This is a genomic window from Streptomyces sp. NPDC050625, from assembly GCF_040654755.1.
Classification (GTDB): Bacteria; Actinomycetota; Actinomycetes; order Streptomycetales; family Streptomycetaceae; genus Streptomyces.
The window spans coordinates 482,614-537,213 of record NZ_JBFAIQ010000001.1 but is presented as its reverse complement, the minus strand read 5'-3'; the positions used below and the strand labels follow the sequence as shown (position 1 = coordinate 537,213).

The 54,600-nt window shown below is 69.8% G+C and carries 51 protein-coding genes (1 of these 51 only partly in view); 21 read left to right on the top strand and 30 right to left on the bottom strand.

Annotated features, from left to right (window positions below; translation table 11 throughout):
* Positions 1-257 precede the first annotated feature (257 nt).
* The 6 genes from AB0I54_RS02535 to AB0I54_RS02510 form a co-directional block, all read right to left on the bottom strand.
* Complete coding sequence (locus tag AB0I54_RS02535; RefSeq protein ID WP_363294000.1) at positions 258-2,846, bottom strand: SpoIIE family protein phosphatase; 2,589 nt, start codon at positions 2,844-2,846, stop codon at positions 258-260.
* A gap of 271 nt (positions 2,847-3,117) precedes the next feature.
* The gene (locus AB0I54_RS02530; RefSeq protein WP_363293999.1) at positions 3,118-3,516 is read right to left on the bottom strand and encodes an ATP-binding protein; all 399 of its coding nucleotides are present in this window, start codon (positions 3,514-3,516) and stop codon (positions 3,118-3,120) included.
* Positions 3,517-3,645: 129 nt separating this feature from the next.
* Positions 3,646-4,056, bottom strand: coding sequence for a (deoxy)nucleoside triphosphate pyrophosphohydrolase (locus tag AB0I54_RS02525; protein ID WP_363293998.1), 411 nt, complete (start codon positions 4,054-4,056; stop codon positions 3,646-3,648).
* 30 nt (positions 4,057-4,086) lie between these two features.
* Entirely contained in the window at positions 4,087-4,281 is a 195-nt protein-coding gene (locus AB0I54_RS02520) for an SPOR domain-containing protein (RefSeq protein WP_363293997.1), read from the bottom strand.
* Between the two features lie 296 nt (positions 4,282-4,577).
* The gene (locus tag AB0I54_RS02515; RefSeq protein WP_363293996.1) at positions 4,578-5,330 is read right to left on the bottom strand and encodes a GntR family transcriptional regulator; all 753 of its coding nucleotides are present in this window, start codon (positions 5,328-5,330) and stop codon (positions 4,578-4,580) included.
* Positions 5,331-5,477: 147 nt separating this feature from the next.
* Positions 5,478-6,734, bottom strand: coding sequence for a DUF4190 domain-containing protein (locus tag AB0I54_RS02510; RefSeq protein WP_363293995.1), 1,257 nt, complete (start codon positions 6,732-6,734; stop codon positions 5,478-5,480).
* Positions 6,735-6,821: 87 nt separating this feature from the next.
* Between AB0I54_RS02510 and AB0I54_RS02505 the strand changes: the two genes are divergently transcribed.
* Entirely contained in the window at positions 6,822-8,039 is a 1,218-nt protein-coding gene (locus tag AB0I54_RS02505) for a serpin family protein (RefSeq protein ID WP_363293994.1), read from the top strand.
* Here AB0I54_RS02505 and AB0I54_RS02500 read toward each other — a convergent pair.
* Entirely contained in the window at positions 8,011-8,451 is a 441-nt protein-coding gene (locus tag AB0I54_RS02500) for a MarR family transcriptional regulator (RefSeq protein WP_363293993.1), read from the bottom strand. The genes AB0I54_RS02505 and AB0I54_RS02500 overlap by 29 nt on opposite strands.
* 164 nt (positions 8,452-8,615) lie before the next feature.
* Here AB0I54_RS02500 and AB0I54_RS02495 point away from each other — a divergent pair, with 164 nt between their 5' ends.
* On the top strand, positions 8,616-9,599 hold the full coding sequence (locus tag AB0I54_RS02495; protein ID WP_363293992.1) for a superoxide dismutase: 984 nt from the start codon (positions 8,616-8,618) through the stop codon (positions 9,597-9,599).
* A gap of 55 nt (positions 9,600-9,654) precedes the next feature.
* On the opposite strand, the gene AB0I54_RS02490 is transcribed toward AB0I54_RS02495, so the two are convergent.
* The 4 genes from AB0I54_RS02490 to AB0I54_RS02475 form a co-directional block, all read right to left on the bottom strand.
* Entirely contained in the window at positions 9,655-11,223 is a 1,569-nt protein-coding gene (locus AB0I54_RS02490) for an arylsulfotransferase family protein (RefSeq protein ID WP_363293991.1), read from the bottom strand.
* 255 nt (positions 11,224-11,478) lie between these two features.
* Positions 11,479-12,165 (bottom strand): ABC transporter ATP-binding protein, encoded by a 687-nt coding sequence (locus AB0I54_RS02485; protein WP_363293990.1) that lies wholly within the window; start codon positions 12,163-12,165, stop codon positions 11,479-11,481.
* 43 nt (positions 12,166-12,208) lie between these two features.
* Positions 12,209-14,272 carry a hypothetical protein gene (locus AB0I54_RS02480; protein WP_363293989.1) on the bottom strand — a complete coding sequence of 688 codons (2,064 nt, stop codon included), beginning with the start codon at positions 14,270-14,272 and terminating at the stop codon, positions 12,209-12,211.
* Positions 14,273-14,476: 204 nt separating this feature from the next.
* Entirely contained in the window at positions 14,477-14,770 is a 294-nt protein-coding gene (locus tag AB0I54_RS02475) for a lactococcin 972 family bacteriocin (RefSeq protein WP_363293988.1), read from the bottom strand.
* 550 nt (positions 14,771-15,320) lie between these two features.
* Here AB0I54_RS02475 and AB0I54_RS02470 point away from each other — a divergent pair.
* Positions 15,321-16,808: a hypothetical protein gene (locus AB0I54_RS02470; RefSeq protein ID WP_363293987.1), complete on the top strand. Its 1,488-nt coding sequence runs from the start codon at positions 15,321-15,323 to the stop codon at positions 16,806-16,808.
* On the opposite strand, the gene AB0I54_RS02465 is transcribed toward AB0I54_RS02470, so the two are convergent.
* A complete protein-coding gene (locus tag AB0I54_RS02465; protein ID WP_363293986.1) occupies positions 16,769-18,187 on the bottom strand; it encodes an ATP-binding protein in 1,419 nt (472 codons plus the stop codon). The genes AB0I54_RS02470 and AB0I54_RS02465 overlap by 40 nt on opposite strands.
* 175 nt (positions 18,188-18,362) lie before the next feature.
* Positions 18,363-19,451 (bottom strand): redox-regulated ATPase YchF, encoded by a 1,089-nt coding sequence (gene ychF, locus AB0I54_RS02460; protein ID WP_363293985.1) that lies wholly within the window; start codon positions 19,449-19,451, stop codon positions 18,363-18,365.
* A gap of 171 nt (positions 19,452-19,622) precedes the next feature.
* Here ychF and AB0I54_RS02455 point away from each other — a divergent pair, with 171 nt between their 5' ends.
* Positions 19,623-20,147, top strand: a complete 525-nt coding sequence (locus tag AB0I54_RS02455; RefSeq protein WP_363293984.1) for a DUF6542 domain-containing protein — start codon at positions 19,623-19,625, stop codon at positions 20,145-20,147.
* A 25-nt stretch (positions 20,148-20,172) separates the two neighbouring features.
* Here the strand turns inward: AB0I54_RS02455 and ppgK are convergent, their stop codons facing one another.
* Positions 20,173-20,919 carry a polyphosphate--glucose phosphotransferase gene (gene ppgK, locus AB0I54_RS02450; protein ID WP_363293983.1) on the bottom strand — a complete coding sequence of 249 codons (747 nt, stop codon included), beginning with the start codon at positions 20,917-20,919 and terminating at the stop codon, positions 20,173-20,175.
* Positions 20,920-20,972: 53 nt separating this feature from the next.
* Positions 20,973-21,989 (bottom strand): 4-hydroxy-3-methylbut-2-enyl diphosphate reductase, encoded by a 1,017-nt coding sequence (locus tag AB0I54_RS02445; RefSeq protein ID WP_363293982.1) that lies wholly within the window; start codon positions 21,987-21,989, stop codon positions 20,973-20,975.
* A gap of 67 nt (positions 21,990-22,056) precedes the next feature.
* On the opposite strand from AB0I54_RS02445, the gene xseA reads away from it, so the two are divergent.
* The 3 genes from xseA (at position 22,057) to AB0I54_RS02430 (ending at position 24,255) form a co-directional block, all read left to right on the top strand.
* The gene (gene xseA, locus AB0I54_RS02440) at positions 22,057-23,265 is read left to right on the top strand and encodes an exodeoxyribonuclease VII large subunit (protein WP_363293981.1); all 1,209 of its coding nucleotides are present in this window, start codon (positions 22,057-22,059) and stop codon (positions 23,263-23,265) included.
* Between the two features lie 9 nt (positions 23,266-23,274).
* The gene (locus tag AB0I54_RS02435) at positions 23,275-23,502 is read left to right on the top strand and encodes an exodeoxyribonuclease VII small subunit (protein WP_363293980.1); all 228 of its coding nucleotides are present in this window, start codon (positions 23,275-23,277) and stop codon (positions 23,500-23,502) included.
* A 162-nt stretch (positions 23,503-23,664) separates the two neighbouring features.
* Positions 23,665-24,255 carry a malonic semialdehyde reductase gene (locus AB0I54_RS02430; RefSeq protein ID WP_363293979.1) on the top strand — a complete coding sequence of 197 codons (591 nt, stop codon included), beginning with the start codon at positions 23,665-23,667 and terminating at the stop codon, positions 24,253-24,255.
* A gap of 119 nt (positions 24,256-24,374) precedes the next feature.
* On the opposite strand, the gene AB0I54_RS02425 is transcribed toward AB0I54_RS02430, so the two are convergent.
* On the bottom strand, positions 24,375-24,899 hold the full coding sequence (locus tag AB0I54_RS02425) for a DUF4245 domain-containing protein (protein WP_363293978.1): 525 nt from the start codon (positions 24,897-24,899) through the stop codon (positions 24,375-24,377).
* A gap of 126 nt (positions 24,900-25,025) precedes the next feature.
* On the opposite strand from AB0I54_RS02425, the gene glpX reads away from it, so the two are divergent.
* Positions 25,026-26,060, top strand: a complete 1,035-nt coding sequence (gene glpX / locus AB0I54_RS02420) for a class II fructose-bisphosphatase (RefSeq protein ID WP_363293977.1) — start codon at positions 25,026-25,028, stop codon at positions 26,058-26,060.
* A gap of 59 nt (positions 26,061-26,119) precedes the next feature.
* Here the strand turns inward: glpX and AB0I54_RS02415 are convergent, their stop codons facing one another.
* On the bottom strand, positions 26,120-26,497 hold the full coding sequence (locus tag AB0I54_RS02415) for a WhiB family transcriptional regulator (RefSeq protein ID WP_363293976.1): 378 nt from the start codon (positions 26,495-26,497) through the stop codon (positions 26,120-26,122).
* A gap of 174 nt (positions 26,498-26,671) precedes the next feature.
* Positions 26,672-27,373: a DUF1707 domain-containing protein gene (locus tag AB0I54_RS02410; protein WP_363293975.1), complete on the bottom strand. Its 702-nt coding sequence runs from the start codon at positions 27,371-27,373 to the stop codon at positions 26,672-26,674.
* Between the two features lie 167 nt (positions 27,374-27,540).
* Between AB0I54_RS02410 and AB0I54_RS02405 the strand changes: the two genes are divergently transcribed.
* The 4 genes from AB0I54_RS02405 to AB0I54_RS02390 all read left to right on the top strand — a co-directional run bounded on the left by AB0I54_RS02405 (position 27,541) and on the right by AB0I54_RS02390 (position 34,202).
* The gene (locus tag AB0I54_RS02405; protein ID WP_363293974.1) at positions 27,541-29,208 is read left to right on the top strand and encodes a fumarate hydratase; all 1,668 of its coding nucleotides are present in this window, start codon (positions 27,541-27,543) and stop codon (positions 29,206-29,208) included.
* A 439-nt stretch (positions 29,209-29,647) separates the two neighbouring features.
* A complete protein-coding gene (locus AB0I54_RS02400) occupies positions 29,648-31,033 on the top strand; it encodes a class II fumarate hydratase (RefSeq protein ID WP_363293973.1) in 1,386 nt (461 codons plus the stop codon).
* Between the two features lie 84 nt (positions 31,034-31,117).
* Complete coding sequence (locus AB0I54_RS02395) at positions 31,118-31,819, top strand: DUF402 domain-containing protein (protein ID WP_363293972.1); 702 nt, start codon at positions 31,118-31,120, stop codon at positions 31,817-31,819.
* A gap of 280 nt (positions 31,820-32,099) precedes the next feature.
* Complete coding sequence (locus tag AB0I54_RS02390) at positions 32,100-34,202, top strand: SpoIIE family protein phosphatase (protein WP_363293971.1); 2,103 nt, start codon at positions 32,100-32,102, stop codon at positions 34,200-34,202.
* 80 nt (positions 34,203-34,282) lie between these two features.
* Here AB0I54_RS02390 and AB0I54_RS02385 read toward each other — a convergent pair whose 3' ends face one another.
* Positions 34,283-36,601, bottom strand: coding sequence for a transglycosylase domain-containing protein (locus AB0I54_RS02385; protein WP_363293970.1), 2,319 nt, complete (start codon positions 36,599-36,601; stop codon positions 34,283-34,285).
* A 248-nt stretch (positions 36,602-36,849) separates the two neighbouring features.
* On the opposite strand from AB0I54_RS02385, the gene AB0I54_RS02380 reads away from it, so the two are divergent.
* The 5 genes from AB0I54_RS02380 (at position 36,850) to AB0I54_RS02360 (ending at position 41,871) form a co-directional block, all read left to right on the top strand.
* Positions 36,850-37,794: an SPFH domain-containing protein gene (locus AB0I54_RS02380; RefSeq protein WP_363293969.1), complete on the top strand. Its 945-nt coding sequence runs from the start codon at positions 36,850-36,852 to the stop codon at positions 37,792-37,794.
* Positions 37,791-38,027, top strand: a complete 237-nt coding sequence (locus AB0I54_RS02375; RefSeq protein WP_363293968.1) for a hypothetical protein — start codon at positions 37,791-37,793, stop codon at positions 38,025-38,027. Before AB0I54_RS02380 ends, AB0I54_RS02375 begins: the two co-directional genes overlap by 4 nt.
* Before the next feature lie 264 nt (positions 38,028-38,291).
* Positions 38,292-38,816: a PadR family transcriptional regulator gene (locus AB0I54_RS02370; RefSeq protein WP_363293967.1), complete on the top strand. Its 525-nt coding sequence runs from the start codon at positions 38,292-38,294 to the stop codon at positions 38,814-38,816.
* Complete coding sequence (locus AB0I54_RS02365; RefSeq protein WP_363293966.1) at positions 38,813-39,502, top strand: ABC transporter ATP-binding protein; 690 nt, start codon at positions 38,813-38,815, stop codon at positions 39,500-39,502. The genes AB0I54_RS02370 and AB0I54_RS02365 overlap by 4 nt, the downstream gene beginning before the upstream one ends.
* 68 nt (positions 39,503-39,570) lie before the next feature.
* Positions 39,571-41,871, top strand: a complete 2,301-nt coding sequence (locus AB0I54_RS02360; protein ID WP_363293965.1) for an FtsX-like permease family protein — start codon at positions 39,571-39,573, stop codon at positions 41,869-41,871.
* A 55-nt stretch (positions 41,872-41,926) separates the two neighbouring features.
* Here the strand turns inward: AB0I54_RS02360 and AB0I54_RS02355 are convergent, their stop codons facing one another.
* The 4 genes from AB0I54_RS02355 to AB0I54_RS02340 form a co-directional block, all read right to left on the bottom strand.
* Entirely contained in the window at positions 41,927-42,355 is a 429-nt protein-coding gene (locus tag AB0I54_RS02355) for a hypothetical protein (RefSeq protein WP_363293964.1), read from the bottom strand.
* 4 nt (positions 42,356-42,359) lie between these two features.
* The gene (locus AB0I54_RS02350) at positions 42,360-42,746 is read right to left on the bottom strand and encodes a roadblock/LC7 domain-containing protein (RefSeq protein ID WP_363293963.1); all 387 of its coding nucleotides are present in this window, start codon (positions 42,744-42,746) and stop codon (positions 42,360-42,362) included.
* A 58-nt stretch (positions 42,747-42,804) separates the two neighbouring features.
* Entirely contained in the window at positions 42,805-43,713 is a 909-nt protein-coding gene (locus AB0I54_RS02345) for a MarR family transcriptional regulator (RefSeq protein ID WP_363293962.1), read from the bottom strand.
* A 186-nt stretch (positions 43,714-43,899) separates the two neighbouring features.
* Complete coding sequence (locus AB0I54_RS02340) at positions 43,900-44,859, bottom strand: LysR substrate-binding domain-containing protein (protein ID WP_363293961.1); 960 nt, start codon at positions 44,857-44,859, stop codon at positions 43,900-43,902.
* A gap of 133 nt (positions 44,860-44,992) precedes the next feature.
* On the opposite strand from AB0I54_RS02340, the gene AB0I54_RS02335 reads away from it, so the two are divergent.
* Both AB0I54_RS02335 and AB0I54_RS02330 read left to right on the top strand, forming a co-directional pair.
* Positions 44,993-45,547: a peroxiredoxin gene (locus tag AB0I54_RS02335; protein WP_030859927.1), complete on the top strand. Its 555-nt coding sequence runs from the start codon at positions 44,993-44,995 to the stop codon at positions 45,545-45,547.
* A gap of 1 nt (position 45,548) precedes the next feature.
* Positions 45,549-46,082, top strand: coding sequence for an alkyl hydroperoxide reductase (locus AB0I54_RS02330; RefSeq protein WP_363294358.1), 534 nt, complete (start codon positions 45,549-45,551; stop codon positions 46,080-46,082).
* A 27-nt stretch (positions 46,083-46,109) separates the two neighbouring features.
* On the opposite strand, the gene AB0I54_RS02325 is transcribed toward AB0I54_RS02330, so the two are convergent.
* The 4 genes from AB0I54_RS02325 to AB0I54_RS02310 form a co-directional block, all read right to left on the bottom strand.
* On the bottom strand, positions 46,110-47,480 hold the full coding sequence (locus AB0I54_RS02325; RefSeq protein ID WP_363293960.1) for an AI-2E family transporter: 1,371 nt from the start codon (positions 47,478-47,480) through the stop codon (positions 46,110-46,112).
* Positions 47,481-47,619: 139 nt separating this feature from the next.
* On the bottom strand, positions 47,620-48,315 hold the full coding sequence (locus AB0I54_RS02320; protein WP_363293959.1) for a transglycosylase SLT domain-containing protein: 696 nt from the start codon (positions 48,313-48,315) through the stop codon (positions 47,620-47,622).
* A 418-nt stretch (positions 48,316-48,733) separates the two neighbouring features.
* On the bottom strand, positions 48,734-50,059 hold the full coding sequence (locus tag AB0I54_RS02315; protein ID WP_363293958.1) for a PhoH family protein: 1,326 nt from the start codon (positions 50,057-50,059) through the stop codon (positions 48,734-48,736).
* A 345-nt stretch (positions 50,060-50,404) separates the two neighbouring features.
* On the bottom strand, positions 50,405-51,178 hold the full coding sequence (locus tag AB0I54_RS02310; protein WP_363294357.1) for an isoprenyl transferase: 774 nt from the start codon (positions 51,176-51,178) through the stop codon (positions 50,405-50,407).
* Between the two features lie 769 nt (positions 51,179-51,947).
* On the opposite strand from AB0I54_RS02310, the gene AB0I54_RS02305 reads away from it, so the two are divergent.
* Positions 51,948-52,478 (top strand): DinB family protein, encoded by a 531-nt coding sequence (locus AB0I54_RS02305; protein ID WP_363293957.1) that lies wholly within the window; start codon positions 51,948-51,950, stop codon positions 52,476-52,478.
* 18 nt (positions 52,479-52,496) lie between these two features.
* Here AB0I54_RS02305 and AB0I54_RS02300 read toward each other — a convergent pair whose 3' ends face one another.
* Both AB0I54_RS02300 and AB0I54_RS02295 read right to left on the bottom strand, forming a co-directional pair.
* A complete protein-coding gene (locus AB0I54_RS02300; RefSeq protein WP_363293956.1) occupies positions 52,497-53,054 on the bottom strand; it encodes a GNAT family N-acetyltransferase in 558 nt (185 codons plus the stop codon).
* A 61-nt stretch (positions 53,055-53,115) separates the two neighbouring features.
* A complete protein-coding gene (locus AB0I54_RS02295) occupies positions 53,116-53,988 on the bottom strand; it encodes an LLM class flavin-dependent oxidoreductase (protein WP_363293955.1) in 873 nt (290 codons plus the stop codon).
* Positions 53,989-54,065: 77 nt separating this feature from the next.
* On the opposite strand from AB0I54_RS02295, the gene AB0I54_RS02290 reads away from it, so the two are divergent.
* Complete coding sequence (locus tag AB0I54_RS02290; RefSeq protein WP_363293954.1) at positions 54,066-54,431, top strand: DUF192 domain-containing protein; 366 nt, start codon at positions 54,066-54,068, stop codon at positions 54,429-54,431.
* Between the two features lies 1 nt (position 54,432).
* Here the strand turns inward: AB0I54_RS02290 and AB0I54_RS02285 are convergent, their stop codons facing one another.
* Positions 54,433-54,600, bottom strand: the final stretch of a protein-coding gene (locus tag AB0I54_RS02285; RefSeq protein ID WP_363293953.1) for an OmpA family protein. The gene runs 465 nt beyond the window's last position; 168 of the gene's 633 nt are visible here — the last part of the coding sequence; the start codon falls outside the window, past its right edge; the stop codon is at positions 54,433-54,435.

Sequence of the window (54,600 nt, the reverse complement as noted above, 5' to 3'; positions counted from 1 at the left end):
GACCGCGCAAGCGGCCTCGCCGGGGCCGTACTCGGCTGCCCCGACGCCCGCAACCGCCGCAGACTCCCCCGGGAGTAGGGCCTGCCGGGACTTACAGGCGCTTGGCGGAGGCGGAGTGGCTGCTCGCCGCGAAGGCCGGCCGGCGCGCCCCCGCCGACGGCCTCGCCGGTCCCGGCACGCGCGACTGACGCAGGCTTCCGCGCGAGCAGGACCGGCCTGCTGGAACTTGCGCGGCCGGCCCCGGCCGTCGGCCGTTGTCAGAACAGGCTCAGCAATGCCTCCGCGGGGTCCGTCAGGGTGTTTTCGCCGTCGGGGAGCGGGAGTTCGAACCAGACCGTCTTGCCGCGCGGTGTGCGCCGGGACCCCCAGGCCGCGCTCAGCAGGCCGACGAGTTGGAGACCGCGGCCGCCCTCGTCGGTGTCGCGGGCGCGTCGGCGGCGGGGCTGGACCAGGCCGGAGTCCCAGACCTCGCAGACCAGGGTGCGGTCCAGCAGGAGCCTGAGTCTGATCTCGCCCTCGCCGTACCGCAGCGCGTTGGTCACCAGCTCGCTGACCAGCAGCTCCGTGGTGTCGACCAGGGGCTCCAGATCCCAGCTGACCAGCTGGCCGCGGGCGTACTCACGGGCGCGGCCCACGCTGCGCGGCTCGCGCGGCAGCGCCCAGTCGCCGACCGAGTCGGTCGGCAGCCCCTGGACGCGGGCCATCAGCAGGGCGATGTCGTCCTCGCCGTGATGGGTGTCGAGGGTGTTGAGGACGTGGTCGCAGACGTCCTCCAACGGGCTGGTCGGGTCCGTGAGCGCGCCCACGAAGGCCTGGAGGCCCTCGTCGAGGGGGTGGTGGCGGGATTCGACGAGTCCGTCCGTGTAGAGGGCGAGCAGGGCGCCCTCGGGGAGTTCGACCTCCACTTCCTCGAACGGCTCGCCGCCCACGCCGAGCGGCATGCCCGGCGGCACGTCCAGCATCAGCGCCGCCTCGCCCGGCTCCACCAGCACCGGCGGCAGATGGCCCGCGTTGGCGAACGTGCAGCGTCTGGTCACCGAGTCGTACACCGCGTACACACAGGTCGCCAGGTACACCTCGGAGAGGTCCGCGTCGCGGGGCTGGCGGGCGGCGCGGGTCGCCTGCTGGACGCCGCCGGGGGTGCCGAGGCCGCGGGCGATCTCGTCCAACGCCGAGAGGACCTCGGCCGGTTCCAGGTCGAGCAGCGCCAGCGTGCGGACGGCCGTGCGGAGTTCGCCCATCGCCACCGCCGCGCGCAGACCCCGGCCCATGACGTCGCCCACCACCAACGCGGTGCGGTGACCGGGTAGTTCGATCACGTCGAACCAGTCGCCGCCGACCTCGGTCGCCGCGTTGCCGGGCAGATAGCGGCACGCGATGTCCAGGCCGGACGCCTCGGGGTCGCCCGGTGGCAGCAGGGACCGTTGCAGTATCAGCGCGCGTTCGTGCTCGCGGCGGTAGAGGCGGGCGTTGTCGATGCAGACGGCGGCCCGCGCGGCCAGTTCCACGGCGAGGTCCCGGTCGCGCTCGCCGAACGGCTCGCTGCCCTTCGTCCGGGAGAACTGGGCGAGCCCCACGACCGTGTCGTGGGCGACCATCGGGACGGCCAGCGTGGACTGGACGAGGCCGCCCTCCTCGGCGGGGACGTTCTGCGGGCGGGCGGTGCGCAGGGCGTCCGCGCAGGGCGAGTTGAAGGGGTAGTGGTGGACCGCGCCGACCGCGACCGGTGAGCCGCCTCCGACGAACGGCGCGTCGGAGACCGCGCTGGCGTAGGCGACCCGGCGCAGTTCCGCGCTGCCGTCGGCCAGTCCTGGCGGGGTCTCGTCGCCGGCCAGGAGTCCCTGATAGAGGTCGACGGTGGCGAGGTCGCAGAAGCCGGGCACGACAACGTCGAGGAGTTCGCGGGCCGTCGTCTCCAGGTCCAGGGAGTTGCCTATGCGGGCGCCCGCCTCGTTGAGAAGGGCGAGATTTCGCCGTGCGGCCGCCGCCTCGCGGGCCGCCGCGCGGCGGGCCGTGATGTCGGTGCCCAGCCAGGCGATGCCGATGGGCCGGCCGCTGCCGCTCTGCACGCGATAGAGGTTGATGGACCAGTGCCGGCGCTCTTCGGACCCGGGCACGAAGCCCGTGACGTGCATGTCCGTGATGGAGTTGCCGGTCTCCAGGACCCGGCGCAGGGTGGCGGCGACCCGCTCGGCCTCGCTCCGCGGCAGGTAGTCGTGAACTCCCTTGCCCCGGTGGTCGTCCGGTGTACCGCCGAAGATCGAGGCGAACCGCATGTTGGCGCGGCGGACCCGCAGGTCGGGGTCGATCAGCAGGAAGCCGAAAGGAGATTGACCGAAAATGGCCTGCGAGGCGGCGAGGTCGGTTTCGATGCTGCGCAGGGTGCGGACGTCGACCACGATGCAGACGGCGGCCCGGTCGCCCTCGGCGGTCCGGGTCGGCATGACGTAGACCTCGGCGAGGGCTTCCTCCCCCCGCTCCGCGTCCGTCGTGTCCGGCATCCGGAAGGGGACCACCCCGGTCCACTCCCGCCCGTCGAGGATCTCGGCCATCTTGCGCTGGCCGCGCTCGCGCAGATCGGGGTCGATGAAGGCCTCGATGGGATCCATGCCGACGGCACGCTCGGCGGGGATGCCGAAGAGCTGCTCGGCGCGCAGGCTCCACTGGTCGACGAGCCCGCCGGGGCCGATGGAGAAGGACGCGACCTTGATGTAGTCGTACATGGAGCCGGGCGGGCTGATCTGCCACATGGCGTCTCCGGGAGCCGCGGCAGAATCCACGCCCCCCGCCCTCGCGCCGTCCGACGGGTCCTCGGACTCCGTGGCCTTCGCTGGTATCTCGCTCACGCGAACCGTCCCCTCCAGCTCACCGCGTCCGGCACCGGTCACCGGAGGCGGCTGCCCGCAGTATCCAGCACTACGGCGCCGCACGACACGGTGTTCACGATCACAGGTCGGCCCAAGCGGTTTTCGGACCGGACCGCGACAACACTCCCAGTCTTCTAACCAGGGAACACGCCCTCGAACCACAGACTCCGGCAATGGTCACCGGCCAGTGCCGTTCCAGGGACGGCGAGAGGGGGGCTGTACACCCCTGATGCCAGCTGCGGCTCGCCGTTCAGCCGGGAACCGCGAGCTCGAACCAGACCGTCTTGCCGTTGTCGCCGGGCCGTGTTCCCCAGCGGCGCGAGGAACTGGCGACCAGTTGGATGCCACGGCCGCTCTCGTCCTCAAGATGGGCGACCCGTTCGTGCGGCGGATCCGGCAGCGGGTCCGACACCTCGACCAGGAGGGTGTCACCGAGGCCACTGGGGCGTACGAGGCGTACGCCGATGGGGCCGGTGGCATGCCGGAGCGAGTTTGTCACCAACTCGCTGACCAGCAGCGCCGTCATGTCCGCGAGGGCATCCAGCCCCCAGCCGAGCAACTGGGCCCGGACCGCCGTGCGGGCGGTGCGCACAGCACCGGGCTCCGCGGGGAAGGTCCATTCGGCACAGTCGCCTTCGGTGTCGATCACGCCCGATCACTTCCCAGGCAAGCGAGCCCACCCATGTCCGGTTTCGTGGGGTTAATGGGCACATACCCGATATCCGGGGCGCAGTACCGCTCGGAGGGGCGCAGTGTGGCACGAACGGCGTAGGGATTCTCAGCCCGCTCCACCCTCCGGGCGGATCCCGAGCTGCCGTACGGCGGCCACGTCCTGGTCGAGCCAGTCCACGGACCAGATCTCGGCGGGGGCGAGCCAGCGCAGCTCGTCGTGGTCCTGGAGGGGCTTGGGGTCGGCGGAGCCGGGGCGCAGGCGGGCGGTCCACACATGGAGTACGTACGGGGGTCTCAGCGGCCACTCCCCCGGGACGCGCTCGACGGCCTCGGTCTCGACGCCGAGTTCCTCGCGCAGTTCGCGCACCAGGGCGGCGTCAGGACTCTCGCCGGGTTCGACCTTGCCGCCGGGCAGCTCCCAGCGGCCGGCCAGCTCGGGGGGTGCGCTGCGGCGCGCGGCGAGCAGGCGATCGCCGTCGAACAGGGCGGCTCCCACCACCACGATCCGTTCCGTCATGGGCGGGAGCCTACGGGAGCGCGGACGGGGTCAGTTGCGTGTGCCGCCGTCTCCGTTCTGGGTGATGCGCTCGACCCAGTAGAGCTGCTTGTGTCCGCGGTCGTCGAGACTGTCGGCGATCTTCTGCGCCTCGGCCCGCGTCGCGTACCTGCCCACGCGGTAGCGATTGCCGTTGTCGTCCTGCCGTATCACGAGCCAGGGAAGAGAGAGTGTCCCTTCACTCATGGCGTCCCACCCCTCCGCTCCCCATGGACCCGCGCTCTGAGGAAACCGCAATCCGCATATGCCCGAGCGTACGCCTAACCTTTACGCAGCGAACACGGCTTTTCACAAAGAGGTACGCAACCAGCCAGAACCCCGGGGGCGCACGATGACGAATGCGCCGTCCGGGGGCCCGGTGCGGCCCGTCGGCGGCCCACCTGGGACAGCTGTGGTCACCTGCGAGAACGGCCGGATTCCAACGGCCCGGGACAGCCCGCGGATCGGCGGGGCGACGGGGTCAACTGCCCTTGCGGTGTGCGCTACTTCACCGGGAGGTGGTACGCGGCACGATAGCGGTCGGCGGGAATGACCACGTCCGCCGTCTCCACCGGGCGGCCGGAGGCGTAGTACGTGCGCTGGATGACGAGGACGACATGACCGGGCACACCGCCCAGGATGTGCAGTTCCTCGGCGAGGCCGGGGCGGGCGCCGACCTCCTCGGTGACGTTGTCGACGATGACGTCGATGGCACGCATCCGCTCCACGACGCCCATGCCGCCGAGCGGTCCCTCCTCGGGCAGCATCACGGGCGTGCGCCCGGTGACGGCGAGGGGCTCCCAGGAGGTGGAGAGCATCATCGGCTCTCCACCGTCCCGGAAGAGGTACTTGGTGCACATCACGCGCTCGCCGGGCCGGATGCCGAGCCGGTCGGCGATGGCGCCGCTCGCCTCGGTCTGCTCGCTGCTGGACTCCCAGGTGCCACGGGCGGCGGCGTCGGACTGCTCCTGGCGGAACGGAGTGGCGCCACCGGACGGGCGGAACCCGGAGCGGGCCACCCGCCGGGGCACGGGCCGCTCGCGCACATAGGTCCCCGAGCCGGAACGGCCCTCGACCAGGCCCTCGGCCATCAGCACCTTGCGCGCCTCCAGGGCGACCGTGTCCGAGACCCCGTACTCCTCGCGGATCCTCGCCTGGGAGGGGAGCCGGGTGTGGGGCGGCAGCGAACCGTCGACGATCTTCTTGCGGAGATCACCCGCGACACGCAGATACGCCGGCTGCTCACCGAAAGTCACTGGCCGCTCCCATCAGATTGTACAGACAGCAACAGAGTGGCAACCGTGGGTTGTGGCGTGCAAGCAAAGGCCAGAGAATCACTCGATGTGATGACTTGTGGCTCGCGGGGGCTTTACGCAGGCACTTTCTCCCCGCTATGGCCGCGGTCACACCTCCATACCGCCGGCGCCTCCTCCGCTGTCCGCCCCGCCGTCGGAGCCGCCGCTGTCGTCTTCGTAGGACGGCGGGGTCGTGGCCAGGCCCAGAGCCTTGCGGGCGGTGACCGTCTTGTTCCGGTCGAGCAGCTTGAAGCCCTTGTCGTAGTGCGTGTAGAAGGTGTCGGCGTCGTCGGCCGCGGCGGCCTTCGCCCACTCGGCGCGGGACTTGTCGATCTCCACGACCAACGTGTCGACCGGCTTCTTCGCGTCCGCCGGCCACGAGTGGCCGCGCAACATCCCGGCCTGCGCGCCGAGCGCCACCTCGACCCGGCCCGCCCACGCCTTGTGCCCGGGCAGGTCGTCCTCGACGTACTCCGCGTCGGGTGCGCTGTCCATGGCGGCGTTGAGAACATGAGCCGCCTTCAGATAGGCGACCTGGTCCGCGTCGAGGACGGTCTCGTCGTTGCGCAGCGAGCCGATCAGGTTCTTGCCCTCGACGGTGTTGCCGAACACGCAGGTGACCTCGCGGTCGCCCAGGCTCCAGCTGTCCCGGGTGGGCGTGAGGTAGTAGACGTCGACGTCGGAGGGGACGGCCCAGGCGTCCATCGCGTAGCTGTCCTGGAGCCCGTAGCAGCGCTCGTCGGCGGCGTCGGTGACCGGGCCGTCGCCCGGGTAGGAGCGGCCCTTCAGCCTGAAGGAGGCGAACACCTCGCCGTCGTGCGCACGGTCGCAGGACACCTTGTCGACGTCGTCCGCCTCGCCGGACAGCGAGCCGCCGGGCGCGTTGAAGCACTCGCCCTTGTCCAGCGACAGGCTCGAGCCGCCACGCGCGCCCTCCTTGAAGCCCTCCCAGAAGTCGGAGGCCCCGCCGGTGGCGAGCGCCAGCACCCACAGCGCGAGCCCGATCCCGGACAGCACGGAGCCACCGATCGCCAGCCCCCTGCCTTGCTCGCCCCGCTTCCTGATCTGGACCAGCGCGACGATCCCGAGGACCAGTCCCACGCCCGGCAGGAAGCAGAGGATGCCGAGCACGAGGGCGGCGATGGCGAGCCCGTTGACGGGCGCCGGCCGGTTGAAGGGGCTGTAGCCCTGGGCCCAGGGCTGGTACGGCAGTCCGCCGTAGGGGCCCTGGGCGTACGGGCCCTGGTTGTAAGGCCCCTGCTCGTACGGGCCCTGAGCGTAAGGCCCCTGCTCGTAAGGGCCCTGCGGATACGACGGGTGCTGCCCTTCGGGCTGGTGGGGGCCGGGAGGCGGGGGTATGGACACGGGTACCGTGCTCCTGGGTCGGGCGGCGGTGACGCTGAACTGACGTACGACTGGGCGCATGGTAAGCGCGCTGGCGACGGGGGTGGAATGCGGGTCACACATGACACCGTGCGGGCGGTGAACGGACTGACCGCGCGCTGGGCGGGGGTCTCGGAGGAGGGCACGGTGTTCTCGGCCGCCGGGGTGTGGCCGCTGCTGGCCTTCCTGGCCGACGGGGCCGAGGGCCCGGCGCGGGCCGAGCTGGCGGAGGCTCTCGGGCTGCCCGCCGGGCAGGCGGCGTACGCGGCACGGGAGTTGCTGGCCGCGGTGGACGCCATGCCCGGTCTGGACTCGGCGCTCGGCCTGTGGACGGACCGCGCGCTGGAGCTGCGGGAGGAGTGGCGTGCGGGGCTGCCCGCCGAGGCGCACGGCGTGCTCACCCACGACCTCGCCGCCTCCCAGGAGGCGCTGGACGCGTGGGCGGTGAAGCGGACGGGCGGGCTGATCGAGCGGATGCCGGTCGAGCTGTCGGAGGACGCCAGGATGGTGCTCGCCTGCGCGCTCGCCCTGCGCACGGACTGGCCGCACCCGTTCAGGGAACTGCCGCTGCGGCCGACCGCCGGGCCCTGGCAGGGCCGCACCCTGCTCGGGCTGTACCGCAGGAGCGTGCGGCCGGACCGGGTCGGTGTGACGAACACGCCCGACGGCTTCGTCACCTCGCTGAAGGTGCCCGGCGACAACGGCATCGACGTCCACCTGCTGCTCGGCGAGGAGCGGATGACCCCCGGGCAGGTGCTGAGAGCGGGCGTCGGCATCCTGGAGCGCGCCCTTCCGGTCGTCGAGGGCGGCCGTCTCCCGTACGGGGACGCGGGGCCGGGCCTGCGCGTCGAGCGGCGGCCCTCCCTCACCCCGGAGCCGACGACGCTGGACATCAGGACGGTGGCGTACGAGGTGAGGGCGGACCACGATCTGCTGGCCCTGCACCGCCTGTTCGGGCTCACGGCGGCGCGGGACACCCGGCAGGGGCACTTTCCAGGGATCAGCGGTTCTCCGCTGGCCGTCGGGGCGGCCCGGCAGTCGGCGGTCGCCCAGTTCGGCGCCCTCGGGTTCCGTGCCGCCGCGGTGACGGCCGTGATGCCCGTGGCGGGCAGCGGCCCTCCGCGGTACCGCTACGAGACCACCGTCGTCCAGGTGGCGTTCGACCGGCCCTTCGGGTTCCTCGCCGTGCACCGGGAGACGCGTCTGGTGCTCGCGGCGGGCTGGGTCACGGACCCGACGCCGTTCGGCACCCCGGGCGTCATGGGCGCTCCCGCTCCAGGACGGTGACACACCGGGCGAGGAGCGCGGTCAGCGCCGTCCGCTCCTCGTCCGTGAACTCCGCGGCGAGCGCCCGCTCCACCCGTACGGCCCGCGCGTCCGCGTCCTTCATGACGGCGCGGCCCTCGTCCGTGAGCCTCGTCTCCAGCACGTTCTTGTGCCACTCGTGCGGCGTGCGTTCGATCAGGGCACGGTCCTGGAGGTTGTTCAGGACCGTGTTCATGGTCGGCGGAGTGACCCCGCACAGCCGGGCGAGGGCCGCCGCGCTGATGCCGGGGTTGCCGGAGAGGTGGAGCAGCGCCGAGTACTGCGCGACGGTCAGGCCGGCCGGTTTGAGGACCGCGGACTTGGTCGCGGCGAGGGCCTGTTCGGCCCGCTTGAGGTGGGAACCGAGGCGCTCGGCGGCGGGCATGGACGTCATCTGCGCATGCTAATCGCCGCTGCGTCGGTGCACCTTCAGCGGGACGGCGGGACGCTGACCCGAGACGGCGGGACGGCAGGATGTTAATGCATTGACGATGATTAGAACTCTAATCTAGGTTCGTGTTCGTCATCCAGTGAGAAGCCAAACCGAGAGGCACCGCTGTGTCCCGCTCGATGCACCGCCGCACGTTCCTCACCACCACTGCCGCCGCCGCCCTGGCCATGACCGCGGCCGGACCCATGGCGCACGCGGCCACCACGCCCCGCGTGTCAACCGCCTTCGCGCTCCCCGGCGACCGCGTCTATCCCGAGGGGATCGCCCTCGACCCGCGCACCGGGGACATCTACGTCGGCTCGTACACGACCGGCGCCGTCTACCGCGCCGCCCGCGGGGCACGCACCGCGGAGGTGTTCCTGCCCGCGGGCGCCGACGGCCGCGCCACCGCCAACGGACTCAAGGCCGACCGGGCCGGACGGCTGTGGGTCATCGACTCGACCGCCGGGGTCGACGTCTACGACCTGCGCGACCGGTCCCTTATCGCCCGCTTCGAGGTGCCGGGCGACGCGCCCCGCTTCGTCAACGACCTGGCCGTCACCCCGGACGGCACGGCCTACCTCACCGACAGCACCCGCGCGGTGATCTACCGCGTCACCCCCGCCGACCTGGCCCGCGGCCCGCGCGGGACGCTGACCCCGGCCTACGACCTGAGCTACGTCAAGGACCCGGAGTCCCCCGACGCCTTCACCCTCAACGGCATCGTCGCCGACCCCGCCGGGCACTGGCTGTTCACCGTCGACATGACCGGCGGCGGCCTCTACCGGGTGAACGTCACCACCGGAGCCGTAGGCCAAGTCACCCTGCACGGCGGCGACTTGAAGCACGGCGACGGCCTGGAGCTGGCGCACGGCACCCTGTGGGCCGCGCACAACGCCGTCGACACGCTCACCAGGTGGCGGCTGTCACCGGACGGCCGCTCGGCCCGTCTGGAGCGGCGGTTCACCGACCCCGCGCTGCAGATCCCGACCACGCTGGTCCGCGACCGGGGACGACTGCTGGTCGTACGCTCGCAGTTCGACAAGGGCGGCCCGATGGGCCCCGGAGTCCCCGAGTCGCCGTTCACCGTGGCGTCCGTGCGGGGGATCTGACGGTCAGGCCTCGAGGCCGGCGGCCCGGGTGCATCTCACCCGACTCCTGCTCATCTCACCCGCCCGAGAGAGTCACGACGCGGGAGGCGCGAAGGACCTTGCCCCGCGCATCGAGCGCCTTCACCTGGAAGTACGGCCCGGCACTGTTCGTGCTGACGGCGGTCTCGAACCCGTCCCGAGGAACATGACGGGCGACGACGGACAACCGGTCCGGAGCGGGCCCGGCCAGCACCTGCCATGCGCGGGTCTCGGTCGAGCCGTTCCAGGAGGCGTAGACGACGCTGTGTCCGCCGTCGGTGCGTGCCGCCGCGCTCGGTGGGTAGTACGGCGTGCCGGTCCACTCGTTCCGGAACGCCCGGTAGGAGATGTCGGAGCCGGGCAGCTTCGCGTCGTAGAGCAGGTTCCGTGCGGGGTCGGCCTCGGTGTTCCCCGCACCCGCGTACTCCGAGTAGTACGGGCTCTGGCCCCACCCGATGAACTCGTTGCCGTTGGCGAGGGCCTGGGTGTTGCCCTGGGTCGGTGACTCCAGCGGCGGCTGGTGGTAGTAGGCCCGGTCCACGGTCGCCTTCCGGCCACGGAAGTCGAGGTTGAGGATCAGACCGTGGGACCGCTGCTCGGGGGAGCCGTCGGGCAGGTCGCAGCAGCCGTCGTCGAACATGCTGATCCGGTTTCCCGGCCGGAACCGGGCATCGTGCTGCCAGTAGAAGTCGGCGTTGGGCCCGAAGGTGAAGTCGCTCTTCTTCCCGCCGATCTGATAGCGGATCCGCCCGGACTTCTTGGTGACGTCGTAGATCGCCCACATGTTCCGGGCGGAGATCAGCAGCCGGCCGTCGGGACCCTCGTCGACCGAGTTGATGTGGAAGGCGTCCCACACGCCGCCGGACGACGACGCGGTGGAGGCCGCCTCCTCGGAATCGGCGGGGTCGAGGTGGTCCAGCGCGTTCCACGAGTAGAGGAGTCGGCCGGTGGCGAGGTCGACCTCCTGGATCTCGCTGTTCTCGATGGCTCCGTTCTCCGGACCCCCGTAGGGCGTGAGATCCATGGGGACCGGCCTGGAGGCGATGAACAGTGCGGTGCCCCTGCGGGTCAGGGTGAATTCATGCTCGTCCGGGTAGTAGCCGTGATGGGCGAAGACGGTCCTGAGCAGGCGGTAGTGGGTGTCGTAGATGTAGTAGCACCCGCCCGGTTCCGGCGCGCCGGCCGGCAGGTTCGTGTACGCCGGAGGAAGCGCGAGGGTGCCCTGCCACCAGGTCAGCACCGGCCGTCCCCGGCCCCCGCGGCCCTCGTAGTAGGTCTGCACCCTGAAGTCGGCGTTCTGCAGGTTCGTGGAGGGCAGCGGACGGAACCAGACCGGATCACCGGAGTCGTCGTTGATGAGCGCCCCGGTCTGGCCGGTCATCTGGTCCGCGCTGAACGGCCCGACGAAGATGCCACCGGGAGCCGTCCCCGGCCGGTGCGCGGTGACGCCGACCCGCATCGGGTGAAGGCCGGGCTCGGAGACGAAACTCCACACGTCGCTGCCCGACAGGATCGGCGGCGGAGTGGGTTCCGACGGCGGATAGGGAGTCGTGGCACACGGCCGGCCCGCGTCCCCCTCCGGACCCGCCACGCCCGCGGCGGGCACGCAGCTCCCCAGGACGCACCCCAGAGCAAGCGCACAGACCCCGACGGCGCGGCGGCCCCTCCGCCCCGACCGGCGACCCCACGACTCTCGCGACACCATGGCCGCCTCCTTGGCACCGGGCAACAAGATCGGGAGTTGCTCCCCGGGCGACGGTAAGCGGCAACGACGGCTTACGCCTGCGCGAAGCCACGCGGGTGGGCCATTCGGCGGGTGGAGGCTCACCCGGTCATGCGACGGGGACTCATCGTGAAACGATCAGTGACTGGACGGTGCCGGACAGGGATGGATCGACTCGCGCGGTGGAGCGCCGATGAGCGAGGACTCATGCACGGCGAACACGGCGTCACATCGGTCCCGGACGGCGGCGTCGTGGGTGGCGAGGACCACGGCGCATCCGCCCTCACTCATCTCACGGAGGATGTCGATGACGGCGGTGGTGTTGGCGTCGTCGAGGGCGCCGGTGGGCTCGTCCGCCAGCACCAGGGCCGGCCGCTGAACCATGAGCCGGGCCAGGGCCACGCGCTGCTGTTCTCCGCCGCTCAGGTGGTGGATCTTCTCCTTCCCCCGCCCCGCCAGGCCCACCCGGTCAAGGGCCTGGCTGCCTTTGCCCTGTGCTGAGCGCCGTGGCTTGGCAGCCACTTCCAGGTTCTCGTCTATCGTCGCGTTCTCGATCAGGGCATAGTGCTGAAACAGGTAGCCGAGGGTGTCGCGACGGAACCGACGGGTCTCGCTCTTTCCGAATCGAGTGATGTCCTTCCCCTGATATCGGATCGTCCCGGTGGTCGGCCTGTCCAGCAACCCCAGACAGTTGAGGAGGGTCGACTTGCCCGATCCACTCGGGCCGACAAGGGCGAGCATTTCACCTTGATTGACGGTGAGGTTGACGTCATGCCACAAGACCCGGTCGTCGAAGGTCTTGGACAAGTTCTCGATGTCGATCACAACATACTCCGGCTGGCTGAAGGGGTTTCGACGCTTGAGGGGCTCACGCAGCGTTCGCCCCTTCCTTCACGATCCGCCGATGGAAGAACGCAAGAGCGAGCAGCACGGCCCCGAATTCGCAAGCGACAAGGCAGGTGATGACGCCGAGATCCAAGGCGGTCAGGTGAGTGGGCTGGAAGGGGGCGGGTGCACCTTCGGCAGCGTACTTCTTCAGTTCCTGCTTCTGCTGCCAGGCTTCGAAAGGAACCCTCGTGGCAAAAATGACCGCGATGGCCGCCTCCACGGCGAGGACGAAGCGATGGGTGGCGACGTATCTCCAACCGCTGATGTGTCGCGCGAAGATGCTCTGCGCGTTCTTGCGGGAATAGATGATGCAGACGCCGACACCGGCAATGAGAAGGACGATCACGGCGACGACCAGGTTGAATATCTGCAGCCGAAGTTCGTTGACCGCGCTCCGGAGATCCAGAGCGGTTTTCTGCCCGACGGGACTCAAACCATTGATGTAGTCCTGCAGTCCGTTCGCCTTGATGCCGTTCAGCGCGTCGTTCGGGTCGGGGAATACCACCCCCGCCTGGGTGGTGAATGTGGTGTAGGCGTCGTTGCTGAGGACTTGCGAACCGTTGGGGACGGCAACAAGAACCGGATCGCGCACCATCGACCTGTCCTCGTCCGGACCATGTGCCGAGTTGTAGACATAGGCGCCGGTGTTGTATCCGAAGACGCTCTGCCCCGTCCTGCTTCTCAACGTCTCCAGCGGGATGTTCCGGTTCTGGTGCGGATCGATGATCTCGGATGCTGCCTTGGTGATCGCCTGCGCGTGCGAGTTGAGCGAATCGGGGATGATGACCCGTACCGGCCGCGAGTCCGGCGCCTTGCCGCCATGGCCTTCAGCCGTGAAACGCCTTCCCGCCGGGTCGAGAATCGGCTGCTTCTCGAGATATGTGTCGTTGACGACGAGAATTTCGCCGGACGGCAGATGTTCCCCCGGGGCGGAGACCTGGAGATCCCTGCGTCCGGCGAGGACGACCTGGCCACGGCCGTCGGCCTGACGCAGCCACGGGCCCACGCGCTCGTCCAACTGGTCCGTGTGCATGGCGAAAGCGCCGCTGAGGCGGATCGAGACCGCATCGCCCACGGTGTCGTAGACGTCCCTGTTCTCCGTGCGCATCAGCACGTCCCGGCCCGCGAGAGTGACGTTCGTGGCGATGCTGAGAGCGAGCAGCAGTGCGGGGATGCGTACGAGGTAGACGCTGATGGACGCGGCCCGTGAAGGCAGCTCACCCTTGAGGGCCTGCAGTACGTCCACCTTGTAGGTCAGGGCGAGCACGGCCGCGTGGACCGAGAGCACCAGGACAGCCAGAAGGGCCGCGACCGCCGCGGCCACCGAGGCGAACAGACCCAGCCAGGCGAAGCCGTTGTAGAAGCCGAGGAAGGCAAGCGCGGCGGCCGCCACGGTGCCGGCCGCCGCGAGCCAGAAGACCACCAGCTGTCGCAGATCACGCAGGAGGATGCCCGCGAAGGACATGCCCTGCATCCGGAGGACTCCATACGCTTTGGCATTGAGCAGCACACTCGCGCCGGTCATGGTCAACGCCGCGAGGGCAACCACACAGAATGCCCGGAACAGGGGATCGTCCGAGTATCGGTCGGTCAGCTCGGCGTACGACAAGGGATGAGTCGTGCTTGCGGTGAGCCCGAGCTCGTTGAACTTGCCCACCAGGGCATCGACGTCCGCCGACGATCCGAACACGTAGTAGGAGCCTCGTGGATCCTGGTGTCGGATCTCGGAGATCGGATGCACACGCGTTTCATAGTTCCTGCTGAATTCCGGATATCCGTGGTCCAGCCATGCCGCTGTCATGGAACCGGCGCCGCCCGGAGCCACGTAAAGATGCCGAAGCCCGTCGGGGTTCTTCAGATCGGGCGCCTCACGAGCCACCCCGACTCCGTGCTCCGCCGAGAACGACTCGACAGCTCCGACGACTTGAGCCCCGCTGCTCGAACCATCGGAGTCGACCACATCAACCAACGCCGAGTTCCCCAGCACTCCGGTCTCGTCCAGCCCCCGCAGGAACAGAAAAGCCAGCGCTGCGGAGAAGGCCAAGACGGCGGCGTGAACGAATCGTATGCCTCGATGCAGCATCTGATACCTAGAGTGAGGGCGCTCGGGGAGCACGTTCGGAAAAGACCTGAGCCGCGGGAAAAGCGGCTGCGGGGGCAATAGCACTCACCCCCGCAGCCTCACCGAGCTACGTGTCCGAGAGCTGCGGCACCCGCGGATCCAAAACTCGGGGTTCGAACCGGAGACTCAGCAGCTCGGGTCGTAGTAGTAAGAGATGCCGCCGCCGTTCTTCGTTCCCGAAGCCAGGGACCACTGACCGGCATCCGTGCAGCCGCTCTTGAACGTCTGGCTACCGATCTTCACCGAGGACGCGTGGTCGTTGCGCGGGTGCTTGTAATTCGACCACGCCGAGTTCGCGCCCTGGTCGTAGCTCCACTTACCACCGGCGACGTCGACGGTCGTGGCGAGAGCCGGAGTGGCTGCGGCGAAGATGAGCGCAGCGGACGCGACAGCCGCCTTCATCACGTTTTTCTTGTTCATCTGTGAACCACCTCGTCATGAGATTGATCAGTACTGATCAAGACTTTGCGGTGGATGTCGATGGCGACGCAACTACATGATCGTTTAAGGCCGGGAGTTGACCGAAAACAACAACCCCCGTGGCAATGCTGACGCAAAGAAGACGGTCAAGATCAAGACGGTGGCGGGATTCCGATACCGGTGGCGCCGCGGCGGTCTCGCCTGGTCCGAGTGGGTGGCAATGCCGGTTGTCGCCGCGCCGCCGGGTCGGCCGACGGTGTTCCAGGAGCAGCGGCCGACCGCGCACGGCGGGAAGCGGACCGTCATGTTCCGGCCCGGGTGGGGTCGTCGGCAGGACGGCCGTTCCAGGTTTCCTACCAGCCACCATCACGCTCGTGAGACCGGTTCAACATCCATGAAGCCGCGCAGGGACGTTAGGGTGCATGGTTCGTGATCAGTGAGTGAATCGTGACACTCGCCTCTTCAACAGCCGCTCTGGAAGCCCTGGTTCATGTCGATTGACCGCAAGTTACGTTCGTCACCGCACCACTTGGGGGCCGGAGTCACCTTCATGGCATCTGGAACCGTCCCCCTGCGCCGCGGTGTTCTCGTCTGGCTGCTTCCGATGCTGTGGACTCTTGCCCTCGGCCTGTGGGGGCTGTCGCGGCAGGACAGTGTGTGGCGGGACGAGGCCGCGACCTGGCAGGTGGCCCAACGCTCCACGGCTGAGATCTGGCACATGCTGGGGAATGTCGACGTCGTGCACGGGTGCTACTACCTGCTGATGCACGTGCTGTTCGAGTGCTTCGGGCCCTGCACCACGACACTGCGGCTGCCCTCGGTGCTGGCCACGGGCGTGGCGGCGGGTTGCGTGGCCGTCATCGGCCACCGACTGGCCGGCGTGTGGGTGGGTCTGGCAGGAGGGATGGCGTTCGGGCTGCTGCCGGCCGTGCAGTTCTATCTCCAAGAAGGCCGGCCGTATGCGCTCGTCGCAGCCGGGGCCGGGATCTCCACGCTGCTGCTCGTGACCGTGCTCCAGAGGCCTGTCCGGACGGTGTACTGGGCTGCGTACGGCAGCACCATCTTGCTGATGGGGCTGCTGAACTGGCTCTCGCTCATGATTCTTCCGGCACACCTGGCAACGCTGCTCTGGAGCCGGGCCGGGCGCGGAATCCGAATACGCTGGACGGCAGCCGCAGCGGCCGCCACGGCCTGCGTGCTGCCGTTGATCCTGTTCAGCCGAGGTCAGTCCGCACAGGTGTCATGGATACCCCCGCTGACCTGGCACATGATGATCGGCCCGGCGGTCCTGCTGGCGATCGGCGGCGCCGGCACCCTGCTGGACCGTCCGCAGGCAGGCCGACTGTCGACAGCGGCCGTAGGCCTACCGCTGCTGGCGGTGCCGCAGCTCGGCCTCATCGCTCTTTCCCTGATCCAGCCGCTGTTCCTGGACCGGTACATCCTCTACAGCCTGCTGGGACTGGCGCTGCTGATCGGTACTGTCATTGGCAGGGCCATACAGGCAGTCAGGCCCCGGCTCCCGAGAACGTCGAAGTGGATCCTCCCCGCAGTGGTCGCCTTGGCGATGGTGGCACTGCTGCCGCAGTCACTGGCGAAGCGATCGCCGGCGAGCAGGGTGGACGACGTCCTGGCGATAGCGTCCGACGTGCGGCGGATGAAGGAGCCCGGGAATGCGGTGCTCTTCGTCCCGTCAGCGCGTCGGGACACCAAGTCGGTCTCGCCGAGTGCCTTCACCGGTCTGCGGGACATCGCCCTGATAGAGAGTCCGGAGAAGTCCGGGACGCTCAAGGGTGTGGAGGCAAGCCCGGAGCACATACGTGCCGCGATGCTGTCCCAGCAACGGATCCTGCTGGTGACGGACGCGACCCAGGTGGCCAAACCGGTGACGGCCGATCGGGACAAGACCAAGACCGCCGTGCTGAAGAAGTACTTCACGCCAGTGGCCGATCAGCAGGTCCGGGGCCGGAGGCTGACGGTGTACGAGCGGCTCGGGGCAGCTCACAGCGGCCATGCCGTCAGCAGGTCGCCGGGGCCGTAGGCGGCGTCGAGTCCCGGACAGTCGACCCCGCTGCGCGAGACCGCCACGACCGGGACGGGTTCGATGGTGAGGGCGGCCCGGTGGCGGTGGAGGGCCGCCAGGTCGTGCCGGTCGAAGGGTGATTGCTCCAGCCACTTGATGGAACCGACGAACAGCACCTCCTTGGCGATGGGGGCGCGGTCCGCCCCGACGATGTCGATCTCGACGTCGTTGGTGCGGGTCCAGTAGCCGCCCACCGCGGGGGCCGAGGGGAGTTGCTCGTCGGGCAGGATCCGGGCGAGTGCCTCGCGGATGAGCGGTTCGACGGCCCTGCCGCGCCAACTGGTCCAGTTCTCCCGGATCCTCGCCAAGGTCAGATCGCCCCGTCCCCGCTCGATCTCCTCCATGGAGGGGCTGAGTAGGTGCAGCCAAAACCGCAGGTAGGGATCCGCCACCCGGTAGCGGCGGTCCTTCGACGGGCGCAGGGACACGGGGAGCTCCGCGGCGACGATCCTCTTGTCCGTGAGCAGTTCCAGCGACCGCTGCAGTGGCGTGGCACCGATACCGCCGGCCGCGCGGGCGATGTTGGTGAAGGTCCGCTCGCCGCTGCCGATGGCCGCAAGTACCGTACGAGCCTGCGCCTGCGGCGGGAATTCCGCGGCCAGTGAGCGCTCGGCCGACACCAGCAGGGCCGAGACGGGATCGTTCAGCGCCTCACCGAGGAAGTCCCACAGCCCGGCGCCCTGCGGCCACTCCGCGCAGATCAGCGGCAGCCCGCCGGTGACCAGCGTGGCGTCGAAGGCTTCGGGTGGATCCAGTCCCAGCATCCGCCCGACCTCGGCGGGGTTCAGCGACCCGAGCACCATCTCCCGGCCGCGCTGGTGGAAGGGGCGTCCGTAGCTGTTCAGCGCCTCCATCATGGACAGGTCCGAGCCGATGAGGACCAGCAGCACGGGCTTGGTCTCCAGCACCCGGTCCCAGGCCCGCTGCAGCATCCCCTCGAAAGCGCCGTCGGCATCCATCAGATACGGCACCTCGTCGATGACCAGCACGCTCGCCCGGTCGGCGGGCAGCGCCGCGGCCAGCACATCGAACGCGGCGTCCCAGCTGTCCGGCCGCGCGGCGGCCACCAGCCGCGCCAGCGGCAGCGTCGATGCCTGGGCGTCCCGGGCCAGCCGTGCCAGTTCGTCCCCTGGGGACCCGCCGGTGGCCGCGTAGAACAGGAACGGCGCTCCGGAGCGGTCCACGAACCGCTCGACCAGCCGCGATTTACCCACCCGGCGTCGCCCGCGCAGCATCACGCACCGGCCGGGCCGCTCTCTCCCGACCCCTGCCGAGACCTTCTGCAGCTCACGCTCCAGCGTCGCCAGCTCTTGTCGGCGACCGACGAAATCCACCACTCCTGCCGCCCTCCACACCGCTCCCAGCGCGGGACACTAACAGCAATGTCACTAACATGGATGTTAGCAACGTGCGCCCGTATCCTTCAGCCCCATTCCTGCGCGGGAAAGGGCCAGGGGTTCGACCCCGATGAGCCGAACCCCTGCTGACCTGCGCATTTAAGAGAAGCGACGCCTAGACATTGAAGCGGAACTCCACCACGTCCCCGTCCTGCATCACATACTCCTTGCCCTCCATCCGCGCCTTGCCCTTGGCGCGGGCCTCCGCGACCGAACCCGTTGCCACCAGGTCGGTGAAGGAGATGACCTCGGCCTTGATGAAGCCCTTCTGGAAGTCGGTGTGGATGACACCGGCGGCCTCGGGGGCGGTGGCGCCCTTCTTGATGGTCCAGGCGCGGGCTTCCTTCGGGCCGGCCGTGAGGTAGGTCTGCAGGCCGAGGGTGACGAAGCCGACGCGGGCGAGGGTGGCGAGGCCGGGCTCCTCGGCGCCGACCGACTCCAGGAGCTCCAGCGCGTCCTCCTCGTCGAGCTCGGCGAGGTCCGCCTCCAGCTTGGCGTTGAGGAAGATCGCCTCGGCGGGGGCGACCAGAGCGCGCTGCTCGTTCTTGAAGTCGTCGTCGACCAGCTCGTCCTCGTCGACGTTGAAGACGTAGAGGAACGGCTTGGTCGTGAGGAGGTGCAGGTCGTGCAGGAGCTCGTTGCGCTCGGTGCCCTGGACGATGCCGTGGGCGAAGAGCGTGTCGCCCTTCTCCAGGATCTCCTTGGCCTCCTCGACGGCCTTGACCTTGGGCGCGACGTCCTTCTTGATGCGCGACTCCTTCTGGAGGCGCGGCAGGACCTTCTCGATCGTCTGGAGGTCGGCGAGGATCAGCTCGGTGTTGATCGTCTCGATGTCGTCCTTGGGCGAGACCTTGCCGTCGACGTGGACGACGTTCTCGTCCTTGAAGGCGCGGATGACCTGGCAGATCGCGTCGGACTCACGGATGTTCGCGAGGAACTTGTTGCCCAGGCCCTCGCCCTCCGAGGCGCCGCGCACGATGCCGGCGATGTCGACGAAGTCGACGGTGGCCGGGAGGATCCGCTGCGAGCCGAAGATCTCGGCCAACTTGGTGAGGCGCGCGTCGGGGACGCCGACGACACCCACGTTGGGCTCGATCGTGGCGAACGGGTAGTTGGCCGCGAGCACGTCGTTCTTGGTCAGGGCGTTGAACAGGGTCGACTTGCCGACATTCGGCAGACCGACGATTCCGATCGTGAGCGACACGTTGCGACTTCCCGTATGTGGTGAGGGCCAGGGGGCCAGGAGTCCGGCCGATCCACCAGTCTACGGCGTACCCGGCGGGGCCCCGGCGGCCGCGTCGAACGGTTGGCCAAGCTCTGCCCATCGGCGTGTCTGAGGGGCGATTCCGCACATAAACAGACCTAAGTTGGTCCAGTGGAGCAACACAGGACGCGACCCCCGCAGCACGGACCGCGACGCGGCACGCCGCCGGCGCCATTGCCGCCGCAGTCGAGACGCCGTCCGCAGGGCGTACGACGGCCCTCCCCCGGTCCGGCCCGACCGGTACGGCCCTCGCGGCGGATGCCGAACCCCCGGCTCACCGGACTCGGGAGCGGGCTGTTCTGCGGAGCCGTGATGTTCCTGCTGGGCTACCTCGACCAGCTGCTGTTCGGGGCGTCCCTGACGGTGTACGGCGTGCTGTTCCTGCCGGTGTGCGTGCTGACCGCGCTGTGGGTGCGCGGGAGCGATCTGATGATCGCTCCCGTCGTCGTGCCGATCGCCTTCGCCGCGGGCCTGCTGCCCGTCGCGGACGGCAGTGGGGGGACGGCCGGGGAGCTGATGGGCGTGGTGACCGCGCTGGCCACCCAGGCCGGGTGGCTGTACGGGGGGACGCTCGTCGCCGGTGTGATCGTGATCGTACGAAGGATCCGGCTGGTCAGGCGTCGGCGACGGGCGTGAGCGCAACCGCGCGCCGAGCCGCGCGCTAACCGTGCTTGGCCGCCCTCATCGCCGCCCCCACGATCCCCGCGTTGTTCTGCAGCTGCGCCGGGACCATCTCCGCCTTGATGCCCTCGATCAGGTGCAGGAACTTGTCGGACTTGCGGCTGACCCCGCCGCCGATGATGAACAGCTCGGGGGAGAACAGCATCTCGACGTGGGCGAGGTACTTCTGGACCCGGCGGGCCCAGTGCTCCCACGTCATGTCGTTGTCCTCCTTGACCTTGCTGGAGGCCCGCTTCTCCGCGTCGTGGCCGTTCAGTTCGAGGTGGCCCAGTTCGGTGTTCGGGACGAGGGCGCCGTCGACGAACACGGCGCTTCCGATGCCCGTGCCGAAGGTCAGCAGGATGACCGTGCCCCGGCGGTCGCGGCCGGCGCCGAAGTTCATCTCGGCGACGCCCGCCGCGTCCGCGTCGTTGACGACCGTGACGTCATGGCCGCCCAGGCGGTCGCTGAACAGGGCGCGCGCGTCCGTGTCGATCCAGCTCTTGTCCACATTGGCGGCCGTACGGATCATGGCGCCGCCGGTGACCACGCCCGGAAAGGTGAGCCCGACCGGGCCCGTCCAGCCGAAGTGCTCGACGACTTCCTTCACTCCGTCGGCCACCGAGTCGGGCGTCGCCGGGTGCGGAGTGAGCACCTTGAAGCGCTCCTCCGCGAGGTCGCCCCGCTCCAGGTCCACGGGGGCGCCCTTGATCCCGGATCCGCCGATGTCCACGCCGAAGATCTGCATGGCTCTACGTTACGTGGTGGGACTGACAGTCACGTGCTGGGGCGGTGTGCCGGTCACGCGTCCGACGTACCCGATCCACCGCGCTCGGCGACCAGGGCCGCCGCCTCGTCGCGCAGGTCGCGGCGGAGTTCCTTGGGCAGCGAGAAGGTGATGGACTCCTCGGCCGCCTTGACGATCTCGACGTCCCCGTAGCCGCGCTCGGCGAGCCACTCCAGGACCTGCTCCACCAGGACCTCCGGGACGGAGGCGCCGGAGGTGACGCCGACCGTGGTCACGCCCTCCAGCCAGGCCTCGTCGATCTCGTCGGCGAAGTCCACCAGGCGGGCGTCGCGGGAGCCGGCGAGCTTGGCGACCTCGACGAGCCGCTTGGAGTTGGAGGAGTTGCGGGAGCCGACCACGATCACCAGCTCCGCCTCGGCGCCCATCTGCTTCACGGCGAGCTGACGGTTCTGCGTGGCGTAGCAGATGTCGTCGCTGGGAGGGGAGATGAGCTGCGGGAACTTCTCCTTCAGGGCGTCGACCGTCTCCATGGTTTCGTCGACGGAGAGGGTGGTCTGGGAGAGCCAGACGACCTTGGACTCGTCGCGGACCTCGACCTTGGCGACGTCCCCGGGGCCGTCGACGAGCTGGATGTGGTCGGGGGCCTCACCGGAGGTGCCGATGACCTCCTCGTGGCCCTCGTGCCCGATCAGGAGGATGTCGTAGTCCTCGCCCGCGAAGCGGACGGCTTCCTTGTGGACCTTGGTGACCAAGGGGCAGGTGGCGTCGATGGTGGCGAGGTTGCCGCGCTCGGCCTCCTCGTGCACCACGGGGGCGACCCCGTGCGCGGAGAACATGACGATGTTGCCGGGCGGGACCTCCTCCGTCCGCTCGACGAAGATCGCGCCCTTCTTCTCCAGGGTCTGCACGACGTACTTGTTGTGGACGATCTCGTGCCGGACATAGATCGGAGCCCCGTACTGTTCCAGGGCCTTCTCGACGGCGATCACGGCGCGGTCCACACCCGCGCAGTAGCCTCGTGGGGCGGCGAGCAGGACACGGCGGCCAGGCGAAGCAGTCATGGCAACCATCGTAAGGCCGCACGCGGAGGCCGAAGATCGGGCCGGGATGTCGGTGGCGGCCGTTAACCTCGGGCGCATGGCTGTCAACACGTCCGCGGACGCACCGCTGCCCGTCGGTGAGGTGTCGCGGCTCATCGGGAGCTGGATCGACCGGCTCGGGGCGGTGTGGGTCGAGGGGCAGATCACGCAGTTGTCGCGGCGGCCGGGTGCCGGGGTGGTGTTCCTGACGCTGCGCGATCCGTCGTACGACATCTCGGTGAGCGTCACCTGCTACCGGCAGGTGTTCGACGCCGTCGCCGACGTCGTGGGCGAGGGCGCCCGGGTCGTCGTCCACGCGAAGCCCGAGTGGTACGCGCCGCGCGGGCAGCTGTCGCTGCGGGCCGCCGAGATAAAGCCGGTCGGGGTCGGGGAGCTGCTGGCCCGGCTGGAGCTTCTGAAGAAGACGCTCGCGGCGGAGGGGCTCTTCGCGACCGAGCGCAAGAAGCCGTTGCCCTTCCTCCCCCAGCTCATCGGGCTGGTCTGCGGCCGCGCCTCGGCCGCGGAGCGTGACGTGCTGGAGAACGCCCGGCACCGCTGGCCCGCCGTGCGCTTCGAGGTGCGCAACGTGCCCGTGCAGGGCGTGCACGCGGTGCCGCAGGTGGTGCAGGCGGTGAAGGAGCTCGACGAGCTGGAGGACGTCGACGTGATCATCGTCGCGCGCGGCGGCGGCAGCGTCGAGGACCTGCTGCCCTTCTCCGACGAGCAGCTCGTCCGCGCGGTGGCCGCCTGCCGTACGCCGGTCGTGTCCGCCATCGGGCACGAGCCGGACAACCCGCTGCTCGACCATGTCGCCGACCTGCGCGCCTCGACCCCGACGGACGCCGCCAAGAAGGTCGTCCCGGACGTGGGCGAGGAGTTCGAGCGCGTGCGCCTGCTGCGGGACCGGGCGCGGCGGTGCGTGGGGGCGTTCGTCGAGCGGGAGGAGCGCGGGCTGGCCCATGCGCTGGCCCGGCCCTCGATGGAGGATCCGCACCGCATGGTCGACGAGCGGGCGGATCATGTCGCATCGCTGGTCGAGCGCTCCCGGCGCACGCTCGGGCACCTCCTCGACCGGGCGGACTCCGAGCTGACGCACACGCACGCACGCGTGGTGGCCCTCTCGCCGGCGGCGACGCTGAAGCGCGGTTACGCGGTGCTGCAGAAGTCCGACGGCCATGTGGTGCGGGACCCGGACGAGGTGGCCGCGGGCGAGGCGCTGCGGGCGCGGGTCGCCGAGGGTGAGTTCTCCGTACGAGTCGATTCTTAGGGTGAGTGGATGACCGGCAAGGTGGATGAGGCGCTCGGCTACGAGCAGGCGCGCGACGAGCTGATCGAGGTCGTACGACGGCTGGAGGCCGGGGGGACGACCCTGGAGGAGTCGCTGGCCCTGTGGGAGCGCGGCGAGGAGCTGGCCAGGGTGTGCCGGCGCTGGCTGGAGGGGGCGCGGGCCCGGCTGGACGCGGCGCTGGCCGAGGAGGAGGCGGTGGAAGAGGCAGACGAGTAGTCATTGGCGTTGGCATCGGCTTAGTCATTGGCGCTGGTCAGCTGTGAAGCGGATCACCACGCCCCGGTTTTGGTTGAAGGTTGAACTTCATTGGCGTACGCTCGGGTGCGTAAGCCGGTCCGGCCCTTCCCGGACCGGACACGCATTCGAGGAAGTTCACGCATGTCTCTCGTTCTTGACTCCGCCGCCCAGGACCTGCTGTTCCGCGAGGCCCGCACCGCGAACACCTTCACCGACGAGCCGGTGACCGAGGAGCAGGTCCAGGCGATCTACGAGCTCGTCAAGTACGGCCCGACCGCCTTCAACCAGTCCCCGCTGCGCATCACCCTGGTCCGCTCCCCCGAGGCCCGCGAGCGCCTGGTCCAGCACATGGCCGAGGGCAACCAGGCCAAGACGGCCACCGCCCCGCTGGTCGCGATCCTCTCCGCGGACAACGAGTTCCACGAGGAGCTGCCGGCCCTCTTCCCGCACTTCCCGCAGGCCAAGGACGTGTTCTTCGGCGAGCGCCCGGTCCGTGAGGGCTCCGCCGCGATGAACGCCGCCCTGCAGGCCGCGTACTTCATCATCGGCATCCGCGCCGCGGGCCTGGCCGCCGGCCCGATGACCGGTCTCGACTTCGCCGGCGTCCAGAAGGAGTTCCTGGACGACGACCACACCCCGCTGATGGTCGTCAACATCGGCAGGCCGGGCGAGGACGCCTGGTTCCCGCGCTCGCCGCGACTGGCGTACGACGACGTCATCACCACCGTCTGACGCGCGACGCACACGCAGAGAGGCCCCCGGCTCGGCCGGGGGCCTCTCTGCGTGTGTATGGGCCCTCTCTCGTGTGTATGGGCCCTCTCTCGTACGGGCACTCACCTACGTACGGGCACTCACGCCATCTTCAGCGCCTGTGCCATCTTCGCGAGCTGCGCGAACGACGCCGTACCCGCCACCACCGTCGTGGAGCCGGGCGTGTCCTGCAGTACGAGGGCGTCGTAGCGGCCGCCGGTGTAGCGCGTCCAGGTGCGGTCGCCGATCCGCTCGGTCACCTTGGTCGCGCTCGCGCCCTGGCTGGCGTCGTCGATGAACTCGGCGCGCTTCTGAGTCGACTGCTCGACCTGCACGTACTCACCGTCGGGGTTCTGGAAGCCCAGGTGCCAGCGGTCGAAGTTCGCCCCCTGGAAGCGCACGGAGGTCGCCTTCCAGGTGTCCGGCAGCCCCTCGGGCGCGGCCACCGGGTAGGCCGCGGCGCGGCGCGCCGTCAGGAGCTCCACTCGGTAGTCCACCCGCTTGAGGTCGGGAGTGTGGTCGTCGTGCGGGATGAAGAGATAGATCACGCCCGCCGCGATCCCGATCAGGGCCAGGGAGAGGACCATGTCCCGGACCGTCTTCTGCTTGCCGTTCGAACCTGCCACGCCCCCTATCGTCGCAGGTGTCCGTCACGCTCATCCGTGGGGGGCTCTGCTCATTATGTCTGCCCAACGATAGAGTCGTGAGGAAACCCTCATCCGGCCGTCGCCGTATCAGAAAGGTGCGCTCCGATGACCGAGAATCATCATCTGCCCTCAGAGCTGGAAGTACCCTCCGAGGCCCCCGACCGCAACCTCGCCCTGGAACTCGTCCGGGTGACCGAAGCCGCCGCCATGGCCGCCGGTCGCTGGGTCGGGCGCGGTGACAAGAACGGCGCCGACGGCGCGGCGGTGCGCGCCATGCGGACCCTCGTCTCCACCGTCTCGATGAACGGCGTGGTCGTCATCGGCGAGGGCGAGAAGGACGAGGCGCCGATGCTCTTCAACGGGGAGCGCGTCGGTGACGGGACCGGCCCCGAATGCGACATCGCCGTCGACCCGATCGACGGCACCACGCTGACGGCCAAGGGCATGCCGAACGCGATCGCGGTGCTGGCCGCCGCCGACCGCGGCTCGATGTTCGACCCGTCCGCCGTGTTCTACATGGACAAGCTGGTCACCGGCCCCGAGGCCGCCGACTTCGTCGACATCGACGCGCCCGTGGCCGTCAACATCCGCCGGATCGCCAAGGCCAAGCGGTCCACGCCCGAGGACGTCACCGTCGTCATCCTCGACCGGCCGCGGCACGAGGGCATCATCAAGGAGGTCCGGGAGGCCGGCGCGCGCATCAAGCTGATCTCGGACGGCGACGTCGCCGGCTCGATCTACGCGCTGCGCGAGGGCACCGGCGTGGATCTGCTGCTGGGCATCGGCGGCACCCCCGAGGGCATCATCTCGGCCTGCGCCGTGAAGTGCCTCGGCGGCACCATCCAGGGCAAGCTGTGGCCGAAGGACGACGAGGAGCGGCAGCGGGCCATCGACGCCGGGCACGACCTCGACCGGGTGCTCACCACGAACGACCTGGTCTCCGGCGAGAACGTCTTCTTCGTCGCCACCGGCATCACCGACGGTGAGCTGCTGCGGGGCGTGCGGTACCGGTCGGAGACCGCGACGACCGACTCGATCGTGATGCGGTCGAAGTCCGGCACGGTCCGCCGGATCGACTCGGAGCACCGGCTGAGCAAGCTGCGTGCGTACAGCGCGATCGACTTCGACAAGGCGAAGTAGCCCGCGCGCGAGGCTCACAAGGGGCGCCCCCTGGTGCGGAGGGGGCGCCTCTTCATGTCTCAGCCCGCCTGCGCTATGCGGGTCACCGTCCGCGCCGTCTTCTTCAGTTCCATGTCGCGGCGGCGCCGCCGGGCCAGGACCACCCGGCGTTCGGCCGCGGTGAGGCCGCCCCAGACGCCGTACGGCTCCGGCTGCAGCAGTGCGTGCTCGCGGCACTCGACCATCACCGGGCACCGCGCGCAGACCCGCTTGGCCGCCTCCTCGCGCGACAGCCTGGCCGCCGTGGGCTCCTTGGAAGGTGCGAAGAACAGGCCGGCCTCGTCGCGCCGGCACACCGCCTCGGTGTGCCAGGGTGCGTCTTGGTCCCTGTCCCGCGCCGGCCCCCGCTGGGCCGGAACGGCAGCTACCTGCAGGGACGAATGCGGCGGTTGCAGCACGGTCTACTCCTGACGACGGCTTCGCGAGCGAGAGACGATGGTGCAAGCCCTACCCGCTGTACGCGCGCCTATGCACTGCGTTCCGAACCACAGGCGCGCGGCGGCTTGTTCACGACCCTGTGCGCCGTCCGCAGGAGGACCGATTCCTTCCGTTTCCGGCCCGATTCACAACCGTCAACGATCGAGGTGTTTGCGCAACTTCCTGTCGACCTTGCCCTGAACACGGTCGAGGATGTCCGCCACGAGCTTGCCGCGCTTCGGCCGCGCCTCGACATTGCCCAGTACGGCCCACCCGTCCACATAGACCACCGGAGCCTCGGACTCGACCGAATCCAGCGGGGAGACCTCGAAGTTGCCGAGGACACCGCCGCCGGTGCCGCGCAGCGACACGTTCTCCGGCACGCGGATCTGGACGTCTCCGAAGACCGAGACCGCCTTGATCACGACGTGCTGGTACTCGAAGATCGCCTCGCTGAGGTCGATCTCGACGGTGCCGAAGATCGCATACGCGTGCAGGCGGCGCCCGGCACGCCAGCGCCCCCGGCGCATGGCGCTGCTGAACACGGCGACAACGTTGGCGTCGGCCTCGGCCGGTATCTCACCCGGCGCGGGGCGGGGCGGCACGGGTGTGTAGGCCGGGGCCGCCGGACGCTCGTGGGCGGCGGGCAGGTCCCGGATGAAGACCTCCAGCTCGCCCACCGTCTTGGCGTTCAGCACCCCCTCCACGCGCTCGGCGTGCTCGTCGGCGGTCAGGCGGCCCTCGGCGAGGGCGTCGCGCAGGATGTCGGCGATGCGGTCACGGTCGGCGTCCGAGGCGCGCAGTTCGGCGACGGGAGGCGCCGTGCGCTCCTGCTGGGGGTGCTTCTGAAGGTCCACGGCAGCAGCGTACCGAAACGCGATAGATCGCGACTAGGGGTGTGGACAACCCCGCGCGTCGCGAACTGAGCCTTACCTCACAGGTTCCGCGCCGACGGCAGGTTCTACGCTGGTGAGCGCCCGCCAGCGTCGGCGGGCGCCGTCTGCCGAGTGAGGAATGGGCTGAGATGCCTGAGTTCGCGTACACCGATCTGCTCCCCATGGGAGAGGACACCACCCCGTACCGGCTGGTGACCTCCGAAGGTGTCTCCACCTTCGAGGCCGACGGGCGGACGTTCCTCAAGGTGGAGCCGGAGGCGCTGCGCAAGCTGGCCGAGGAGGCCGTCCACGACATCCAGCACTATCTGCGCCCGGCCCACCTGGCGCAGCTGCGCCGCATCATCGACGACCCGGAGGCGTCGGCGAACGACAAGTTCGTCGCGCTGGATCTGCTGAAGAACGCGAACATCGCGGCGGCCGGTGTGCTGCCCATGTGCCAGGACACCGGCACGGCGATCGTGATGGGCAAGCGCGGCCAGAACGTCCTCACCGAAGGTGAGGACGAGAAGGCGCTGTCCCACGGCATCTACGACGCCTACACCAAGCTGAACCTGCGGTACTCGCAGATGGCTCCGCTCACCATGTGGGAGGAGAAGAACACCGGCTCCAACCTCCCTGCGCAGATCGAGCTGTACGCGACCGACGGGGGCGCCTACAAGTTCCTGTTCATGGCGAAGGGCGGCGGCTCCGCCAACAAGTCGTTCCTGTACCAGGAGACGAAGGCCGTCCTGAACGAGGCCTCCATGATGAAGTTCCTGGAGGAGAAGATCCGTTCGCTGGGTACGGCCGCCTGTCCGCCGTACCACCTGGCGATCGTGGTGGGTGGTACGAGCGCCGAGTACGCCCTGAAGACCGCGAAGTACGCCTCCGCGCACTACCTGGACGAGATCCCGGCCGAGGGCTCGCCGCTCGGCCATGGCTTCCGGGACAAGGAGCTGGAGGAGAAGGTCTTCGAGCTGACGCAGAAGATCGGTATCGGCGCGCAGTTCGGCGGCAAGTACTTCTGCCACGACGTCCGGGTGGTGCGTCTGCCCCGCCACGGTGCGTCCTGCCCGGTGGCGATCGCCGTGTCCTGCTCGGCGGACCGCCAGGCCGTCGCGAAGATCACCGCCGAGGGCGTGTTCCTGGAGCAGCTGGAGACGGACCCGGCGCGGTTCCTGCCGGAGACGACGGACGAGCACCTTCAGTCGGAGGGCGACGTCGTCCGCATCGACCTCAACCAGCCGATGGACGAGATCCTGGCCGAGCTGACCAAGTACCCGGTCAAGACGCGGCTGTCCCTGAGCGGCCCGCTGGTCGTGGCCCGTGACATCGCGCACGCCAAGATCAAGGAGCGGCTGGACGCGGGTGAGGAGATGCCGCAGTACCTGAAGGACCACCCGGTGTACTACGCCGGCCCGGCGAAGACCCCCGAGGGTTACGCGTCCGGCTCCTTCGGTCCGACCACGGCCGGGCGCATGGACTCCTACGTCGAGCAGTTCCAGGCGGCGGGCGGTTCCAAGGTGATGCTCGCCAAGGGCAACCGCAGCAGGCAGGTCACGGACGCGTGCGGCACGCACGGCGGCTTCTACCTCGGCTCGATCGGCGGCCCGGCCGCGCGGCTCGCCCAGGACTGCATCAAGAAGGTCGAGGTCGTCGAGTACGAGGAGCTCGGCATGGAGGCCGTCTGGAAGATCGAGGTCGAGGACTTCCCGGCGTTCATCGTCGTCGACGACAAGGGCAACGACTTCTTCCAGGACCCGGCTCCGCAGCCGACGTTCACGTCGATTCCGGTGCGGGGGCCGGGGCTGGCGTAGCGCGTGGGGTGCGGCGGGGACGGTTCTCGCCCCCGCCGCCCCTACCCGTCCCGTCCCCAGGGGCTCCGCCCCTTCAACCCCACCAGGGGCTCCGCCCCCTGGACCCCGGCGGGGACTACGTCCCCTGCACCCCTCACAGGCCAAGGGACCCCCCCACGCACCGTACGGGCCTCCGCCCCGCACCCCGGCGGGGACTGCATCCCCTGCACCCCTCACAGGCCAGGGGAACTCCCCACGCACCGTACGGGCCTCCGCCCCGCACCCCGGCGGGGACTGCATCCCCTGCACCCCTCGCGGGACGCGCCCGACCCCCATCACGGGGCCCAGGGGACCACCAGCCCCCTCATAGACCTCCGCCCCACGCGCCTCCGCCCGCCGCGGCACACTCGGGTGGCCCACTGCCCGGAACATCCGTACCGCCCCCGTCGCTGTACCCGTCATGAGTGAATACCGCATCGAGCACGATTCCATGGGTGAGGTCCGGGTGCCCGTCGGGGCCAAGTGGCGGGCGCAGACTCAGCGGGCCGTCGAGAACTTTCCCGTCTCCGGGCAGCGCATCGAGCGTGCGCACATCGAGGCGCTCGCCCGGATCAAGGGGGCCGCGGCGAAGGTGAACGCCGGGCTCGGGGTGCTCGACAAGGACGTCGCCGAGGCGATCCAGGACGCGGCCGCGGAGGTGGCCGAGGGGAAGTGGGACGAGCACTTCCCGGTGGACGTGTTCCAGACGGGGTCCGGCACCTCGTCCAACATGAACACCAACGAGGTCATCGCCACGCTGGCGAGCGAGCGGCTCGGCCGGGACGTGCATCCCAACGACCACGTCAACGCCTCCCAGTCGTCCAACGACGTCTTCCCCTCCTCCCTGCACATCGCCGCCACCGCCGCCGTCACCCGCGATCTGGTCCCGGCCCTGGAGCACCTCGCCGGCTCCCTGGAGCGCAAGGCCGCGGAGTTCGGTGACGTGGTGAAGTCGGGGCGGACCCATCTGATGGACGCGACGCCCGTGACGCTGGGCCAGGAGTTCGGCGGGTACGCGGCCCAGGTGCGGTACGGGATCGAGCGGCTGAACGCTTCCTTGCCGCGGCTGGCCGAGCTGCCGCTGGGCGGCACGGCCGTGGGGACCGGTATCAACACCCCGCCCGGGTTCTCCGCCGCCGTGATCGAGGAGGTCGCCCGCGCCACCGGGCTGCCGCTCACCGAGGCGCGCGACCACTTCGAGGCGCAGGGGGCACGCGACGGGATCGTGGAGACCAGCGGGCAGCTGCGGACCATCGCCGTGGGGCTCACGAAGATCGCCAATGATCTGCGGTGGATGGCGTCGGGGCCGCGCACGGGGCTCGCCGAGATCCGGCTCCCGGACCTCCAGCCGGGCTCCTCGATCATGCCGGGCAAGGTCAACCCGGTCGTCCCGGAGGCCGTGCTCATGGTCTGCGCGCAAGTCGTCGGCAACGACATGACCATCGCCACCGCCGGCGCCTCCGGGAACTTCGAGCTCAATGTGATGCTCCCGGTCATCGCGAAGAACGTGCTGGAGTCGATCCGGCTGCTCGCCAACGTCTCGCGACTGCTGGCCGACCGCACCGTCGACGGGATCACCGCCGACCGGGAACGGGCCCGCGAGTACGCCGAGTCGTCACCCTCCGTGGTCACCCCGCTCAACAAGTACATCGGGTACGAGGAAGCCGCGAAGGTCGCCAAGAAGGCCCTCGCGCAGCGGAAGACGATCCGCCAAGTCGTGCTGGAGAGCGGGTACGTGGAGCGCGGCGAGCTCACCTCGGAGCAGCTCGACGAGGCGCTGGATGTCCTGCGTATGACGCGTCCGTAACCACCGGCGGACCATTGTCCCCGCCGGGCCAGAACCGTGACGCGCACCGCAGCGTCGTATGCCTGCGGCACCTAATATCTGTGCATGGCAGACGGCGGAGCGGTGAGACGCATGGAGCGCGAGGAAGCGGGCGGCTCGGCGGGCTACTGGGCGCCCGGCAGTCACATCCTGTGGCGGTACCGGGAGAACGCCGGTGAGCGCTTCCACATCGCGCGCCCCGTCACCGTCGTCCGGGACGACGCGGACCTGCTCGCCGTGTGGATGGCGCCGGGCACCGAGTGCATGAAGCCGGTGCTCGCCGACGGTACGCCGGTGCACGTGGAGCCGCTGGAGTCCCGGTACACCAAGCCGCGCACCGTGGAGGTCGGCCGCTGGTTCGGCACGGGGGTGCTGAAGCTGGCCCGGCCCGGTGAGCCGTGGTCGGTGTGGCTGTTCTGGGAGCCGGGCTGGCGTTTCAAGAACTGGTACGTCAATCTTGAGCAGCCGCTGGCCCGTTGGGACGGCGGAGTGGACTCCGAGGACCATTTTCTGGACATCTCCGTTCACCCGGACCGCAGTTGGCACTGGCGTGACGAGGACGAGTTCGCGCAGGCCCAGCGGGACGGGCTGATGGACGCCCGGCTGGCCGGGCAGGTGCGGGAGGCGGGGCGAGCCGTGGTGGAGGTGATCCGCACCTGGGGGCCGCCGTTCTCCGAAGGCTGGCAGCACTGGCGCCCGGATCCGTCCTGGGCTGTACCTTCACTTCCGGAGGACTGGGACCGTACTCCAGCGCATGTGTCCTCATGAGACCCTTGATGCGCCCCCGGTCCACAACCGTAGGATCGTCCTCCGCAAGGGTGCGCAGCAGCAACTCCCGGAACATGCGCCGGGCTTGACCGAACGTCACCGAGGGGCGGCAGGACGTGAGCGAGGGGTACGAGGGCAACACCGGCACGGGCCGCAGAAGGTTCGCCGGTTGCACAGGAACAACCTCTGACCACGCGGGAATTCCGTTCCCGGGGCACGTATTCCGGGTATCGGGATTTCTGCGGGACGAACTGCGCGCGCGGCGCGCAGCCCCGGACGGATGGATTCGACACGCGTGACGGAGCACCCCACCCCCTCCTACGACCGCCCCCAGCCGGGCGTCGACCCCGCGGAGGCCCGCGGGGCGCTCCTGCGTTCCCCGAAGCCGCTCGGCGCCACCGCCTTACCCGCACAGGCCCGCACCGGCGAGACGCCTTCTTCGCCCGGTACGACCGCGCCCTGCGGCAAGGGGAAGGAGCCCCCAGTCAATCGCCCCGAGCACTCGCAGCCGGCCGCCGCCGAGACCGATACGCACCGCCCGCGTCCCACGCCGGAGGGCATTCCGCCGCAGCCCGGCGCCGAACAGGAGCGGGCCACCGGTGGCCAGGACCGCCGTACCGGGCGGGGGCTGCCGCCCGGGCGGCCGATGCCGATGCGGCGGGACGGGGACCGGCTGCGGTTCGTGGGCGCCGCGACCCGGCGGATCGCCCGTGGCATCGACCTCGACGAGATCGTGATGGGCCTGTGCCGGGCCACCGTGCCGACCTTCTCGGACGCCATCCTCGTCTATCTGCGCGACCCGCTGCCGGTGGGCGACGAGCGGCCCACGGGACCCGTCGTGCTGCGGCTGCGGCGCACGGACCGGATCCCGGAGGAACGTGACACCGAGGGCGGCTTCCTGCCCGTGCAGGCCCCGGAGCCCGAGCCGACGGAGCCGACGGCACTGTCGGAGCTGTCCTCACTGACCGCCGAGCTGTGCGAGGTACGGCCCGGCGGAGCGCTGAACGAGGTGCTGCGCGGGGTGCGTCCCGTGTTCGCGGACGCACCGGCCGCCCGCGCCGCGCTGCCCGAACTCCTCGGCGAGAGCGGCGAGTCGGTCGTCCCCGACGGCCAGCACGCGATCCTCGCCCCGCTGCGCGGCCGTCGCCGGGTGATCGGTGCGGCGCTCTTCCTGCGCCGCCCGGAGCGCCTGGCCTTCGAGGCCGACGACCTGCTGGTCGCCGCCCAGCTGGCCACGCACAGCGCCCTGGGCATCGACAAGGCGGTGCTGTACGGCCGCGAGGCCTACATCGCCGACGAGCTGCAGCGCACCATGCTCCCGGAGACCCTGCCGCGCCCGACGGGCGTACGGCTGGCCTCCCGCTATCTCCCCGCGGCCGAGACCGCCCGGGTCGGCGGCGACTGGTACGACGCCATCCCACTGCCCGGCAGCCGGGTCGCGCTGGTCGTCGGGGACGTCATGGGCCACTCCATGACCTCCGCCGCGATCATGGGCCAGCTGCGCACCACCGCGCAGACCCTGGCCGGGCTCGACCTGCCGCCGCAGGAGGTGCTGCACCACCTCGACGAACAGGCCCAGCGCCTGGGCAGCGACCGGATGGCGACCTGTCTGTACGCCGTGTACGACCCGGTCTCGCACCGCATCACCATCGCCAACGCCGGCCATCCGCCGCCGGTGCTGCTGCACCTGGGCGGGCGGGCCGAGGTGCTGCGGGTGCCGCCGGGCGCGCCGATCGGCGTGGGCGGCGTCGACTTCGAGGCCGTGGAGCTGGACGCGCCCGCCGGGGCCACGCTGCTCCTGTACACCGACGGTCTGGTCGAGTCCCGGCTGCGGGACGTGTGGACCGGCATAGAGCAGCTGCGCGAGAAGCTGGCGGCGACCGCCCAGCTGACCGGTCCCGACCATCCTCCGCCGCTTGAGGCCCTGTGCGACGAGGTGCTCGACATGCTCGGTCCGGGCGACCGGGACGACGACATCGCGCTGCTCGCCGCCCGCTTCGACGGGATCGCGCCGAGCGACGTGGCGTACTGGTTCCTGGAGCCGGAGGACGCGGCCCCCGGCCGGGCCCGCCGGCTGGCCCGGCGCGCGCTCGCCCGCTGGGGAATGGAGGACCTCACCGACTCGGTGGAGCTGCTGGTCAGCGAGGTCGTCACCAACGCCGTGCGCTACGCGTCCCGTCCGGTCACCCTCCGGCTGCTGCGCACCGACGTGCTGCGCTGCGAGGTCGGCGACGACGTGCCGCAACTGCCGCGGCTGCGCCAGGCGCGGGCGACGGACGAGGGCGGGCGCGGGCTGTATCTGGTGAACCGACTGGCCAGGCGGTGGGGCGCGACCCGGCTGAGCACCGGAAAGGTCGTCTGGTTCGAACTGAACCGCAGTTAGGCCCGGTTCGCCGCCGTCACAGAGCTTCGCGGGCCCGCACAGCGCAGAGGGCGCCCGGACTGTCCGGGCGCCCTCCGGCGTCACTGCTGGTCGGCCGGGTTGAGCGGGTTGTCCGTGATGTCACCCGTCGGTGTGGCCGGCGGAGTCGTCGTCGGCGGCCTGGTCGTCGGGGTCTGGGTCGGCGGCTGGGTGGTCGGGGTCTGGGTCGGCGACTGCGTCGGCGTGTCGGACGGGCTCGGCGGCTCGGAGGTCGGCGACTGGGACGGGGTCTCGGTCGGCGACGACGACCAGGTTGGTGTGTCGGTCGGCTCGACGGCCGCGCCCTCGGTGGCGTTCAGGTCGAACTTGGCCTTGTCCGTGACGCCGAAGGTGTACGTCGCCCAGATCTTGGCCGGGTAACCGCCGCCGTTGACCCTCAGGCCGGGGAGCGGGAGTCCGGTCGCGCCCTTCAGCGAGACATGGTTCTTGGTCTTCTTGTCCTCGCCGAACAGGCCCACCGAGGTGACCAGGTCGGGGGTGTAGCCGGTGAACCAGGCGGACCGGTTCTCGTCGGAGGTACCCGTCTTGCCCGCCACCTGCTGGCCGTTGCGCAGCGGGTTGCGCGCCACCGAGTCACGGGCCGTACCGTCGTCGACCACGCCGGTCAGCACCGAGGTGACCGTGTCGGCGGCGGTGCGGCTGATCACCTGGCCGCCGATCGGGTTCGACATCTCGACCGTACGGCTCTTGGCCTCCGCCGACTTGATGATCGACGGCGTCACCTTCGCGCCGTGGTTGTCGAAGGTGGCGTAGATACCGGCCATCTCCAGCGGGCTGGCGCCCATGGAGCCCAGCGTCTGCGCGGGCACCGCCTGCATGCCCTTGGTGTCCATGCCCAGCTTCTTGGCGGTGCTCATCACGTTGTCCATGCCCACGTCCATGCCCATCTGCGCGAAGACGGAGTTGACGGACTGGTTCATGGCCTTCTGGACCGTGATGGGGCCGTAGTTCTGCTCGTCCTCGTTGGGCGGGGCGAAGCCGACCTTGGTGCCGTGGTCCACGACCGGGCGGCGGCTGGTGCCGTCGTACTTCGTGTTCGCGGTGATCGCCGTGCCGTTCTGCGTCTTGGCGTCGTCCTCCAGCGCGGCGGCGAGGATCAGCGGCTTGAACGTGGAGGCGGGCTGGTAGTCCCGGCGGGTCGCGTTGCTGAAGTAGTGCTTGTAGTAGTCCACGCCGCCGTACAGGGCGACGATGTGGCCCGTCTTGGGGTCGACCGAGACGGCGCCGGCCTGGACGTTCCCGTCGACCTTGCGCTTCTTCGGGTCGAGCTTGTCGGTCAGCTGCGACTTGACGGCCTTCTCCAGCGCGGCCTGCTTCTTCCGGTCGATGTTCAGGGTGATGGTCCAGCCCTGGTCCATGACCGCGTTCTCCGCCTGGGACTGCGTCAGGCCGTCCCGGTCCATCAGCTGCTGTTCGAGCTGCTGGTTGGCGAGATCGACCAGATAGCCCTTCTGCCCGTCCAGACCGGGCGCGCCCTTGGGCGCCTCGGGCACCGGGAACGTCATGCCGTCGCGCTTGGCCTTGGACAGCCAGCCCTCCTCGACCATGTTGTCCAGGACGTAGTTCCAGCGGTTCTTCACCAGCTTCCTGCTGGTCTCCGAGGCGACGGCCCAGTCGTACTGGCTCGGCGCCTGCAGCAGCGCGGCGAGATACGCGCCCTGCTGGACCGACAGCTTCTGGGCGTCGATCCGGTAGTAGGCCTGCGCGGCGGCCTGGATGCCGTAGGCGTTGCGGCCGTAGTAGCTGGTGTTGATGTAGCCCGCGAGGATGTCGTCCTTGGACTTCTGGCGGTCCACCTTCAGCGAGATGACCAGTTCCTTCAGCTTGCGCGTGACGGTCTGGTCCTGGTTGAGGTAGTAGTTCTTGACGTACTGCTGGGTGATCGTCGAACCACCCTGCTTGCCCTTGCCGGAGAGCGTGTTGATCAGACCGCGGGCGGTGCCCCGGAAGTCGACGCCGACGTCCTTGTAGAAGGACTTGTTCTCGGCCGCGACGAAGGTCAGCTGGACCTTCCTCGGCACCTTGGAGAGATCGACGATCTCACGGTTGACCGTGCCCCTGCGGGCCAGGATCGTGCCGTCGCTGTACTTGTAGATGTTGCTCTGACGCTTCGCCGCCGCGTTGCCCTCGGGGACGTCCACCACCAGGTACAGCACGATGAAGGACCCGATGCACAGCAGGCAGAGGCCGAGGAACGTGCCGAGGATCTTCTTCCAGGTGAACAGTCTGCGTATGCGGCCCTTGGCGGGCTTGCCCGGGCCGGTGGCCCCGGCCGCCCCACCCGGCGAGCGGCGCCTGGGCGCCGCTCGGTGGCCACCGCCACCGCGCTGTCGCGCTCGTCGTTCTTCCGCTCGTCCCATGAGTACGTCTGCTCCCCGTCTCGGCTGTCACACAGGTGTTTGGCTCAGGTCAGCTCAGAAAGCTAACACCGCTCTATATGACAAAGGGCGCCCGATCCGCTCTTTTACGGACGTGACAATCAGCACCCATCCCATGGGAACCGACGTACGAACGGGGCTCGAGGTTGCCATGAGGGGGTAAAGTGATATCACTTAGCTAGATCGGTGCTAGACGAACGGCGCCGCCACGCGAACGGGGGGACCCGCCCATGCCCACGCACGACACCCACGGCACACACGGCACGCACGACGCACCCGAGATGCCCGCCCCGCGGGTGCGGGAGTTCACCGCGCACAGCATCGGCGGCGGACTCGCGCTGCTGCTCGGACTGACCGGACTGCTGGTCACCTTCGGCCTCATCACCGCGTCCTCGACGGTCACCGCGGCCGGCGCCAAGGCCGGACTGCTGGTCGCGGGCGTGCTCGTCCTCCTCGCCTCCGTCATCGCGATGCGCGGGCTGAACACGGTGGCGCCGGGCGAGGCGCGGGTGGTCCAGCTCTTCGGGCGGTACCGGGGGACGATCCGGCAGGACGGCCTGCGCTGGGTGAACCCCTTCACCTCGCGGACCCGGATCTCCACCCGGGTGCGGAACCACGAGACGGCCGTCCTCAAGGTCAACGACGCGTACGGCAATCCGATCGAGCTCGCCGCGGTCGTGGTGTGGAAGGTCCAGGACACCGCCCAGGCCGTCTTCGAGGTGGACGACTACGCCGAGTTCGTCGGCACGCAGACCGAGACTGCGGTGCGGCACATAGCCATCGAGTACCCGTACGACGCCCACGACGAGGACGGGCTCTCGCTGCGCGGCAACGCCGAGGAGATCACCGAGAAGCTCGCGGCCGAGCTGCACGCGCGCGTGGCGGCGGCCGGTGTGCGGATCATCGAGTCGCGCTTCACGCATCTCGCGTACGCTCCCGAGATCGCCTCCGCGATGCTCCAGCGGCAGCAGGCCGGAGCGGTGGTCGCGGCTCGGCGGCAGATCGTCGACGGAGCGGTCGGGATGGTGGAGGCGGCGCTCGCCCGGATCGCCGAGCGGGACATCGTGGAGCTGGACGAGGAGCGCAAGGCGGCGATGGTTTCCAACCTGATGGTGGTGCTGTGCGGGGACCGGGCACCGCAGCCCGTCCTGAACACGGGGACCCTCTACCAGTGACGGACGCCTCCGGGGACCAGGCCCCCCAGCGTCGGCCGCAGCAGCGCAAGCAGGTGCTGCTGCGGCTCGACCCGTCCGTGTACGAAGCACTCGCACGCTGGGCCGGGGACGAACTGCGCTCCGCCAACGCCCAGATCGAATTCCTCCTGCGCAAAGCCCTCGCCGACGCCGGACGACTACCCAAGGACGCGGGCCCGATTCCACGCCGCGGACGACCCCCCGGACCGGACTGACGCCGCGCAGCAGAAGGGACGCGCCTCCTCGGGGGCCCACCCCCGCCCAGATCGAATTCCTCCTGCGCAAAGCCCTCGCCGACGCCGGACGACTACCCAAGGACGCGGGTCCCATTCCGCGCCGTGGGCGGCCGCCGGGGCCGGGCTGACCGGCGTGTAGCAGAACCGTGACAATCGGCCCCCACCTGCGGGGGTGTACCCGGGGCCATGATCTACACACTGCGCGTATACATACCGCGTATACACCGTGTGTAGAGTGCTGCCATGTCCATCGGTCACACCCTTCTGGGACTCCTGGAGTCCGGCCCGTGTCACGGTTACGACCTGAAGCGGGCCTTCGACGAGAAGTTCGGTCACGACCGGCCGCTGCACTACGGCCAGGTCTACTCGACGATGTCCCGCCTGCTGAAGAACGGACTCGTCGAAGTCGACGGGATCGAGGCGGGCGGCGGGCCCGAGCGCAAGCGCTACGCCATCACGGACGCCGGGATCACCGACGTCGACCGGTGGCTGGCGACGCCGGAGAAGCCGGAGGAGTACCTCCAGTCGACCCTCTACACCAAGGTCGTCCTCGCGCTGCTCACGCACCGGAACGCGGCCGGCATCCTCGACGCCCAGCGCTCCGAGCACCTGCGCAGCATGCGGATCCTGACCGACCGCAAGCGCAAGGGCGACCTCGCGGACCAGCTGATCTGCGACCACGCGCTGTTCCACCTGGAGGCGGACCTGCGCTGGCTGGAGCTGACCACCGCGCGCCTCGACAAGCTCCGTGAGGCGGTGGCCAAGTGACTCCTCCTCCCGGTTCCCTGCTCACCGCCCAGGACCTGCGCAAGGCGTACGGGCCGACCGTCGCGCTGGACGGCGCCGAGTTCTCCATCCACCCCGGTGAGGTCGTCGCCGTGATGGGCCCCTCCGGGTCCGGCAAGTCGACGCTGCTGCACTGCCTCGCCGGGATCGTGCCGCCGGACTCGGGCTCGATCACGTATAACGGGCAGGAGCTCGCAACGATGAGCGACGCCCGGCGCAGCGCGCTGCGGCGGTCAGAGTTCGGGTTCGTGTTCCAGTTCGGGCAGCTCGTACCGGAGTTGACCTGTGTGGAGAACGTCGCCCTGCCGCTGCGGCTGAACGGCACCTCCCGCAAGGAGGCCGAGCGGGCCGCGCTGAGCTGGATGGAGCGGCTTGAGGTCGACGATCTGAAGGGCAAGCGGCCCGGCGAGGTGTCCGGCGGTCAGGGCCAACGGGTCGCGGTGGCGCGGTCGCTGGTGACCGGGCCGCGGGTGCTGTTCGCCGACGAGCCGACCGGCGCGCTCGACTCCCTCAACGGCGAGCGCGTGATGGAGCTGCTGACGGACGCGGCCCGCTCCACCAACGCGGCCGTCGTCCTGGTCACGCACGAGGCGCGGGTGGCCGCGTACTCCGACCGCGAGATAGTCGTACGGGACGGGAAGTCCCGGGACATGGAGCGCGCCGTATGAGCGCAGGAAGGGGGCACCTCCCCGGTCGAGCGGAGCCGAGAGCCTGGGGGTGGGTCAGGGACCTGGCCATGGGGGTCCGGTTCGCCTTCACCGGCGGGCGTGAAGGCTGGATCCGGGCGCTGCTGACCGCGGTCGGCGTCGGCCTCGGGGTGGCGCTGCTGCTGCTCACCACGGCGCTGCCGAACGCGCTGCGCGAGCGTGACCACCGCGGCACCGCCCGGGACGACTTCACCTACATCGCGAAGGTGATGCCGAAGGCGGACGACACGCTCATCGTCGGCCGCACCGACACGACGTTCCGCAGCGACGACGTCCGCGGCCGGCTCCTGGAGCCCGAGGGCGCACGGGCCCCGCTGCCGCCGGGCATCACCGAGTTCCCCGCGAAGGGCGAGATGGTCGTCTCGCCCGCGCTGAAGAACCTGCTGGAGTCCGACTCCGGCAAGCTGCTGCGCGAGCGCATCCCCTACCGCATCACCGGCACCATCGCACAGTCCGGACTCATCGGGCCCGCCGAACTCGCCTACTACGCGGGCGCCACGGGCCTGGAGAACCGCCTGTCCGGCGGCAACGTCGAGCGCATCAACCGCTTCGGGCCCTCCTCCCAGAGCACTCAGGACTCACTGGACCCGGTCCTGCTGCTGCTCGTCCTGATCGTCTTCACCGTGCTGCTGCTGCCGGTCGGTGTGTTCATCGCGACGGCCGTGCGCTTCGGCGGCGAGCGCCGGGACCGCCGGCTCGCGGCGCTCAGGCTGGTCGGGGCGGACGGCCGGATGGCGCGCCGGATCGCCGGCGGCGAGGCGCTCGCCGGGGCACTGCTCGGACTCGCCCTCGGCACCGGCTTCTTCCTGGCCGGGCGTCAGCTGGCGGCCCTGCTGAAGGTGCGGGACATCAGCGTGTTCCCGAGCGACCTCAACCCGTCGCCGGCGCTCGTCGCGCTCGTCGCCGTCGCCGTGCCCGCGGCGGCCGTCCTGGTGACGCTGTTCGCCCTGCGCGGGGTCGTCATCGAACCGCTCGGCGTGGTCCGCAAGGCGCAGCCGCCGCGGCGCCGGCTGTGGTGGCGGCTGCTGCTGCCGCTGGGCGGCCTCGCGTTGCTCTACCCGATGATCGGGCAGGGCAACGACAACGGGAACTTCAACGAATGGCTGGTGATCGGCGGCACGGTACTGCTGCTCGTCGGCATCACCGCCCTGCTGCCGTGGATCGTCGAGGCCGTGGTGGCCCGGCTCAACTCCGGTTCGGTCTCCTGGCAACTGGCCGTTCGCAGACTTCAGTTGAGCAGCGGTACGGCCGCCCGTATGGTCAACGGCATCGCCGTCGCGGTGGCCGGGGCGATCGCGCTGCAGATGCTGTTCGCCGGGGTCGAGGGCGACTACACCAAGCAGACCGCCAACGATCTGAGCCGGGCTCAGCTGGAGGTCTCCACGGGCAACGGCATCCCGCTCGCCGAGGCCGGACGGCAGCTGGAGAAGACCACGGGCGTGCGGCGCGTGTCGGCCATCTCGCTGGCCTCGGTCGGGGACCGGGCGAAGCAGCCCGAGTCCGAGCTGGAGGTCGCCGTCGGCAGCTGCGCGGAGCTGCGCGAGGTGGCACGGCTGGCGTCCTGCCGCAACGGCGACGTCTTCCGGATCCTCGGCAGCGACTACGACAGCAAGACGAAGAAGCTCGCCGGGCCGGGCAGCACCGTGTACTTCGACCCGTCGTACGAGGGGACGCCGAGCCACCCGACGGCCTGGACGGTGCCCTCCCGCGTCAAGACGGCGGAGCGGCGCGAGGACCCGACCGGCTATGAGCGCGGCGGCCTGCTGATCACCTCGGGCGCGCTGCCCGAAGGCGCGGCGGCCGGTCTGTACCAGAAGGTGTTCGTGATGCTGGACCCGTCGGTGCCGGACGCTCGCGACCACGTGCGCAACACGGCCGCGCGGCTGGATCCGATGGCCAACGTGTTCAACCTGGCGGCCAGTGAGCAGTCGTCGCAGTTCCGGTCCATCCGTACCGGCCTGTTCGTCGGTGCCAGCTGCGTCCTGGTGCTGATCGGCGTGAGCCTGCTGGTCTCCCAGCTGGAGCAGCTGCGCGAGCGCAAGAAGCTGCTGTCGTCGCTGATCGCCTTCGGCACCCGGCGCCGCACCCTTGGTCTGTCGGTGCTGTGGCAGACGGCGATCCCGATCGCGCTCGGCCTGCTGCTGGCGTGCACGGTGGGTCTGACGCTGGGCGCGGTCCTGCTGAGGATGACGAACACCACGGTCCGCGTGGACTGGATGAGCGTCCTGTCGATGACCGGCGTGGGTGCCTCGGTCGTCGTCGCGGTGACGCTGCTCAGCCTGCCGCCGCTGCTGCGGCTGATGCGGCCGGACGGGCTGCGGACGGAGTAGCCGCACCCCGTCGCGTGGGCCCCTTCCCGGTGGGAGGGGCCCACGCCCCGTGCGGTCACAGGCTGTGCTCCCGCACCACCCTCCGGGCCTGGGCGAACAGCATGCCTACGTTGACCGACTTGCGGCAGACGATCACGGCCACGACGTCCTGCTGCTCGTTCATACGGATGAACAGGTGGGTGAGGTTCTCACTGTTGACCAGGATCTCCTGGAAGAAGTGGCTGTCAGCGGTGATGCCGCGGCGCTCCTTGAAGATGTCCTCGATCATCACGACCGTGCGCCCCTGGAACAGGTCGAGGGTCGCGCCCGCCAGGAGGTCCAGGACCTCGGGCGGGTGGTTGTCGACCGTCTCGTAGGACAGCAGCATCCCGGTCGACATGTCGACCACACCTGCCGCGAGGCAGTCCGGTGCGTCGCTGCGGAGCGATTTGACCAGACTCATCACCTGGTCGGAGAAACCCGGAGTCATACGCTTTGTCGCCATCCCTTCACACTCCTTCTGGTGTCTTGTCCATGAGGATCGAACCGATCCGGTCGAGGGCCGGGTGGGTGGCCCGGTGCAGTCGGTCCACGTCCATCCCCTCGTCGCCGAGCACGACCATCAGGGCCGTGTCGCCGACGGCGTAGAAGGCGACGCAGCCGTGACTGCCGTACGTCACCGTCTGCCGCAGCACTCCGCGCGAGGTGGCCTCGGCGGTGCGGCGCGCCAGGCCGAGGCCGGCGGCCGCGAGCGCGGCGAGGCTCTCCGGGTCGATCGAGTCCGCCGTGTCCGCCGCGATGAGCATTCCGTCGGCGGCGGCCAGTGCCGTGTCGGTAATTCCGGTGACCCTTTCGCGCAGCCCGCGCATTTCTCGCGCCAGGGCTTCGTGATTCATCTGCTCAACTCCTCGTTCCTGACTGAATTCGACCGTTGCAGCGATCAACTCGCGCCTTTCATTTGGCGGTTCCGTGCCGCAGCCGGAAGAACCCTTTCCAGCTCGCCCCGCTCTTGGTCGGGGTGAGGGTTTCGGTGATGCCGCTGGCGCCCGGTTCGCGGCGCGGCAGTTCGGTGGGGGCGGGGGGCGGCTCCGGGGCCGGGGTGCTCGGGGGCGGCTTGCGGTGTCGTACGACCGGAGCCTCCAGCGGCATCCGGACGGGGACCCGGTCGGCGAGGGCGGCGCACTCCAGCAGCCCTTCGCCGAGCATGCGCGCGACCTCCACCGTGACGGTGTAGACCCCGCGGCCGGTACGGAAGGCCAGGTCCCGGGCGGTGCGGCGGCCGTCGGCATGGACGAGCAGCTCCTGTTGCAGCGGGGTGCGGGCGCGCTCGGCGGGGGCCTTGGGCAGGGGGCGTTCCCGGTCGGGGCGCACGGGGTACGGCAGCGCGGCCACGGCGGCCAGTTTGCGCACCGCCTCCTGGAGCAGCCGGGCGGGTGTCTCGCCGACGGCGACCGGGGCGTGCGGCTCGGTGCCGGTGACGGGCTCGCAGCCGTCCACCCGGCCGGCGACGATGGCGAAGGCCGCGTCGTGCAGGGCCATGACACAGACCACCCTGAGCTGGGCGGGCCCCGCGTAGCCGTGGGCGATCAGCCCGGCGGCCGGCCAGCGTGCCCCGCCGGACTCACGCACCAGTTCCGCCCACTGCTCGCCGTCGATGCGGTCGGAGCGCAGCAGGAGCGCCTCGGGGGCGGGGGCGCCGGGGCTCTCGGCCGCGACCACGAGCCCGTCCCGCAGGTGGAACACGCCACCCGGGCTGCCCGGCACCCGTAGTTCTCCCGTGAATCCCTCGCGCCCGCACACGGTGAGGGCGTGCGCGAGCCGTCCGTAGCCGGCCCGGTCAAGGGAATCCCGAACCTCCGACATCACTCCCCTTGGCGTATCGGCATTTCGCACTGACGCCTGACGCGTCGCACCGAGGGGGTATGTGTATCAGTTCAGCGGCATATTTCTGCCGGGGATTTCCCACCTGTCTGCAGCTGACGGAAGTTGGAGCGTCCAGCTACTCAAAACGCCTTGTTCGACACTCATTTGATCGATTTCGAAGCGAACTCAGTTGGTGCCGTCGAGCACTCGTACGGGCAGCGGCCGCAGGGCCTCGCGCAGTGCGGCCGTCAGCTCCCGGTACTCGGCGCCGCGGGCCGATCCGGTGCGCATGGCGAGGGCGACACGGCGGCTCGGGGCGGGTTCGGCGAAGTATCCGGTGAGGAGCTGATTGCTGCGGGTGGTCTCGACCTTGAGGGCGGTACGGGGGAGCAGGGTGCAGCCCAGCCCGCCGGCGACGAGCTGGACCAGGGTCGACAGGCCCGCGGCGGTGGTCGTGACCGGAGCGTCCGCCCGTCCCGCCTCGCGGCAGATGTCGAGGGCCTGGTCGCGCAGGCAGTGCCCCTCGTCCAGGAGCAGCAGATTGAGCTCCCTGAGGGCCTCGCGCGGGATTCCCTCGCGGCCGCCGAGCCAGTGGTCCAGTGGGGTGACGAGCACGAAGTCCTCGTCGAAGAGCGGGAGTTCGATGACGCCGGGGATGCCCAGGGGCACGGCGAGCAGCAGCAGGTCGAGGCGTCCGCCGGCCAGCCCGTCGAGCAGGCTGGCGGTCTGCTCCTCGTACACCTGGAGATCGAGGTCCGGGTACCGGTCGTGCGTGAGCCGCAGGACGGTCGGCAGCAGATAGGGGGCGACGGTCGGAATGACCCCGAGCCGCAGCACCCCGGTGAAGGGCGCACGGACCGCCTCGGCCTCCTCCAGCAGCGCACCGACCTCGTCCAGCACCGCCTTCGCCCGTACGGCGAGACGCTCACCGGCGGGCGAGAGCAGCACCTTTCGGGTCGTACGCTCCAGCAGGGTGACCCCGAGGGTCTCCTCCAGGGCCGAGACGGCCCCCGACAGGGCGGGCTGGCTCATGCCGATGGCGGCGGCCGCGTCCCGGAAGTGCAGATGCTCGGCCACGGCGGCGAAGGCACGCAGCTGGGACAGGCTCGGCCGGCGCCGCCTCCCACTCACGCTACTCACGGTCACTGATAGACACCTCCGATCAACACGACCGAGTGTAGCTATTTCCCGTATCAATCGACCCTGTGCCAACATCGACAACGTCCAACCCAAGGGAAACGCCCGCGATCCGGGGGTTTCCCCGCTGCAAGGAGAGCGCGTGCTCACTGTCGGTGACAAGTTCCCCGAGTTCGAACTGACCGCCTGCGTCTCGCTGGAGAAGGGCAAGGAGTTCGAGACGATCGACCACAAGACCTACGAGGGCAAGTGGAAGATCGTCTTCGCCTGGCCGAAGGACTTCACCTTCGTGTGCCCCACCGAGATCGCGGCCTTCGGCAAGCTGAACGACGAGTTCGCCGACCGTGACGCCCAGGTGCTCGGCTTCTCCGGTGACTCCGAGTTCGTGCACCACGCCTGGCGCAAGGACCACGACGACCTGCGCGACCTGCCGTTCCCGATGATGGCGGACTCCAAGCACGAGCTCATGCGCGACCTCGGCATCGAGGGCGAGGACGGCTTCGCCAAGCGCGCCGTCTTCATCGTCGACCAGAACAACGAGATCCAGTTCTCCATGGTGACCGCCGGTTCCGTCGGCCGTAACCCCAAGGAGGTCCTGCGGGTCCTCGACGCCCTCCAGACGGACGAGCTGTGCCCGTGCAACTGGAGCAAGGGCGACGAGACGCTGGACCCGGTCGCCCTGCTGGCCGGTGAGTGAGTTGTCCCTCGACTCCCTCAAGTCCCGCATTCCGGACTACGCCAAGGACCTGAAGCTCAACCTGGGCTCGGTCATCGGCAACTCGGACCTGCCGGCGCAGCAGCTGTGGGGCACGGTGCTGGCGACCGCCATCGCCTCCCGCTCCCCCATCGTCCTGCGCGAGCTGGAGCCCGAGGCGAAGGCGAACCTGTCGCCGGAGGCGTACACCGCGGCGAAGGCCGCGGCGGCCGTCATGGCGATGAACAACGTCTTCTACCGCACCCGTCACCTGCTGTCCGACCACGAGTACGGCAGCCTGCGCGCGGGTCTGCGGATGAACGTCATCGGCAACCCGGGTGTCGACAAGGTCGACTTCGAGCTGTGGTCCTTCGCGGTCTCCGCGATCAACGGCTGCGGGATGTGCCTCGACTCGCACGAGCAGGTGCTGCGCAAGGCGGGCGTCGACCGTGAGGTCATCCAGGAGTCCTTCAAGATCGCCTCGGTCGTCCAGGCGGTCGGGGTGACCCTGGAGGCGGAAGCGGTGCTCTCCGAGTAGTTCGGCCGTGCCGTGCCGGGGCCTCGCTCACTCCTGGTGGGCGAGGCCCCCGGTGCTTTCCTGGGCGTCCCTGGGCGCTGCGACCGCGGACCCCGCCTCGGCCCGGACGGTCTCGTCCTCGAAGTCCGGTGGGGCCGAGTCCTCCTGGCCCGCGAGAACAGCCTGCTCCTCCGCATAGGCCTTCAGATAGCCCACCACCGTGTTCGTCACCGCCACCAGCGGTACGGCCACCACCGCGCCGCCGATGCCCGCGACCATGCCGCCGGCCGCGACCGACAGCACCACCGCCAGCGGGTGCACCCGCACCGCGCGGCCCAGGATGAACGGCTGCAGGACATGGCCCTCGATCTGCTGGACCGCCAGGACCACCAGCAGGGTCATGACCGCCGTGAAGACGCCCTGCGTCACCAGCGCGACGACGACCGCCAGCGCGCCGGACGCCACCGCGCCCACGAGCGGGATGAACGAGAACAGGAAGATGAACACGGCCAGCGGGACGGCCATGGGGACGTCCAGGAAGTAGATCCCGAGGCCGATGAAGATGGCGTCGATCAGGGCCACCAGCACCGTGCCGCGGACGTAGGCGGTCAGGGTGCGCCAGGCGCGCGGTCCGGCGCCGGCCACGCCCGGGCGGGCCGCCGCGGGCACCAGCTTCAGCGACCACTCCCAGATGCGCTCGCCGTCGTAGAGCAGGAACAGCGTCGAGAAGAACACCAGCAGGATGCCGGTCAGGGTCTCGACGATGACCTGTACGCCCTCCAGGCCCGCGGACGTGATCTGGTCCGCGTTGGCACCGATCGCCTCGCGGAGGTTCTTGGCGATCTGGTTGATCTGCTTGTCCGTGACGTGGAAGGGGCTCTTCAGCAGCCAGTTGCGCAGATCGTCGATGCCGTGCTGGATCTGGTTGGAGAGGGTGTCGATGTTCTCCATGACCTGCCAGGTCACGAACCACCCGATCAGGCCCATCACGACGAAGCCGAGGATGGCGGTGAGCGCGGTGGCCGGACCGCGCGGCACCCCGTGGCGCCGCAGCCGGGCCACCGTCGGCTGCAGCAGTGCGGTGATCAGCAGCGCGATGACGAAGGCGAAGACGACCAGTTGTACGGCGCTGATGACCCGCATCAGCACCCACACCGTGCCCGCGAGCACCAGCAGCCGCCAGCCCGCCTCGGCGGCGACCCTGACGCCCCACGGCACGGCCTGGGCCGGGTCCGGACGCGGACCGGCGGGCACGGGCGGGTGCGGGGCGGCCGGCGCCGGTTCGGCCATGCCGTCGGTGACGACCGGGTCGGGCTCGGTGGTCTCCTTCTCCACCTCGGCCCGTCGCTCGTCCAACCGCTCGCCCATTTCGGTCAGTCCGGCGCCGAGTCGGCCGAGCCACCCTGGCACTCGCGACATGATCCGTCCCTTTCCCCCGCGTCCCCGGGTGCTCGCCACCACTCCCCCCTGGAGTCGTTCGCGTCCGACCGTACAGGGCGAAAGCCCCTCCCCCTAGGACGGGGAGGGGCTGCGCAAGGTTGAGAGGGAACCGACGGGCTCAGTACCAGTGGTTCGCCTGCCAGAACGACCAGGCCTCACAGGGGCTGCCGTACCGGCTGTTCATGTAGTTGAGGCCCCACTTGATCTGGGTGGCCGGGTTCGTCTGCCAGTCGGCGCCGACGGACGACATCTTGGAACCGGGCAGCGCCTGGAAGAGGCCGTACGCGCCGGAGGACGCGTTGACCGCACGGTAGTTCCAGCTGGACTCGTGGTCCACGATGTTGCTGAAGCACTGGAACTGGCCGCTCGCCACCATCTGGCGCGCCATCGCCTGGATCTGCGCGACCGTGTACGAGCTCTGCACGGGGAAGCTGGAGGAGTCGCGGGTCGACCGGGTGGCCGCCTTCTTCGCCTCCGCGCGGGCCTTGGCTTCCTTCTCGGCCTTCTCCGCGGCGGCCTTCTTGGCGACGGCGGTCTCGGCGGCTGCCTTGCGGGCCGCCTCCTCGGCGTCCTTCTTGGCGCTCGCGTCCGCCTGGATGGCCTGGGCGTCGGCCTGCTGCGTCAGGGACGCGGTCTGCACCTGGGCCTGCTGACCCGCGGGTATGTCCGCGAGGAGCGTGGCGTCGGCAGCCGTCGGCTCGGCGTCGTTGCTGTTCTGCGCGACGCTGCCCGAGGCAACGCCGACGACGCTTCCGACTGCGGTGACCGCGGTGGCGGAGGCCACTGCGAATCCCCGGACCGAAATCCGGCTCACACGGTTTCCTTCCAGCATCGCCCGCTTCGGTGACCCTGGCGGACGCAATCGTGCCCCTGACGCTGGCCTCCCAACTGCGGGGTCACGGGAGGCACGGGCCCGGTGGGCAACTCCCTGCACGGGAGCGCCGCGTGGTGCTCGGGCGGCATACGACGTCGCTGTGGAGTTAGCCGTGGTGCTTCTGTTGTGCCGTACCGCTGGGGGTACAGGTGTGTCGTATGCGGGGCCTGACAGGAGTGAGACTCTGCCGTAACACAACGCCGGGTGGCAATTCCGAGGTGCGTGTGAAAGCTCACATCCCGTTTGACCCAGGGGATTTTAAGAAACCGCCACATACGACGGCGCCGCCCGGCTAGGCTCAGGGCCTTTGCCGGGCGGCGCCAACTACCGAGCAATCCGTCCAAGTTGGACAGTCGGGTCAGATATGACCGTCCTCCAGCATTTCGGTCACAAGTGCGGCGATCTGGGACCTCTCGGACCGCGTCAGAGTGACGTGGGCGAAGAGCGGATGCCCCTTCAGTTTCTCCACGACGGCGACCACACCGTCATATCGTCCGACCCGCAGATTGTCCCGCTGCGCCACGTCGTGGGTCAGAACCACGCGTGAATTCGCGCCGATCCGGGACAGAACGGTCAGAAGGACATTCCGTTCGAGCGACTGCGCCTCGTCCACGATCACGAACGCGTCGTGCAGCGAGCGGCCGCGGATGTGGGTCAGCGGCAGGACCTCCAGCATCCCGCGCGCGGTGACCTCCTCGATGACCTCGCGGCTGGTGACCGCGGAGAGGGTGTCGAAGACCGCCTGCGCCCAGGGGCTCATCTTCTCGGCCTCGGAGCCGGGCAGATAGCCGAGCTCCTGCCCGCCGACCGCGTACAGCGGACGGAAGACCATCACCTTCTGGTGCTGACGGCGCTCCAGGACCGCTTCCAGACCCGCGCACAGCGCCAGCGCCGACTTGCCGGTGCCGGCCCGGCCGCCCATCGACACGATGCCGACGTCCGGGTCGAGGAGCAGATCGAGGGCGATCCGCTGCTCGGCGCTGCGGCCCTTGATGCCGAACGCCTCCCGGTCACCGCGCACCAGCCGGACGTTGCCCTCCGACGTCATCCGGCCCAGCGCCTTGCCGCGCTCGGACTGGATGGTCAGACCCGTGTGCACCGGGAGATCGGATGCCTCCGGTACATACACGTGTCCCTCGTCGAAGAGGATGTCCACCTGCTCGCCGGACAGGGTCAGTTCGGACATTCCGGTCCAGCCGGAGGAGTCCGTGATGGCGAGTTCGGCGCGGTACTCCTCCGCGAGGAGCCCCACGGACGACGCCTTGATCCTGAGCGGCAGGTCCTTCGACACCACGGTGACGTCGTACCCCTCGGCCTGCAGATTGCGGGCCACCGCGAGGATGCGGGAGTCGTTGTCCCCCAGGCGGTAGCCGGTGGGCAGCACGCTGGGGTCCGAGTGGTTGAGCTCGACACGGATCGTTCCGCCGAGGTCCCCGATCGGGATGGGGGCATCCAGCCGGCCGTACCGCACCCGGTAGTCGTCGAGCAGGCGCAGGGCCTGCCGGGCGAAGTAGCCGAGTTCGGGATGGTGCCGCTTGGCCTCCAGTTCCGTGACCACGACGATGGGGAGCACGACCTCGTGCTCGTCGAAGCGGGCCAGGGCGTTGGGGTCGGCCAGCAGGACGCTGGTGTCGAGAACATACGTGCGCCGGTCTGACTTGTGGCGCTTTGTGCTGGTCACCACGGAAGGACGTACCCCCTCGGATGAGGTCGGGGAGCGACGAGATGGAGCTGGACCGGTCGACGGCCCCCGCGTACGGCGGGCCGAGAACCGGCCCTCCGTGGCTGCGTCCGTGCTGAGAGCGCACGGTCGGGCTGGTGCAAAGGGCCTCCCGGGCGGACGGCTCCGCGCCGCCCGCTGAGATCCGACACCCGTGGTTCGGGTGTCGACCTGCTTGGCTTATGCCCTCGAACATGCACTGCCATGCAAATGCATAGGACAGCGCACCGGTGAACTCCTCGTGACTTCCGCCCCAACGGGTGTACAGGGGGCGAAGCTCCGGACGTGGACCGCTCCGGGTGGTGTGCGTCAGCCGCCGTAGCGGCGGTGGCGTGCCGCGTAGTCGCGCAGGGCGCGCAGGAAGTCGACCTTGCGGAAGGCCGGCCAGAAGACCTCGCAGAAGTAGTACTCGGAGTGGGCCGTCTGCCACAGCATGAATCCGGACAGTCTCTGCTCACCGCTGGTACGGATCACCAGGTCGGGGTCCGGCTGGTCACCGGTGTAGAGGTGGCGGCCGATCATGTCGACGTCGACGGACTCGGCGAGCTCGTGCATGGAGGTGCCCTTGTCGGCGGCGTCCGTGATCATCGAGCGAACGGCGTCGGCGATCTCCTGGCGGCCGCCGTAGCCGATGGCGACGTTGACCACTATCCCCTCGACGTCGGCCGTGGCCTCCTCGGCCTCCTTCAGCGCGGTCTGCATCTGAGAGGGCAGCAGGTCCGGGGTGCCCACATGGTGCACACGCCAGCGGCCGTCGGCGGCGAGGGTGCGGACGACGTCCTCGATGATGCCGAGCAGCGGGACGAGTTCTTCCTTGGCGCGGTCGAAGTTGTCCGTGGACAGCAGCCACAGGGTGACGACCTCGACGTCCGTCTCGGAGCACCAGCCGAGGAATTCCTCGATCTTCTCCGCACCGGCCCGGTGACCGTGGACCGTGGTCGAGCCCGCGGCCTTCGCCCAGCGACGGTTGCCGTCCATGATGACGCCGATGTGCTTGGGCACCTGAGCGTGGTCCAGGTGGCCTTCCACCCGGCGTGCGTAGAGCCTGACCAGAAGGCCGCGCAGTTTGTCGCGCAGGTTCACGTGATTGTCAGTCCCCTCCATCGGTGCGGTCCCCCTTGCCGGCGAAGCCTACCCCTGTGGGGCCTTGACCGTTGGCGAGGGCTGTGAGTGGGTGCGCTTTCCCGGTGGGGTTTCCCGGACGGCAAGAACGGCCGGTGCCCCTCGGGAGCCGCGGGGCAGCCGGACGAAAAAACGGGCCGGTCCGTGGGGGGGAGACGGACCGGCCCGAGGGGGGGTTTCCACCATAACCCTTTGTAAGGGCTGATGCGTGCATCGGCGTGCCACAACTACTCTCCGGAGTCGCGTGGCAACGCCCAGGTGGGCTCTGAAGCCATTGTTCGGGGGGTTGCGCTTGGCCGATTCACGGCGGATTCCCAGGCGAACGGGGCGCGCACACAGAGATCAAAAGGGCTGGAGGCCCGCGAGGAGCCAATCGGCAAGGCGTCCACGGTCCCCCCGAAGGGCTACCCCGGTCGCGAACGACCGCTTGACGTGTCCGCGGGTGCATTTCGGCACCGCGCAGCCCCCTCCACTGCGCGGTGCCGCCCGCGCAGCTTTGCTCACGCGAATTCCCTTGGTCTGAACTTACGTGAGGGGTCGAGTAGATGCGAGTCGCTCGCGATAACGATGTGGAAACCGCGTGGACATTCCGGGGAGAGGCAGGATCAACACGTTCGCTTTTGCGTAGATCACCCGATTTGCTCCACGTCCCGAACGGCGCTTCCCGGCCATTTCCGCAACCACTGCGCCCACAGGGCCCTGTCAGTGCCCACTGCTAGCTTCGCGCGGCATGACGACACCCGAGAAGGACGCTCCCGGCATGCCGTACACGGGCTGCGAGAAGGACACCCTGCACGCGAGTCTCGAACGGCACCGGGACGCCGTCCTGTGGAAGCTCGACGGACTCGACGACGAACAGCTGCGCCGACCGATCACCCCGTCCGGGACCAATCTGCTCGGTCTGGTGAAGCATCTGGCGTCGGTGGAGTACGGCTGGTTCGTGGAGACGTTCGGCGGCGAGGTCGAACCGCTGTGGTTCGACCCGTACGCCGGCGAGGACATGACCGTGGGCCCCGGCGAGACGACGCGACGGATCACCGACTTGTACGGCCGTGCCCACGCCGCCGCCGACCGCGTCATCACCGAACTGTCCCTGGACGACCTCGGCCGCCCCGCGTGGCGGGACCACCCGGTGTCCCTGCGCTGGGTCCTCGTCCACATGATCGAGGAAACGGCACGGCACGCGGGCCACATGGACATCCTGCGGGAGCTGGTCGACGGGGCCACCGGTGACCATCCGCGGGTCACGGGTACGGGCTGACCGGCTCTCCTGGGAGGTTCACGAGGAACTCGCCGGAGCGGTCCCCTTCTTCGTCCGCTCCGCCGGCCGCAGTACGAGCAGGTTGAATTCGTCGTCTCCGTCCCGGATCGTGCCGGTGTGTTCGAAGCCGTGTTTCTCCAGGAGGCGGACGGAGGCGGTGTTGCCCGAGAACGGGTCGGCGTACAGCGGCCGCGTGCGCTCCTCCCGGAGGAAGGCGCCCAGGGCCTCGGTGCCGATGCCGCGGGCCCAGTACGCGCGGCCGAGCCAGTAGCCGACGTAGCGGTCCTCGCCCTCCCACCAGGCGACGATGTTCCCCGCGACCTCCCCGTCCACGGTGACCGTCCGCACGAGGCCCTCGGGATCGCCGAGGACCCTCTCCCTCCAGTGCTTCAGGAAGGCGTCCCGCGGCCGGGGCGTGAACCTCGACCGCCGGACGGCCTCAGGATCGTGCTCGTAGGCGAGGAAGACTTCGAGGTCGTCCTCCGTCACCGGGCGCAGGAGCACATGGGGCTTCTCGGTCGCTTCGGGCGTCTCGTCGGTTGTCCTGGGCGTCTCGGTCTTCTCCGTCTCCCTCATGCCGACCGAGTCTGGCAGGAGGCACTGACAACGGCCCTTCTACGGCCCCTCCACGGCTCCGTCACGGCACGAGGGGCCGGACCTCCTCGGCCGCGAACCGTACGAATCCCTCGGGGTCCGGCTCGTCCCCCGTCGGCTGGAGGATCACCGTGTCGGCCCCCGCCTCCGCGAGCCGCCGCACGCCCTCGGCCACGGTCTTCGCGTCTCCGGCGACCCCGAGGTCCGGGACCGACTCCACCCCCTCGGCGACCAGTTCGGCACGGAGGCGGGCGGCGGCGTCGGCACCGGTGGCGGTGAGGAGGTAGACGACGACCTCGTGCCGGTCGGTACGGCCGGCGGACGCGCGTCCCTCGTCGATGAGCCGCCGCGCCCGACGTACGCCGTCCGGCGAGGTGGCGGCGGTGAGGATCGTGCCGTCGGCCGCCTCCCCGGAGAGGCGCAGCGTACGTGGCCCGGTGGCACCGGCGAACACCTCGACGGGGCCCTGCGGCGGCCAGTCGAGCCCGACGTCGTCCAGCTTCACGTACCGCCCGTCCACGGTGAGCCGCTCGCCCCGCAACAGGGCGCGCAGCGCGTCGAGATGCTCCCTGAGCAGGGTCAGCGGTGACTCGGCCCGCGCGCCCACCTGCCCCATCCAGTCCTGCACGCCGTGCCCGACACCGAGGATCGCGCGCCCCGGGAACATCCGGTGCAGGGCGGCGGCCTCCATCGCGGTGATGGCGACGTTGCGCAGCGGCACGGGCAGCAGACCGACACCGACCCGCACCCGCTCGGTCCGGGCAAGGGCGGCGGCCGCGGTCGAGAACCCGCCCTCCCGGAAGCAGTCCTCCCACAGCCACAGCTCTTCGAGCCCGGCCTCGTCCGCGACCCGGGCCACCGCCCTGAGCCGCTCGGGGGGCAGTTGGGGACGGAAAACAGCGCCGAGTCCGGTCATGGTGCCTTCCTAACGTGCCGGTGCGGGTGGGACAACTTGTTTACAGTGCGAGGCGGGTCGACGAAGGGGGTCCAGGCATGGCGCGCTGGCGGGACGGGCGGGGAAGGCTGGTCGTGCGGGGCGGGGGCTCGGCGGCGGTGGCCCTGCCGCTGGAGCTCGCGACGTCGTATCGCGCCCGTACGAAGGGGCTGCTGGGCCGGGATTCCGTCGACGGGGCGATGCTGCTGTCCCCCGCCAACGGCGTGCACACCTTCCGGATGCGGATCCCCATCGACGTCGCCTACCTCGACCGCGACCTCACGGTGATCGCCGTACGCACGATGCGACCGGGCCGGCTCGGTCTGCCCCGCCTGCGGTCCCGGCATGTGCTGGAGGCGGAGGCGGGGGTCATGGCGGGGTGGGGGGTTCGGGTCGGGGTGCGGGTGGCCGTGGAGGTCGAGTAGGTCAGCTCTCCGAGCGCGGGAAGGAGACCTCCACTCGGCGGTTCTTCTTGCGGCCGGCCTCCGTGGAGTTGTCCGCGATGGGGTACTGCTCGCCGTATCCCCTCACCTCGAAGGTGATGTTCGAGTCGTTCAGGTCGGCGTCCAGGACCGCCTGTACGGCGTTGGCGCG

Coding starts and splice junctions, on each gene's coding strand:
- AB0I54_RS02390 (WP_363293971.1), top strand. CDS start 32,100: ATGGATTCGACACGCGTGACGGAGCACCCCACCCCCTCCTACGACCGC.
- AB0I54_RS02445 (WP_363293982.1), bottom strand. CDS start 21,989: ATGGTTGCCATGACTGCTTCGCCTGGCCGCCGTGTCCTGCTCGCCGCC.
- AB0I54_RS02400 (WP_363293973.1), top strand. CDS start 29,648: ATGAGTGAATACCGCATCGAGCACGATTCCATGGGTGAGGTCCGGGTG.
- AB0I54_RS02505 (WP_363293994.1), top strand. CDS start 6,822: ATGCGGGTCACACATGACACCGTGCGGGCGGTGAACGGACTGACCGCG.
- AB0I54_RS02300 (WP_363293956.1), bottom strand. CDS start 53,054: ATGAGGGAGACGGAGAAGACCGAGACGCCCAGGACAACCGACGAGACG.
- AB0I54_RS02385 (WP_363293970.1), bottom strand. CDS start 36,601: ATGGGACGAGCGGAAGAACGACGAGCGCGACAGCGCGGTGGCGGTGGC.
- AB0I54_RS02380 (WP_363293969.1), top strand. CDS start 36,850: ATGCCCACGCACGACACCCACGGCACACACGGCACGCACGACGCACCC.
- ppgK (WP_363293983.1), bottom strand. CDS start 20,919: ATGCAGATCTTCGGCGTGGACATCGGCGGATCCGGGATCAAGGGCGCC.
- AB0I54_RS02290 (WP_363293954.1), top strand. CDS start 54,066: ATGGCGCGCTGGCGGGACGGGCGGGGAAGGCTGGTCGTGCGGGGCGGG.
- AB0I54_RS02430 (WP_363293979.1), top strand. CDS start 23,665: ATGTCTCTCGTTCTTGACTCCGCCGCCCAGGACCTGCTGTTCCGCGAG.
- AB0I54_RS02470 (WP_363293987.1), top strand. CDS start 15,321: ATGGCATCTGGAACCGTCCCCCTGCGCCGCGGTGTTCTCGTCTGGCTG.
- AB0I54_RS02475 (WP_363293988.1), bottom strand. CDS start 14,770: ATGAACAAGAAAAACGTGATGAAGGCGGCTGTCGCGTCCGCTGCGCTC.
- AB0I54_RS02525 (WP_363293998.1), bottom strand. CDS start 4,056: ATGACGGAACGGATCGTGGTGGTGGGAGCCGCCCTGTTCGACGGCGAT.
- AB0I54_RS02295 (WP_363293955.1), bottom strand. CDS start 53,988: ATGACCGGACTCGGCGCTGTTTTCCGTCCCCAACTGCCCCCCGAGCGG.
- AB0I54_RS02350 (WP_363293963.1), bottom strand. CDS start 42,746: ATGAATCACGAAGCCCTGGCGCGAGAAATGCGCGGGCTGCGCGAAAGG.
- AB0I54_RS02325 (WP_363293960.1), bottom strand. CDS start 47,480: ATGTCGCGAGTGCCAGGGTGGCTCGGCCGACTCGGCGCCGGACTGACC.
- AB0I54_RS02435 (WP_363293980.1), top strand. CDS start 23,275: ATGACCGGCAAGGTGGATGAGGCGCTCGGCTACGAGCAGGCGCGCGAC.
- AB0I54_RS02370 (WP_363293967.1), top strand. CDS start 38,292: ATGTCCATCGGTCACACCCTTCTGGGACTCCTGGAGTCCGGCCCGTGT.
- AB0I54_RS02395 (WP_363293972.1), top strand. CDS start 31,118: ATGGCAGACGGCGGAGCGGTGAGACGCATGGAGCGCGAGGAAGCGGGC.
- AB0I54_RS02405 (WP_363293974.1), top strand. CDS start 27,541: ATGCCTGAGTTCGCGTACACCGATCTGCTCCCCATGGGAGAGGACACC.
- AB0I54_RS02520 (WP_363293997.1), bottom strand. CDS start 4,281: ATGAGTGAAGGGACACTCTCTCTTCCCTGGCTCGTGATACGGCAGGAC.
- AB0I54_RS02360 (WP_363293965.1), top strand. CDS start 39,571: ATGGGGGTCCGGTTCGCCTTCACCGGCGGGCGTGAAGGCTGGATCCGG.
- AB0I54_RS02355 (WP_363293964.1), bottom strand. CDS start 42,355: ATGGCGACAAAGCGTATGACTCCGGGTTTCTCCGACCAGGTGATGAGT.
- AB0I54_RS02305 (WP_363293957.1), top strand. CDS start 51,948: ATGACGACACCCGAGAAGGACGCTCCCGGCATGCCGTACACGGGCTGC.
- xseA (WP_363293981.1), top strand. CDS start 22,057: ATGGCTGTCAACACGTCCGCGGACGCACCGCTGCCCGTCGGTGAGGTG.
- AB0I54_RS02345 (WP_363293962.1), bottom strand. CDS start 43,713: ATGTCGGAGGTTCGGGATTCCCTTGACCGGGCCGGCTACGGACGGCTC.
- glpX (WP_363293977.1), top strand. CDS start 25,026: ATGACCGAGAATCATCATCTGCCCTCAGAGCTGGAAGTACCCTCCGAG.
- AB0I54_RS02500 (WP_363293993.1), bottom strand. CDS start 8,451: ATGACGTCCATGCCCGCCGCCGAGCGCCTCGGTTCCCACCTCAAGCGG.